This is a genomic window from Mesorhizobium sp. 131-3-5 (genome assembly GCF_016756575.1).
GTDB lineage: Bacteria > Pseudomonadota > Alphaproteobacteria > Rhizobiales > Rhizobiaceae > Mesorhizobium > Mesorhizobium jarvisii.
In genome coordinates, this window is record NZ_AP023254.1 from 1,350,276 (window position 1) to 1,402,989 (window position 52,714).

Consider the following 52,714-nt stretch of genomic DNA (forward strand, 5'->3'; position numbering starts at 1 on the left):
GCTCGCCGTCATGGTCGCCGAAGAACTCGATGTCGGTCTCGACCAGATCAAGGTCGAGCACGGCCCGGCCTCCTACGCCTATTACAACGCGGCGATCCTCGAGGAGGGCGGTCCGTTCGCCTTCTTCGACGAGGGCATGACGGCGCAAGCGGTGCGCTCAGGTCTCGGTGTGGTCGGCAAGTTCCTTGCTGTCCAGGCCACCGGCGGTTCGGCTTCAGCGCGTGATGGTTTCGACAAGATGCGCCAGGCGGGCGCCGCAGCCCGGCATCTGCTGATCGCGGCCGCGGCGCAGAAACTCGGCGTTGCCGCCGCCGATCTGGAAACAGCCAACGGTTCGATCCTGCACAAGGCATCGGGCAAGTCGCTGACCTATGGCGCGGTTGCCGCGGCTGCCGCCACCATGGCGCCGTCGGCCGAAGTCAGGCTCAAGGACAGAGTCGACTGGAAGCTGCTGGGAAAGCCGCAGAAGCGCATCGACATGCTGGCCAAGGTCACCGGAGCGCCGATCTTCGGCATCGATGTCAGGCTGCCGGATATGCTCTACGGCACGGTGAAGATGAGCCCGCGCTTCTGGGCCAAGCCAGTCAAGGCTGATCTCGCCAAAGCCGAGAAAATGCCCGGCGTGATCAAGATCGTGCCGCTCGAGACGAATTACGGCCACGGCTTCGGCATCATCGCGCAAAATACCTGGGCGGCCTTCAGGGCGGCCGACGCCATCGACGCCCAATGGGCGGATCCCGAATATCCGCTCGGCAGCGCTGCCATATCAGACGTGCTGAAACAGGCGCTCGGCACCAAGGGGTCGGCAATGCGCGACAATGGCGATGTCGATACCGCCTTCGCCGACGCGCCGCGCGAACGGATGGTCGAGGCGGACTATGCCGTGCCCTATCTGGCGCATGCGACCATGGAGCCGATGAACGCCACGGCGCGGTTCAGCGATGGCGCCCTCGACATCTGGTGCGGCAACCAGGCGCCGACCCTGGTGCGCCAGCTCTGCGCCAACGCGGTCGGCATCGGGCAGGACAAGGTCACTGTCCACACTACCTTCATGGGCGGCGGTTTTGGCCGCCGTACCGAGATGGACTTCTCGCTTTGCGCCGCGTTGATGGCGAAGGAGACAGGCGGGCGCCCAATCAAGGTGACCTGGACGCGCGAAGAGGACATGCGCCACGACGCCTACCGGCCGGCCGCGGTCGGCAAGTTCCAGGCGCGGCTTGGCGACGACGGCATGCCGGTCGCCGTCGACATGAAGATCGCCTCGCCGTCGGTGATCGCCAGCACCTTGCGCCGGCTGTTTCCCTCGATACCGCCGGTCGGTCCCGACAAGTCCATTGTCGATGGGGCCTATGACCAGCCCTACACCATTGCGAACTATCGGGTGAGCGGCGTCGCGGCGCCCGTCTCGATTCCCGTCGGCTTCTGGCGCTCGGTCGGCAGTTCTATCAACGGCTTCTTCCATGAAGGGTTCATGGACGAGATCGCCACCGCCGGCAAAATCGATCCGGTCGAGATGCGCAAGAGATTGATGGCCGCCTATCCCTCGGCGGTGAAGGTCGTCGAGAAGGTCGCCGCGATGGCGAAATGGGGCGAGGCACTGCCCGCCGGCAAGGCCAAGGGCATGGCTTTCACGCTATCTTTCGGCAGCTGGGTCGGCGAGATCGTCCAGGTGGCGGACACCCCGGCGGGCATCCGCATCGAGAAGGTATGGATCGCCGCCGATGTCGGCACAGCGCTCGATCCGGGCATCATCGAGGCACAGCTGATTTCCGGCGCCATCTATGGCCTGTCAGCGGCAATGGGACAGCAGATCACCTTCGCCGACGGCATGGTCGAACAGTCGAACTTCCACGATTTCGACGCCATGCGGATCTTCCAGTGCCCGACCTTCGAAGTCGCCATACTGGAGAATTTCCACAAGATGGGCGGCGTCGGCGAGGTTGGCACACCGCCGGCGGCACCGGCGCTGGCCAATGCCATCTTCGCGCTCACCGGCAAGCGCATCCGCACGTTGCCGCTGTCGACAATGGTGGCCTTCGCATGAAGAAGCTTCTCATCATGCTGACGCCTGCTGCCATCTTGTTTTCGGCGGCGCCTTTCGCAACCGCACAGGAGAGCCAGACATCACCGAGCCCGACGGTCGACATGGCCAAGGGCCTGTCCGAATGGGACAAGATCTATGCGGTGTTCTCACATCCGCGCTGCGCCGATTGTCATGTCGCGGACGACCGGCCGCGCTGGTCGGGTGCGCATTACGGCGCCACATCTGTGCACGCCTTCAACGTCCAGCGCGGCACCGACGGATCGGGCTTCGGCAATCCGGGCCTGCGCTGCACAACCTGCCATTTCTCCAGTAATTCCAATGCGTTGAACGGACCACCCGGCGCCGAGGGTTGGCATTTGGCGCCGGCCGAGATGGCCTGGTTCGGTAAATCCTCGGCCGAAATCTGCGCCCAGATCAAGGATCCGGCGCGCAATGGCGACCGCAAATTGACCGATGTCGCGCTGCATGTCCGCGACGATAAACTTGTCGCCTGGGGCTGGGCGCCGGGCTCGGATCGTGAGCCGGCTCCGGGCTCTGCCGAAGCGACCTATCAAGCGATCGAAAACTGGATGGCGGCGGGTTCACCTTGCCCGATGCCGTAATGGCCTTGCAACTTTAAGGCTATATTGCAGTGCAACTTTGATGTAGAAGCGGCGCTCGCCGATCACGGCAATTTGAACACGGTCAGGCGCGCACCCATATCGGCGACGCGCCCGCGTCATGAAGGCGCGGTGCTGGCTGAACCCGCAGTGGAAAAATGACGATGCCTAAAATCAGGTTTCACAAGCTTGCAGCCATTGTTGTGCTCATTGGTTTCGCGGCGTGGATGGCGACAGGCGAATTCTCATCGGTCGGCAGCGTAGCGGCCAACAAGGCCAAGGCGGCCGAAGTCGAGCAGGGCAAGGCGCCGGACGCGAGCAAGCCAAAGACGGCGGAAGCCGAACCGAAGGCGCCGTTGCGCACCGTTGCCGTGGTGACGCCGCCGCGCAAGACCTATGCGCGCGCCATCCGCATTTCCGGCCTAACCGAGGCTGACAAGCGCGCGGTTCTGGCAACCCGCGTCGCCGGCGTCATCGACAAGCTGCCGGTCAAGCAAGGCGATCATGTCAAGACCGGCGACCTGGTGCTGATGCTGGCGGCGGAAGAAAAGATCTCGAACGTCGACAACGCCAGGCAGTTGCTGGTGCAGCGCAAGGCCGAGCTCGATGCCGCCGAGCGGCTCGCCCGGACCGGCAATCTGCCCAAGCTGCAGCTCGACACCGCCCGCTCCAACTTGACCCAGGCGCAATCCCTGCTGGATACCGCGCAGGCCGAACTCGACCGCAACGAGGTCAAGGCGCCGTTCGACGGCGTCATCGACCGGGTGCCAGTGGAGCTTGGCAGTTCGGTCATGCAGGGCGGCGAGGTGGCGACCATCATCAAGCTCGATCCGGTGATCGCCCGCGGCGAGATCAGCGAGCGCGACCTCGGCTATCTCAAGATCGGCGACAAGGCCGGCGTCCGGCTGGTCAGCGGCCAGACCGTCGAAGGCACCGTGCGCTACATCAGCCGCGATGCGTCGTCGGCGACCCGTACCTTCCGCGTCGAGGTCGCCATCCCCAATGCCGACGGCTCGGTGCCGGCCGGCATGACGGCGGAAATCCAGCTCAGCGCGCTGCCGACCGACGCGGTCCTGCTGCCACGCTCGGTGGTGACACTGGGCGACAAGGGCGATCTGGGCATCCGCGCCGTCGGCAAGGACAACAAGGTTGCGTTCTTCCCGATCGACCTGGTCGACGACACCCCGACCGGCCTCGTGCTTGGCGGCATCCCGGCCGATGCGCGCATCATCGTCGCCGGCCAGGAACTGGTGAAGGAAGGCGATGAGGTCAAGCCGGTCGAGGCCGACCAGGCGACCATCAACAAGCTGATCGGCGAAGCCACCGCCGGGACGCAGTAGCGCAGCGACGCCGGCGCCGGGCTCTGCCCGGCGATGTCAGTCCGTTCGCCACTCCCGAAAGCAACAGGCATAAGTCATGGATATCGTCAGACTCGCAATCAACAATGCCCGGCTGACCATCTCGGTCCTGGTCTTCCTGCTGATTGCAGGCTGGGTCGCCTATCAGTCGACGCCGAAGGAAGCGGAACCCGACGTTCCGATTCCGATGATGTATGTCAGCCTGATCTATCAAGGCATCTCGCCGGAGGATTCCGAGCGCCTGCTGCTGCGGCCGATGGAAAGCAAGCTGAAAAGCCTGAAGGGCCTCAAGGAAATGCGCTCGGCCGCCTTCCAGGGCGGCGGCTATGTGCTGGTCGAGTTCCAGCCGCAGACCAATCTGGCGACGGCACTGCAGGATACACGCTCCAAGGTGCAGGACGGCAAGGCCGATCTGCCGCAAGCGGCCGAGGAGCCTGTCGTCACCGAGGTCAACATTTCCGAATTCCCGGTGCTTGTCGTCACACTGTCGGGCGAATTGCCCGAACGCGTGCTGGCCGCCGCGGCGCGCGAACTGCGTGATCGCATCGAGGAGGTGCCCGGCGTTCTCGAAGGCTCGCTGCAGGGCTCGCGCGACGATCTCGTCGAGGTCGTCATCGATCCGATGAAGCTGTCTTCATACGGGCTGCAACTTGACCAGCTGATCGGCGCCGTCGGCGCCTCCAACAGCCTGGTCGCCGCCGGCAATATCGAGGGCTCGCAAGGCAAATACGCCGTCAAGGTGCCGTCGCTGATCGAGACGCCGGAGGATGTCGCGGCGCTGCCGGTGGTTGCCGGCCCCAATGCCGTGGTGCAGGCCAAGGACATCGCGACGATCCGCTCGACCTTCGCCGACGCCACGACGATCACGCGCCTCAACGGCAAGCCGGCCATCGCCATCGAGGTCAAGAAGCGCATCGGCGCCAATCTGATCGATACGTTGACCAAGGTGAGGGCGGTGTCCGACGCCTTCGTCAAAACCATGCCCGAGGGGATGCACGTCACCTACACGCAGGACAAGTCGGTCTTCGTCAACCAGCTGCTGGGTGATCTGCAGAACCACGTGATGATCGCCGTCATCCTGGTGTTCATCGTCATCCTCTACGCGCTGTCCGGCCGTGCCTCGCTGCTCATCGGCCTCGCCATCCCGTCGTCCTTCCTGATCGGCATCCTGCTATTGGCGATGATGGGCTACACGATCAACATGATCGTGCTGTTCAGCCTTATCCTGGCGGTCGGCATGCTGGTGGACGACGCCATCATCGTCACCGAATTCGCCGAACGGCGGATGAGCGAAGGCATGCCGAAGCAGGAAGCCTTCGCGCTTGCCGCCAAGCGCATGGCCGGACCGGTCATCGCGGCGACGATGACGCGTATCGCCGCCTTCTCGCCGCTGCTGTTCTGGCCAGGCATCATCGGCGACTTCATGAAGTACATGCCGATCACGCTGATCGTCACGCTGTCGGCGTCGATGCTCTATGCGCTGGTCTTCGCGCCGACGCTTGGCGCGATCTTCGCCAAGGCGCCGGAGCATCACGCCGACGACAATCGCGACGGCTGGTACATGGCGGTCGTCAAGCAGGCGGTGCGCTTCCCCATCACCGTGCTGGTGCTCACCGTCGTCTTGCTGGCCGGCATCTTCGTTGGCTATTCGAAGTACGGCGCCGGCGTCGAGTTCTTCCCGAGCGTGGAGCCCGACTACGGCCTGCTCTATGTGCATGCCCGCGGCAACCTTTCGCTGGCCGAAATGGACACGGCGACCAAGATCGCCGAAAACCGGCTGCTCGGCTGGCCGGGCCTCAAGTCGGTCTATACCCGCGTCGGCAAGTCCGAAGGCGGCGGCCAGGATGTGCCCGAGGATGTCGTCGGCGTCATCCAGTACGAATTCATCGACTGGCGCGAGCGCAAATCGGCGAACCAGATCCTGAACGATCTGCGTGGCGTCATGGCCGGCATTCCCGGCGTCGACGTCGAGGTCCGCGTCCCGGAAGCCGGTCCGCCGACCGGCAAGCCGATCCAGATCAGGCTCTCGGCCATCGACCCAAAGGGATTGGACGAGAAGGCGCGTGCGGTTGCGGCGCGCATCGCCAAGGTTCCCGGCGTCATCGACGTTTCCGACGGCCTGCCGCCGCCCGGCGTCGACTGGGCACTCGAGGTCGACCGCGCCAAGGCTGCGCAGTACGGCATCAGCCCGACCTCGGTCGGGACGGTGGTGCAGCTCGTCACCAACGGCCTGAAGCTGTCGGAATACCGGCCTGCCGGCGCCGACAAGGCGGTCGACATCCGGCTGCGCTTGCCGGAGGACCGGCGCACGCTGTCGACGCTCGACGAGCTCAGGGTGCAGACCTCGCAAGGGTCGGTGCCGATTTCGAACTTTGTCGTCCGCAAGGCCAAGCCAAGCGTCGGCATCCTCAACCGCATCGACGGCGCCCGCACCGTTGTGGTGCAGGCCAACGTCGCCGCCGGCAAGCAGGTCGCCGCCGTGCAGCAGGAGGTCACCCAGGCCGTCACCGACATGAATCTCGGCAGCGGCATCCGCTGGAAACTGGCCGGCTCGAACGAGGACAGCGCCGAAGCCAGCGCCTTCCTCAGCAAGGCCTTCGGTGCGGCGATCTTCCTGATCTTCCTGGTGCTTTTGGCGCAGTTCAACAAGTTCACCAGCGTCTGGCTGGTGCTGTCCTGCGTGGTCATGGCGACGATCGGCGTTTTCCTGGGACTGCTGATAACAGGCGAGACGTTCGGCATCGTCATGTCGGGCATCGGCGTCATCGCGCTGGCCGGCGTGGTGGTGAACAACAACATCGTGCTGATCGACACCTATGACCGGCTGCGCGAAGAGGGCTGGGACAAGATGGATGCCGTGCTGCAGACCTGCCGCGAGCGTGCGCGACCGGTGGTGCTGACGGCGGTGTCGGCCATCCTCGGCGTGCTGCCGATCGCCTTCGGCCTCGGGCTGGAGATCTTCCATCACGAGACGACGATCAACGCGCCGTCGACGCAATGGTGGATTTCGCTGTCCTCGGCGATCGTCTTCGGCCTCTCCTTCGCCACGGTGCTGACGCTGGTGGTGACGCCGTCGATGCTGATGGTGTTCACCCGCGCCAAAGTCAAGCCAGGCGCACGGCGCGGCCTGATCAGCCGGCTGTTCCGGCGCGGCAAGGGCGAAATCTCGTCGGAGACGCCGACGGCGGACGCCGGCGCGGAACCCGCGATCGCCTTTCCAAAAGCCGCCGAGTAGGCAGGCTTGCCAATCTGAAAGGCAAAGGCCGCCCGGAACAACCGGGCGGCCTTTTGCATTGTTCCCCCGGCGTCATGCGAAAGCATCGTCCTTGGGCAAACTCAATGCAGGGAATTTCTCATGCCGATCAGCACCCTTGTCATCATAGTCCTGATCCTTGTCCTGATCGGCGCGGTGCCAGCCTGGCCGCATTCGCGCTCCTGGGGTTATGGACCCTCTGGCATTGTCGGTGTGGTGCTGGTGGTGATCCTGGTGTTGCTGCTGATGGGGCGGCTCTGAGCCGCCTTTTCGGTTCGTGACAGGCATGGCCAGACGGCTTAACTCAGGCAGCCTTCATGCTCTTCACAGTGGCGATGCCGATGTCCTCGAGGGCTTGAGCGACCGCCTGATCGAGCGGCGTGTGCGGGGTTTCGCCGATGATGCCTTCCAGCCGCGTCGAGGCCAGGCGGTGCGGCTCGAAGCGCAGGTAGGACATCGAGACGATCTCGCGCCACATCGCCACGAACGGGCTGCCGGCGCGCAGCACCCACCAGGGCATCGAGGTCATCTTGAGCGGCCGGTCAAGCGCCTTTTCTGCAGCGGCCTTGATCTCAACATCGGTGACGGCATGGCCTGGAAAGTTCAGCGCCTCATAGGAGCCGAGCTTGTCGAGATTCTTGGCCAGTGCGACGAAGGCCACGGCGAAGTCCGGCAGATAAGCCCATTCATGCACGAGGTCGGCGGGACCGGGCGCGGTGTAGACGCCCTTGCTGATCTTGGCGGCGACGACCAGGTCGAACCAGGAGCCGCTGCCGGTGCCGCCGAAGAAGTCGCCGGCGCGCAGCAGAATCGTGCGCACCCGGCTGGCCTCTGCCTCGTGGCGGAACAGATCCTCCATGGCGCAGCGGATACGGCCCTTATCGGTGGTCGGATGGAACGGCGTGTCTTCCGTGATCACCGCCGGCATAGGCGAGCCGTAATTGTAGACGGTGCCGGGGAACAGATGCAGCGCGTTGTTGGCATGGCAGGCGGCCATGACGTTCTCGGCCATCGGCAAGCATTTGCCCCAGTCGGTGTAGATCGGGTTGAGGCCGTTGAAGATGATATCGACGCCCTCGGTGGCACGGATCAGCGATTGACGGTCCAGCGCATCGCCGGCAACCGCCGTGGCGCCTTCGAGCTCGGCCGGCACCTTGCCGGTGCGGGTGACGGTGCGGACGTCGAAGCCGGCGTCGATGAAGGCCTTGGCAACCACGCGGCCGAGCCGGCCATTGGCGCCGAGAATTGCGATCTTGGTCATTGTTCGTCTCCTTGTTTAATTTGAAGCGAGGGGGGTTGAGGCGGCGGGACGCGCCCGCCGCTTTCTGGATCTTCCGCGGACCGCCGTTCAGCGGCTGCCGAAGAGGTCGCGGTTGCTGCCCTGGGGCTTCTGATCGGTGATCTCGGATTTCTCGATCGAGGTGGTGGTCGTGGCGTCGGTGCTGGCGACGACAGGCTGGCTGGCGTCGTTCGAGCCGAACTTGTCGCTGCCGGCAAAAGCCGTGCTGGCGGCGATGAGGAGGGCGGCGGCGGTGAGAGCGATCTTGGTCATTTTGAATTCTCCTGGTTGGTGGTTGCAGTCCGTATCGGTGTTTGCAGGGCGAATATGATTGCCTCACTGATGAATTGAAATTGACCATGGATGCAGTTCTGATATTCATTATTGAATGGCTGATATCGACTGGAACTTGATCAAGAGCTTCGTCACGGTCGCGGAAACCGGCAGCTTGTCGGCTGCCGCGCGCAAGCTGTCGGCCAGCCAGCCGACGCTTGGCCGTCACATCGGCGAATTGGAGCAGGCGCTCGGTGTCACGCTGTTCAGGCGCGGGCGTAGCGGCTATGCGCTGACGGAAGCCGGCGCCACGCTGTTCGAACGCGGCAAGACGGTCAGCGAGCAGGCGAGCGCGTTTTCACGCCTGGCGCTGGGTTCGGTCGAGGCAATCGAAGGCACGGTGCGCATCGCCGCCAGCGAAGTGGTGGCGGCCTATGTGCTGCCCGACATGACCGCACGGCTCGGCATCGAGGAACCCGGCATCGAGGTCGAGATCGTTGCCTCGAACCAGGTCGAGAACCTGCTGCGCCGGGACGCCGACATCGCCATCCGCATGGTCAAGCCGGCGCAGAACGAACTGGTGGCACGCAAGGTCTGCGACATCCCGCTCTGCGCCTGCGCGGCCATTTCCTATCTCGACCGGCGCGGCCGCCCGCTTGGGCCGGCCGACCTTACCGATCACCCCTTGATCGGCTTCGACCGCAGCGACGAGATGATCCGGGGCTTTACGCAATTCGGCCTCCCGGTCACCCGGAGCAGTTTCCGTTTCAGGGCGGACAACCAGGTCGTCCTGTGGGAGGCGGTGCGGGCGGGAAACGGCATTGGCCTCGGTCAGGAGCCGCTGGCCGATCGCGACCCGCTGGTGGAGAAGGTGCTGCCCGGCCTGCCGCTGCCAAGCCTGCCGGTATGGCTGGCGATGCATCGCGATGTGCGCAGCAGCGTGCGCATCCGCCGTGTGGCGGATTTTCTCCACGAGGAGTTGAAGCGCTATTCGGCGGGCACGGCGGCGAATTCGGCGCGGTGAGCGAGGCCCGCCATCAGCAAGACGACGATCAGCAGCACCGACATGGCGATGAAGATCGGTCCGAAGCTGGAATGCTCGGCGACGAAGCCGATCGCCGACGGCGCCACCAAGATGCCGGAATAGCCCATGGTGGTGACAACGCTCATGCCGGTGCCCGACGACATGCCTTCCTGGTTGCCGCCCGCCGAAAAGATGATCGGCACCATATTGGCGATGCCTGAGCCGCAAAGGGCAAAGGCCGCGATGGCGAGCCAGGGCGAGGGCGACAGGCCGGCGATCAGCATGCCGGTGGCGGCGACGACAGCCGAGCCGCGCAGCGTGGTCACTGCGCCGAAGCGGTTGCGCACGCCATCGCCGAAGAAGCGCATGATCGCCATGACGCCGGAAAAGGCGGCATAGGCAAGGCCGGCGACGGCAAGGTCGGCGCCGAGTTCTTGTCGCAGATACAGCGCCGCCCAATCGAGCACCGCGCCCTCGGAGATCATCGTCAGCAGAGCCATCAGGCCGATCAGGTAGACCAGCGGGTTTGCCGGCAGCGTGAATTTGTGATGCTCGGCCGCCTGTGGCCTGTCCTCGGCGACGAGATAGCCGACCGCCATCGCGATCGCCGCGAAGGCAAGCACGGTCACGACCGCGGCATGGGCGAGGTGGCCATAGTGCTGGATGGCAAAGCCGCCGAGGCCGCCGCCGGCGAAACCGCCGAGGCTCCAGAAGCCGTGTGAGGAGGACATGATGGCGCGCGACATCTTTCGCTCCACCACCACCGCATTGGCGTTCATGGCGACATCCATGCCGCCGATCGAGCCGCCGAAAATGAACATGGCGATGGCCGCCAGCGGCACGTTGGGCGCCAGCGCCACGACCAGCAGGCCGAGGCCGCCGCACAGGCCGAACCAGCGCAGCACGGTGCGCGAGCCATGTTTCGAGATCAGGTGGCCGCACCAGGTCATGGCGGTGACTGCACCGGCGCCGAACAAAAGGATCAGCAGGCCAAGCGTGAATTTCGAAATGTCGAGCCGGGTCAGGAACACAGGGATCTGCGGCGCCCAGCTACCGGTCAGGAAGCCATTGGCGAGGAAAATGGCCGCCACGGCCCATCGCCCGCGAATGGCAGTCTGCATGGCGTTTTGCGCATACATGGCTCGAATCCGGTCAAGAAATGGCTTTGCGCGGCAAATTAGATCGATTCAATTTTCAGTCAAGCACTCATTGCTCAAAGTTCTGGGCCAAGCGGAGGGCCAGCTGGCCACGTCTTCGTGCGGTGCCGCTGCGCATGTCCTGCCATCAAGGAAGGCCGGCATCCATGCTTTCTTGAGACCAGCGGCCAGATGAGAGATGATCCGTTCTGCGCCGCCGCCGGTGGCACGCTGCCCGGCCATGCCGAAGCACGGCGATCAAGCGTGGTTGCACCACCATTTGAAGACTTAAAGGAGTATCGATTGCCGTCAACACGGACACCAAAAGACACATTCCTCGCATTGGTGCGCGGGATTTGCGAAGCAAGCCCAGATCTGCCGGAATTGTATGCGGAGAATACGTCGGTCGTGCACCCATTCGACCCATTGAAACGACCTGAGCTTGTCGGCCGCGAAGCACTTCGGCGACATTTTGGGGCAATGAAGGGCACCCCGACGATTAGATTGGAGCCGACGAATATTCATGTCCATGAGACTGCCGATCCGGAGGTCATCGTGGCTGAATTCAGCTATGCTGGGCACGTGATCGAAAGCGGCCAGGCTGTTTCCTATCCCTGTATCTTCGTCATGCGCGTGCGAAATGGGGAGATTGTAGAATCGCGAGACTACGTTGATCACGTTGGATCGGCCGAAGCCCGTGGCATGCTAAGCGATCTTATGGAGAAGATCAGGCAAACACGCCTGACCAGTTCTGCCGAGGCCGGCTAGACCAGCCAGTTCTTGACGCCAGCCGTGTCTTAGTGATCTTTCGGCCGTCTGGCCTCGAATTCGGCTTTCTTGGCGTCCGACGCTTCGGTCTGGTTGAGAGCCTGCCACTCGGCATAGGGCATGCCGTAGACGATCTCGCGCGACTGATCCTTGGAGAGATCGACACCTTCGGCATTGGCCGCCTCGCGATACCAGTTCGACAGGCAATTGCGACAGAAACCGGCGAGGGTCATCAGGTCGATGTTCTGCACGTCGCTGCGTTCCCTGAGGTGCTCGACCAGCCGGCGAAAAGCGGCGGCTTCGAAATCGCGCTTCTGCTCGTCGCTGAGTTTGGTCATCGGAACCTCCGTCATAGCGGCCCGGTGCGCGAGCCGAATATTTTTACCGCATGTATATCGGGACGGCGGTCTATCGCGTCAACGATTGGCGCCAAGCGCTCGGCCCAGGCAAGCGCGCCTTGCTGGTCCGCTATCAGGTCCTGGCGGATCTCGATCAGCGCGTGGGCATAGCCGTTGACGATGGCGTGCCTGAACATGGTGTCGCCACGCAGCGCGCCGTCATAGGGCTCGTTGTCGCCGACGATCAGGTTCTTGTCCTGCGCCAGCATATCGATCAGCGGGCGCGCAACCCGGTCGTCCAGATCCCACAGGATGCCGACATGCCACGGACGTTGCCTGCCCTGCATCACCGGCGTGAAGGAATGCACGGAGAAGATGAAGGGCGCCCGGCCGGAAGCCTGCGCGACCGAGGCGATCATGGCGCCGACGGCGTCGTGGTAGGGCCGGTAGAAGCGGTCGAGCCGCCTTTCGCGCTCTTCCGGCGCGATGGGATAGTTTCCCGGCACCACCGTGCCGTCATAGAGCTGGCGGATGAGCGTCGGATCGTCCTCGCCGCGATTGGGGTCGATCAACAGCCGCGAAAAATTGGCGATGACCGCCGGCACGTCGAGCAAGCCGGCGAGTTCGCGCGTCACCGCTTCGACGCCAATGTCATAGGCGATGTGCCGGTCGAACTCCGGCGCGGGCAGGCCGAGGCTGCCATAGTCGTCGGGCAGGTCGCGGCGGGCATGATCGGCCAGAAGCACGATGCCCCGCTTGCGGTCGCCCTCGACAATGTCGAAAGGCGCGAAAACTGTGGATCGGGTCATTGGCGGGAAATGGTCTGTTCGCTGGCTTCCGGGGAGGGTGCTATCGTCATTCCACGAAGACGACGCGTGCGCAATGCCGTTGTTTGGCCAAGGTTTATCGGGAAATCTGGCAAAGGGCGACGGATAGTGCGCCGGGAGCCTTCCTAAATCGATTGGAATTGATCAAAACGGCGCGTTGACATGCGCCCGGACTTTTCCGAAAAGGGGCGCAGAGAGATGCAGATGTGGTTCTTGAGGGGTTTTCGGATGGGTTCCGCTGGCAGGCAGCGCATACGCTCTGCCTTTGCCATGCCGTTCCTGACCGTGGCCGTCGGCCTGTCGGCGATGGTCATGGCCTCGCCGGCGCGCGCCGATTTCCGTGTCTGCAACGCCACGCAGAACCTGGTCGGCGTCGGCATCGGCTATCGTGCCAAGGCCGGCTGGATCACCGAAGGCTGGTGGCACATTGAAGGATCGAGCTGCAAGACGTTGATCGAAGGGCCGCTGTCATCAAGGTTTTACTATCTTTATGCAGAAGACGCCGAGCGCGGTGGACGCTGGGACGGCCCGATCAACATGTGCGTGGCTGAAAAAGAGTTCAAGATCGCCGGCGTAAACGACTGCGTCGCCCGGGGCTTTCAGCGCGCCGGATTCCAGGAATATGACACGGGCGAACAGGCAAGCTGGATGGTCCAGCTGACCGATGAACCCGCAACGGGAGGCGCACCAGCCGCCCCGGGAACCAACAGTCAATGAGACGCAGCCGCAAGGTCAAGATCCTAGCCACAATCGGTCCGGCATCCTCCTCCGAGGAGATGCTGCAGAAATTGTTCGAAGCGGGCGCCGATGTGTTCCGCATCAATATGAGCCATACCGACCACGAACTGATGCGCACGCTGGTCGGCCGCATCCGCGCCGTCGAGGAAAAGGTCGGTCGGCCGATCGGCATCCTCGCCGACCTGCAAGGGCCCAAGCTGCGCGTCGGCAAGTTCGCCAATGGCAAGGAAGTGCTGACGCCAGGCCAGACCTTCACGCTCGACGACAATCCCGAGCCCGGCACGTCGACCAGGGTCTATCTGCCGCATCCGGAGATCCTGAGTTCGGTCGAGCCCGGTCACCGTCTTTTGATCGACGACGGCAAGCTCGAGCTGAAGGCGGTGAAGAGTGACGGCAAGTCGATCGTCTGCACGGTCGTCGCCGGCACGACGATTTCCGATAAGAAGGGCGTCAGCCTGCCCGATACCGACCTGCCGGTCGGCGCGCTGACCGAGAAGGACCGCAAGGATCTCGACGCGGTGCTCGCCACGGGCGTCGACTGGATTGCGCTGTCCTTCGTGCAGCGGCCCGAGGATCTGGCCGAAGCGCGCAAGATCGCGCGCGGCCGCGCCCTGATCATGGCCAAGATCGAAAAGCCGCAAGCCGTCGCCCGGCTGGCTGAGATCATCGAACTGTCCGACGCGCTGATGGTCGCCCGCGGCGATCTCGGCGTCGAGATGCCGCTGGAAGCCGTGCCCGGCATCCAGAAGCAGATCACGCGCGCCGCGCGCCGCGCCGGCAAGCCGGTGGTGGTCGCCACGCAGATGCTGGAATCGATGATCACCGCACCGGTGCCGACCCGCGCCGAAGTCTCCGACGTCTCGATCGCTGTCTTCGAGGGCGCCGACGCCATCATGCTGTCGGCGGAATCGGCGGCGGGTGCCTATCCCGTCGAAGCGGTAGCGATGATGAACCGCATCGCGACCAAGGTCGAAACCGACCCGACCTATGCCGGCATCATCAACGCCCAGCGCTCCGAGCCGGAAGCGACCGGCGCCGACGCCATCTCACTGGCCGCCCGCGAGATCGCCGAGACGCTGAAACTGTCGGCGATCATCACCTACACGGCATCCGGCACCACCGGGCTGCGCGCCGCGCGCGAACGGCCCCAGGTGCCGATCATCGCGCTGTCGCCGATCCTCAGCACCGCGCGGCGGCTGTCGCTTCTGTGGGGCACGCACTGCGTCGTCTCGCCCGATGCCACCGATCTCGACGACATGGTCAACCGCGCCTGCCGCATTGCGCTGGAAGAAGAGTTCGGCAAGCCGGGCGACCGCGTCATCATCACCGCTGGTGTGCCGCTGAGGACGCCCGGCTCGACCAACATGCTGCGCATCGCCTATGTCGGCTCGGAAAAGCAGGGCAGCCGCTAAGCAGCTGATTTTGAGACTGAAGCGTGTCGCGCGGTTTCGTGCGGCTCGCCGTGGCTGGAATACAAAGCGCGGGACAATGATCCCAGCCTTCATCTAGCCTCTGGCCGTCGCGATCCTGAGCGCTCTTGCCGCGGCCTCCGGGTGGTCGCTGCGCTGAAGAAACCGACGCGCACGGAGAACTGCGTCATATAGATACTGATCCGGACCCAACATCTTTCGCCGGTTCAATTCGGTCGTGTCGAGCAGGTCGAAATCGACCTTCTGGATCGTGCAGTGCCAACCGGCACTGTGGGAGGTCCAGCCCTTTCGATGGTGCTCCAAAAGGCGCTCGCGGTCGGAGTAGCCGTGGTAGTCGAAAGCGATGACGCCGTTCGTCACATAGACATGGTTTCCTGAAAAGCCCTCGGCCGGAATGATCCGCTCCGCATAAAATCCTTCAAGCGGGGGATGCTTGAGGAAAGTGCCTGTAAGAATGTGGCATGCGCCGTAGCCGAAGAAGATGCGATCCGGCAGCGCCCATCGCTTTTCCGGGTTTTTCTTGATGCCGTGCTTGAGGACATACATCTCAGGTCGGCGCGAGTTCGGCCTGGGGCTCCTTGATGTCGGCGCACTTGCCCACACCATAGGCATCGCCGGCGATCCGCGCCTCGACCGTTCTGGCCATCGCCTCCAGGTCGACATCCCCGCCGGCTACCTTCTCGATGGCGCCGACGACGAGGTCCGAGGCGATCCAGTCCGGCTTGTGGCCGAGATTGTGCACCCAGACGAGCTCCGCGCTCGGTATATCGCGCGCCAGGCCGACGGAATGGATATGGGCATAGACGACCTTGTCTCGGTCGCCCGAAATGACCACGGTCGGCGCGCGGATCTCTTTGTAGTGCGGCGCGGCGCCAAGCGTATAGCGATAGAGGCCGGCGACGTCGGTGGCGTTGGCGCGAAAGGCCGCAGGCCGCAGCACCAGCGGGATCGCAGCCGTGCCGAGATAGTCGTCCGGCACCTTGTTGGGCGAGAATACGCAGGTCGTCGCATCGGCCATCTGAAATGTGCCGGCGGGATAGGCGAGCGTTTCGGAGAAGAGCCGGCCGATCACCGGGACGGTGGTCAGGTCGTAGTACCAGGATGTCGCGCCGCCCGGCCAGGGATGGGTCGCCGGCGCCAGAAAGACGAGACCGAGCGTCCTGTCGGCATGCTCGCGGCCGAAAGCCGCCGTCACCACGCCACCGAAGGAATGGCCGACGATGATCGCCTTCCTGATGCCGAGGCGGTCCATCAGGGCAGCGAGGGTATTGGCCTGCGCCGACGGATCCTCATTGTTGCCGGGTCCGCGCCCCGACCAGCCGTGACCCGGCCGGTCGAAGAACAGCATTTCGGCGCGGCCCTCGAGCAGCGGCCGAAGCGGCAGCATCTGATCCCCGAGATTGGCGCTGGCGCCATGGATGAAGACGATCGGCGGCAGCTCCGGATTGGCGGTGGCTGGAATGTGGACATAATGGATGCGGGCGCCGCCGATGTCGGCGAATTCGCCAATGGGTGGATCGCGGCGCTCGATCAGCCACGAGCCGACGCGGGTCACGCCGACCAGGGCAAAGACGAGCGCGAGAAGGAAGGCGAACGCGGCGGAGATCAGGTTCATGTGGGGAGATACGGGGGTGGCGTGGGATAAGTTTGAGTAGGCAGTAGGCAGTAGGCAGTAGGCAGTAGGTTGGTGTTTGCCGCCCAATCCTTCCCCTACTGCCTACGCCCTATTCCCTGCACTAAATTCCTTCGCCGGCAAGCTCTTCCGAAAGCGTGGCGACCTGGTCCTGGGCGCTGCGCATCATCGGATAAATGGCCAGCACCTTCTGCCAGGCCTCGAGCGCCGACTGCTTGTGGCCAGTCAGCGCCATGATCTGCGCCAGGCCCGACAGCGCGCCGAAATGGCGCGGCTCGAGTTGCAGCGTGTGGTCGATGTCGGACATCGACTTGCCGTAGTTTTTCATCATGAAATGCACCGTGGCGCGCCGGTTCCAGCCTTCGGCATAGGTCGGCTGCAAGGTCACCACCTGGTCGAGCAAATCGAGCGCGACGTCGAATTTCTGATTGTCCATCGCTTTTTGCGACCACAACATCATCAGGTCGATCGAGGCGCTGCCGGACTGGAACCATTCGCCCCAGATGTTGCCGGCGATGCGTTCGGCCGCCTTTTCGTTGCGTTCGCGCTTGAGGTCGGAAAACAGCTTGTCGAGCCGGGCCTGTTTGGTCATCGGCGCGGCGGGAGCCTCCGGGGCAGCCGGCGCCGCCGGCTGGTCGTCCGCGGCCCTGGCCGGCACGCTTGTGGCGCCGGAAACAAGCAGGGCTGTCAAAAATGCAAAAAGAATCCGCATCGCCCGATCCTAGTCCCGGGCGGCGGAACAGCAAAGTGATTTTAGCGTGAGAAGGTCGGCAGGCCGACAAGCATCAAGGGGCGGAGGCGAAAAGCCTCCGGCCTAAAGCTCAGCCCTGGCGCGCCTTATAGCGCGGGGCGGTCTTGTTGATGATGTAAACGCGGCCCTTGCGGCGAACCAGCTGGTTGTCGCGGTGACGCGCCTTCAACGCCTTGAGCGAATTCTTGATCTTCATGGTCTTGCCTGTCGGTGTGGACCCGGTTCCGGGTCGAAATTTTAAGGCGCGCCAGAAGACGCGCCTTTTCAACGGTGGGTGGCTCATAAACGAGGAGCCTTGCCCATGTCAACCGCAAGCATGCTCCACACCTCCATATCATCAAATATCCGCCATATCAGCCGCTCGGCATTGCACGGTTCCGGGCGGGCTGGGATGATGCGGTGTATTTCAAGTGATTTGGGGTCGATCATGCGCCGAATATTGCTGTCCGCCTGCCTTGTCGTCCTGGCGGGAACGTCGATCGTGCGCGCACAGGAATGCGACCGGTCCGACGACAGCCAGCAGATGATGAACATTTGCGCCGGCGAGGACTACCAGGCCGCCGACGCCAAGCTCAATGCGGCCTATCAGGACCTGATCAGCTCCGATGATGCCAACGGCAAGAGATTGCTGCAGGTGGCGCAACGCGCTTGGATCACCTTCCGCGACGCCGAGTGCGCGCATAGCACAGCCGCCAGCGTGGGCGGCTCCATCCACGCGATGGAGGTCTCGCAGTGCCTGACCAGGCTCACCAATGACCGCATCAACCAGCTTGCGGCCTCGGCCAATTGCAGCGAAGGCGATGCCAGCTGCGCCAGCCCCAACGAGGGCAGCGACGAGGTGCAATAGCTCGTTTTGAGCTAAGTACGGCGGCTGATGCGGGTGAAATGGCCCATCTTGCGGCCGGGCCGTGCTTCGGCCTTGCCATAGAGATGCAGCATCAGATCGGGCTCGGCGAGCAGGGTGGGCACGCGCAGCACGTCGTCGCCGATCAAATTTTCCATCACGCAGTCGGAGTGGCGCCCCGGGCTGCCCAGCGGCAGGCCGGCGACGGCGCGGATATGCTGCTCGAACTGCGAAACGATGCAGGCCGCCTCGGTCCAATGGCCTGAATTGTGGACGCGCGGCGCGATCTCGTTGGCCAGCAGCGAACCGTCGGAAAGCACGAAGAACTCGAGGCCGATGACTCCGACATAATCGAGCGCCGACAGGATTTTTGCCGCGGCCGTTCGCGCCGCTTCAGCCGTTTCAAGTTTGACGCCGGCCGGCAGGGTCGAGGTGTGGAGAATGCCGTGGCTGTGGACATTCTCGGCCGGGTCGTAGGCAGCCACGGCGCCATCCAGGCCACGCGCTGCGATCACCGAGATCTCGCGCTCGAAGGGCACGAAGCTTTCCAGGATCAACGGCACATTGCCCATCGCCTCGCAGGTGCCGGCGAAGCCTCCCGTTTCCATGTTGCGGAAGACACGCTGGCCCTTGCCGTCATAGCCCATGCGCCGCGTCTTCAAGATGCCGCTGCCGCCGAATGTCCTCAGCGCCGCCGTCAGTTCCTCGTCGGTGTCGACCGGACGAAAATCGGCGGTGGCAATGCCGATGCCGTTGAGGAATGTCTTTTCACTCACCCGGTCCTGCGCCACGTCGAGCGCGCGCGCCGGCGGATAGACCGCTACCTTGGCGGCAAGCGCTTCGGCCGCGGCGACGGGAACATTCTCGAACTCGTAGGTGACGACGGCACTTGCCGCCGCCAGCTCGGCAAGGGCGGTCGGGTCGTCATAGGCTGCCGTGACCTGCCGGTTGGCGACCTGGGCGGCCGGACAATCCGGCTGCGGCTCCAGCACGATGGTGCGGTAACCGAGGCGGGCGGCGGCCATTGCCAGCATGCGGCCGAGCTGGCCGCCGCCGATGATGCCGATGGTCGATCCGGCGGGCAGGCTCACGGCGTGTCCGTCGGTTCGTCGGCGACCTTGGCGGTCTGCGAGGCGCGCCAGGCATCGAGGCGCTGGGCAAGCTTGTCGTCGTTGAGCGCCAGGACGGCGGCTGCCAACAGGGCCGCATTGGCCGCGCCGGCCTTGCCGATGGCCAGTGTCCCGACAGGAATGCCGGCCGGCATCTGGACGATGGAGAGCAGGGAATCCTGCCCCGACAGCGCCTTCGATTCCACCGGAACGCCGAACACCGGCAGCGGCGTCATCGCCGCCGTCATGCCGGGCAGATGCGCCGCACCGCCGGCGCCGGCGATGATCACCTTGTAGCCGGCGGCTTTGGCGCCCTTGGCGAATTCATAGAGCCGGTCGGGCGTGCGATGCGCGGAGATGATCAGGCGCTTGTGCGGGACGCCGAGCGCCTCCAGCGTTTCGGCCGCTTGGCGCATCGTCGCCCAGTCGGACTGGCTGCCCATGATGATGGCGACGTCGGCGCGTTGATCGTTCAAGCTTGTTGCTCCCCGGCGACAAAGGCGCGCCTTAGCGGAATTCGCGCGGGGCCGCAAGGATATCAGGCCACCGGCAAGGCCGGTGGCTATAATCCAGCCTAAACCGCCGCTTTGCGGAAGCGGGCGACGAAGTCGTCGAGTTCGGGGCGTTCCATGTCGGAGATCGCCCAGTAAGAGAAGGCGCCGTCGCTCCAGTGCACCATCGAGAAGCCGCCGGACGAAAGGTCGTCCGGCTGGGTGGTCTTGCCGCCCTGCTGCGGTTCGGCGACCAGCGTGATCAGGTGCTCGCGGTGGCGGTAGACCAGGGCCGGCACCGGCCGGCCGGATATCACCTCGACCCGGCCGCCGATCAGCGCGTAGCCGTCCTGGGCAAGGTCGGGCGCCGGCGGCGAGACGCCAATGCGGGCGTCGAGCCAGGGCTTGACCGTATGGCGGTCGGACGAGACGATGTCGATCGGGCTCGCGGCAAGCAGGCTGCGGCGATGGCCGCTGGCGACCGCGGCGGCAAAGCCGTCATCGACGCCGCTCTGCATCACCCATTGTGTCGCCCCGCTGGCCAGCACCGCGCTGATCATGATCGACGCGGCCATGGCGCGCCAGTCGAACGAGCCGAAGCGGCGCGCTCTCGGCGATGGCCGCGCCTGGGATGGACGTGTCCCGGCTTCCCGTCTCTGGCCGCCGCCAGGGCCTGCAATCAATCCCGGCAGCGTCGACGGCGTACCCCGCTGCGGCTCCGCATCGACCGGCGCCTGCCGTTCGGTGCCCGCCATGCCGATCGACGCGATGCGGGCGCGAAACGCGTCGCTGACACCGGGGCGCGGCAGGCGGCTGACAGCGCCTTGCAAGGCGACAATGCGGGCATGCTCGGCGGCAAGCCTGGGGTCGGCGGCGATGCGACGCTCAACGGCAAGAGCGGCTGCCGCATCAAGCTCGCCATCGACAAGGGCATGGATCATCAGTCTGATACCTTCGGGATCGTTGGGCAGCCCGTCGTCGTGCGTCATGACGCTCTCCCCAATTCAGACGCCAGCAGGCCACGGGCGCGGGCCAGCCTGGACATCACCGTGCCGATCGGCACGGCAAGCATGGCCGATATCTCGCGATAGCTCATGCCGTTGATATCACGCAGCACCAGCGTCTCGCGAAATGGCTGCGGCAGAGCCGCGATCGCCGCCTCCAGTGCCGCCGTATCGGCTTTGGCGATCAGGCTCGCCTCCGGGCCGTCCTCGTCGGGCATGCTGGTGCCGTGCGCCGCCGCCATGTCATCGAGGTCGCCCAGATCGCCGACGGCCATCATGGCACGCGGCCGGTTGCGCGCCATCCAGGTGTAGGAGGTGTTGCGCACGATGGTCAGCAGCCAGGCGCGGGCGTTGCCGCCAGCGTAGCCTGATATGCCGGCATGTGCCTTGATGCAGGCATCCTGCACCACATCCTCGGCATCGGCCGCATTGCCGGTCAGCCAGCGGGCCAGCGCCAGCGCATCGCCGAGATGCGGCAGCACCACTTCGTTGAAGCGTTCTGCCAGGGCCCTCTCGCTCAAAGCGGCACCATGATCCGATACTCCAGGTCGTGCCGCCTCAAGATGCGACGGCGACCTTGCCCTGCTCGCAGGGGCAAAGCCCCCGGAAGCAGGCAGAGCCGCCTGCCTTGCCGAAACTGAATTCATCTGCGTCACCGCTGTCAAGCGCCACAAAGGAGAGCCTGACGATCATCCTGCTTGCCAGCGCATCGCGACGGCTGCCGCCGTGTTCGCTGTCCTTGCAATGATGGGGCATGCCGGTCTCCTCAACGCCAGTGGTGGCGTATGCCGAGGAGACTTGTCGCGGCGCCGATTTATTCCCACAGCCCGCGATCCGGCTGTTCACAGTCGCGTGATCACTGATGATTTAGGATGATTGGCCTAGCGCTCAATCCGGCCACTTCAAGACGCCGGAAGAATCCTTGCGGGCGGCCTTCATCGCATCGGCGGGACGGTCCTTCGCGGTCAGCACGGCACGCAACCGCTCGGCGACGATCTCGGCCTCGCCGGGATGCAGATTGCAGGGGTCGAGGAAGAAATGGCCGCGCTCGACTTCGTGGTTGCGCACGATGATCGGCGGTGAGCCAGCCGCCAGCGCCGAGGCGAGGCCAGCGGCGCTGAAGCGGCTCTCCGGCGAGATGAATATCTGCAGCCGGTCAAGCGGGTTGGCAGTCGGGTCCGGGATGATCTTGGCAAAGATGCCCGGCAGTCCCTGCAAAGCGTCCTTCCAGAGGTTGAGCGCCGCCTCCTCGCGCCGGCGGATGCCGGCGTGATCGCGCTTCTCCCAGGCTTCCAGTGCCGCCATGGTGCCGGCGATGCTTTCCTTGCCGACCTTCATGGCCCGCGCCACGCCGCGGTTCTGCAGATAGGCGGCCCGCACCAGATCCTTGCGGCCGGTGACGATGCCGCTGGTCGGGCCTGAGAGGAATTTGTGGCCGCTGTAGATGACGACGTCGGCGCCGCGCGCGAGAAAACCGCGCAGATCATATTCGGACGCTGCATCGACGATCACCGGCACGCCCTTGGCGTGGCAGATCTCGCAGAATTCCTCCAGCGGCAGCATGCCGTACTGCACCGTGTGGTGGGCGACGACGTAGAGGCCGGCCGCCGTGCGCTCGTTTATCGCTTCGCGCACATGATAGTCCTGGGTGACGCTGACCGTGCCCGCGGGCACCACCCTGGCGCCGGCGACGCGGATCGACTGGTCGATCGGGGCGCCGTAATTGACGATGTGGCCGAGCTGGATGACGACCTCCGATTTGAGGTCGCCGGTGTCGTCAGGCAGGCGCTCGATGGCGAGCAGGCTGGTTCCCGTCATCGCGCCGGCGATCGCCATGCTGATGCCGCTGGCGCAGCAGGCGGTGATGAAGCCGGCCTCGCCGCCGGTGAGGCGCGCCACCACCGTGCTCGCGGCGCGCTGCAGATCGTCCATCTCCACCCATTGCGAGGCCATTTCCGCCATGGCGCTGATCGCCTCCGGAACGATGATCGATGCGCCGAGCGCGGTCATGGTGCCGGAGACATTGATGATCGGCCGCAAGCCCAGCCGTTCGCGGATGGTGGTGTTGGAGCCGGTGTCGGAATAGGTTTTCATGTGAGCGGATCCCGTGAGTGGCAGGTCAGGCGGCGATCTCGACGACCGCCTCGATTTCGACAGTGATGTTTCCAGGCAGCGAGCCGACGCCGATCGCCGAGCGGGCGTGACCGCCGATCTTGTCGAAGACATCGGCGAACAGGTCCGAACAGCCATTGACCACTTTCGGGTGGTCGCTGAAAGTTGGCGTCGCGTTGACGAAGCCGAGCAGCTTGACGACGCGCACGATGCGGCCGAGATCGCCGGCGGCGGCATGCATGACGGCCAGCAGATTGAGCCCGGTCAGGCGCGCGTGCTCATAGGCCTGCTCGACGGTGACGTCCTCGCCGACCTTGCCGGTGCAGAGCGTGCCGTCGGCGCGCAGCGGCCCCTGGCCCGACAGGAAGATCAATCGCCCGCTCTCGGCATGGGTGACGAAGTTGGCGATGGGCGTCGGCGGCTCGGGCAGCGTCAGGCCGAGTTCGGCGAGCCGGATGTAAGGCGTCATGGAAGCAGGCTCCTTGGGACGGCAACGGCCGTCCAATGTCAGAAATGCGAGGCGCGGAAGCGCGCCAGGAAGGTGCGGAGGCGCTCATTGCTGGTTTCCGCCGCCAGGATCTCCTTGGGCGGCCCGACGGCGCTGACGCCGCCATCGGCCATGAAGACGATGCGGCTCGAGGCGTCGCGGGCGAAGGCCATTTCATGCGTCACCATCAGCATGGTCATGCCGTCCTCGGCGAGGCTGCGCACCACGGCCAGCACCTCGCCGACCAGCTCAGGGTCGAGCGCCGAGGTGATCTCGTCGAGCAAAAGGATTTTCGGCTCCATCGCCACCGCGCGCGCGATGCCGACGCGCTGCTGCTGGCCGCCGGAGAGCTCGGCCGGCAGGCTGTCGGCCTTGTGGGCGAGGCCGACGCGGCCGAGCCAGTGTTCGGCGATCTGGCGCGCCTCGGCCTGGCTCTTTCCCCGCACCTTGGTCAGTCCAAGCATGATGTTGCCGGCGGCGGTGAGGTGCGGAAACAGGTTGAAGCTCTGGAACACCATGCCGGTCTCGGCGCGCATCGCGGCCAAGTCGCGTTCGCTGCGGCGCTGGCGCGTTCCGGCCTCGCGATAGCCGACCTCCTTGCCGTCGATGCGGATCGAGCCTGAGTCATAGCTTTCGAGGAAGTTTACACAGCGCAGCAGCGTGGTCTTGCCGCTGCCGGAAGGGCCGATGACGGTGACCACTTCGCCGCGCTTCACCTGAAGGCTGACGGAACGCAGCACCTCGACGGCGCCGAAGGCCTTGGAGACATCGCGCACGTCGAGCAGCGCGGGACTGGCGTTTGTGGCGTCGGACATCGTGCTATTCCCGAATGAAGGCAAAGCGCCGCTCGAGGCGCCGGCTGGCGAGCGAGAGCGCGTAGTTGACCGCGAAATAGATGAGCGCGCCGAGGATATAGAGCGGCATCGCCTCGTAGGTACGGCCGATGACCTGGTTGATGGCCTGCATTAGATCGGTGATGCCGAGCAGCGAGACCAGTGCGCTGCCCTTGACCGCGTCGGTGACGCCGTTGATCCAGGGCGGCAGGAAGCGCCTGAACGCCTGCGGGAAGATGACGGAGGTGAGCCGCTGGCGGAAGGTCAGCCCGATCGCCATCGCGGCCTCGGACTGGCCTTTCGGGATCGAGGCGACCGCGCCCCTGAGATATTCGATGACCTGCGCCGTCTTGAACAGGGTGAGTGCCAGCACGGCGGCCCAGAAGGACGGCAGATGCAGCCCGATCGCGGGCAGGCCGTAATAGACGAAGAACATCAGCACCAGGATCGGAATGCCGCGGATGGTGTCGGAGAAGATGCGCACCGCCCAGCGCAGCGGGGCGGGGCCATAGACCAGGCCGACGCCAAGCAGGACGCCGGCGACGAGCGACAGGGTGACAACCAGAAGCGACACCCAAAGGGTCACGGCGAAGCCCTTGGCGAGGAAGGGCAGGGCGTAGAGGATCTGGCTCGCCATGTCAGCGCGCCGCCCGGAACCGGCGCTCGACGAGCCTGAGCCCGAAAAGCAGGATGTAGCCGGTCAACAGATACATCGCCGTCGTCACCAGATAGACCTCGACGATGCGGAAGGTGTTGAAGTTGATCCACTGGGCGCCGAAGGTAAGTTCCGGTACCGAGATGACCGAGGCGATCGAGGTGTCCTTGAACAGCGAGATGAAGGTGTTGGACAGCGCCGGCAGCGTGATGCGCAGCATGGTCGGGAGGCGCACATGGATGAGCCTTTGCCAGGGCGTCAGGCCGATCGCCTTGCCGGCATCGAGCTGGCCGCGCGGGACGGCCTCGAGGCCCGAGCGAAACACCTCGACCAGATAGGCGCCGCTATAGACAGACAGCGTCAGGACGAACGAGGTCGGCGCGCTGTAGGCCAGGTCGACCACGGTCGGCACACCGTAGAAGACGAGATAGACGAGCAGGATCAGCGGCACGTTGCGGATGAATTCGACATAGGCGGCGATGATCGCGCGCACGACGCGTCCGGCCGAGACGTACCAGACCGCGAGCACCAGGCCGATGACGGTGCCGATCGCAATCGAGATCACCGCAAGCTCGAGGCTGAGCAGCAGACCGCCCCACAGCTTGTCGAAATGCCGCCAGATCAGGTTGAAATTGAGGGCATAGCCCATGCGTACGCCTCGGTGTGAGGGCCGTCGAGTGGATTGCGGAAGGGCTGGAATGCCGCCCTTCCGCGATCCGGGATCAGATGACCGGGAAGCCGGGGTGGCGTGCCGGCGGCTCCTGGCCGAAATAGTCCTTGAAGGCGGCATCGTAGAGCGACGATTCATGGCCGAACATGGCTATGGTGAAGGTCTGGTTGACGTAGGTCAGCCAGTCGAGATCGCCCTGCCGCAAGGCCGCGCCGTAGAGCATCGAATACCAGCTCTTGCCGGCGTCGAAATATTTGTCCGGATTGCGCGAGGCGAGCCAACGCACGGTGGACAGATCGACAGCTGCCGCGTCGGCGCGCTTGGATTCCAGCGCCTGCAGCACGTTGGCCTGCGTGTCGATCTGGAGCACCTGTGCCTGCGGCAAGGCATAGTGGACGGAGCTTTCGGCATCGACATTCTGCAGGATGGAGATGCGCGTCGCCGAACCGCCGGCAAGCAGCTTGTCGAACGTCTTGTTCTCGGCGGTGGGCAGCGTCAGCAAGGCGACGCCTTCGACGTAGTACGGCCGGCTGAAGTTGATCAGCTGCGAGCGCTGCGCCGTCATCGTCATGAACTGGATGGTGATGTCGACCTTGTTGGTGGTGACGTTGGGGATGCGCTGCGCCGGGTCCTGCATGACGAACTCGACCTTGGTCGGATCGTCGAACAGTCCTTTGGCCAGGATGCGCCCCATGGTGATGTCCATGCCGACCAGTTCGCCGGCATCGTTCTCGAAATGCCAGGGCGCGTTGGTGCTGCCGGTGCCGACGATAAGCTTGCCGCGGTCGAGCACGGTGCGCAGCAGGCTGTCGGATGCGGCCTGGGCGGCCGCCTTCTGCGCATCGACGGTTGCCAGCACGCCGGCTGTCGCCAGTCCCGCCATTCCCAATTTCAGAAAATCACGTCTTCCGGATGTGTCGTTCACGGCGACCTCCTTTCGTGTTGTGTTCCCCATGCACAGGCAAGACACACGTCGATGATTTCAAAGCGATTGTCTCTTACAAGAGACGCATGTATCCTGTACAAGACAGATACTAACACCAGGAATCGACAATGCAAGATGGCAATGCCTTGGCCGTTTCGGCCGACGAAAAGACGACCGCCTCCCGCGAGAAGGGCCTCAACCGGGTGCTCGAGATCCTGGACTTCCTGCACGCGACGCAGCGGGCGATCGGCATCGGCGACCTTGCCAAGGGGGTGAACGCACCGCGCTCGACGACCTACACGCTGGTGCGGTCGCTGGTCGACGCCGGTCTGCTGGAAATGGCGGGCGACGGCAACCGCGTCTATTTCGGCAAGAAGCTCTATCTCTATGGAATGGATTATGTGCGCGGCAACGACCTGCTGCGTCGCGGGCGCCAGGAGGTCGACCATCTGTCGCGCGAGACCGGGGAGACATCGGAACTGTGCATGCTGCAGAGCGGCCGCTATACGATCGTCCACTCCAGCCCAGGCACCAGGCCGTTCCGCATCAGCTCCGCCACCGGCCTGCAGATACCGCTGCCGTGGACCGCCTCTGGCCGGCTGCTTCTGGCGGGGCTGGAGCGGGCCGAGGTCGAAGCCATGGTGTCGGAAGACGATCTCGTGCTGCCCGACGGCCGCAAGCTGCGGCTCGACGATTTCATCGACGACATCGCCAAAGCTGGGGTGACCGGCTACTGCGTCACCTCGGGCCTGGTCGATGCCTATACGAAATGTCTTGCTGTGCCGGTCTTTTCAGCGCCGGGCAAGGTCGAGGCAACGATGTGCCTGGTGGTTCCCATCGACACCTCCGACGAGCGGACCGGCAGTCTCATCGGCCTGCTGCGCGATCGCGCGGCCAGGTTGTCGATCGGCGGATAGGGAAAGCGTTCAGGCGATGATGTCTGGAATGATCTTGTCTTCCAGCTTCATCAGCCGGTCCTTGAGCGCCAGCTTCTTCTTCTTCATGCGCTGGATTTGCAGCGGGTCGCAATTGGTGGCGATCATCGCGTTGATCGCCGCGTCGAAATCGGCGTGTTCCTGCTTCAGCCGGGAAAATTCGAGGCGAATATCGGCCTGTTCCTGATCGGACATTCTCTACCGTCTGCACGTCTGCGGCGCCCAAAAACTGGGCCTGATTGGGCGGGGGTGGCAATTTCTGCCACCGGCGCGCAGGCCATATCACATTTCACCTTGTCGTGGAATGCTACCACGCAGCATTCGACATCGCAGTCGGAAGGTGGCAAAGTGTCATTGTGCCGTCACAGAACGACCTGCGGTGGACGCCCCGTGACGGCTGCAATCGAGGAAAACCATGAAAGGGAGAACCAATCATGTCTCTTGCATCCCATCTTGATGAGTTGCAGCGGAAACACGGCGACATCGAACGCGAAATCGATGACGCGATGAACCACCCGTCGGTGGACGACCTCGAAATCGTGAATCTCAAGCGACGCAAGCTGGCACTCAAGGATGCGATTGAGAAACTGAAAGCGCAACCGACCACGCATTGATGCTCGACTGACATAGCCGCCACTATGCGGTCTCCTTGCCGGCGGCAACCGCCGCCGGTGCTGTTGCTTTGATTTTCAACGCCAAGTCATAAGCCGCAGCTAACATCCCTCCGATCCCCCTTTTTGCCCCTGGCCATAGCCGGGTCTTGTCCTGTTTCAGCTCGCCGGCTGGGATCAATTGCTGCCAGTGGCGACCTGTCGCCATTGACAAGCCATCTTTGCTCCTCCACCTCATGCCCGAACCTCAGCGCATCGGCCCCGGGGAGTGCTTGTGCGTCCGAGTGGACGCACGGGGCTTCAGAGACAAAAGGCTGCCGGCATGACCGGATATTTTTCCTTTCCCTTCCCCCGCCGCACCTCGGTCGGCGTCGATGTCGGCGGCGTGGTCGTCGGCGGCGGCGCGCCTGTCGTGGTGCAATCGATGACCAACACCGACACGGCCGACATCGATCAAACCGTCGCGCAGGTCGCGGCACTGCACCGCGCCGGCTCCGAGATCGTGCGCATCACCGTCGACCGTGACCAGAGCGCCGCCGCCGTGCCGCGCATTCACGAACGATTGCTGCGCCTCGGGATCAATGTGCCGCTGGTCGGCGACTTCCACTATATCGGCCACAAATTGCTCGCCGACCATCCGGCCTGCGCCGAGGCACTGGCCAAATACCGCATTAATCCGGGCAATGTCGGCTTCAAGGACAAGAAGGACCGGCAGTTCACGGATATCGTCGAAATGGCGATCAAGCATGACAAGCCGGTGCGCATCGGCGTCAATTGGGGCTCGCTCGACCAGGAGCTTCTGACCCGGCTGATGGACGACAACCAGGACAAGGGTTTCCCGCTGACGGCGCAGGAAGTGATGCGCGAGGCGATCGTGCAGTCGGCTATCCTGTCGGCCGAGATGGCCGAAGAGATCGGCCTTGGCCGCGACAAGATCATCCTGTCGGCCAAGGTCAGCGGCGTGCAGGACCTGATTGCCGTCTACACCGAGCTTGCGACCCGCTCCGACCATGCGCTGCATCTCGGCCTCACCGAGGCCGGCATGGGTTCGAAAGGCATCGTCGCCTCGTCCGCCGCCATGGGCATCCTCTTGCAGCAAGGCATCGGCGACACCATCCGCATCTCGCTGACGCCGGAGCCGAACGGCGACCGCACACGCGAAGTGCAGGTGTCGCAGGAACTTTTGCAGACCATGGGGTTCCGCCAGTTCGTGCCGATCGTCGCGGCTTGCCCCGGCTGCGGCCGCACCACCTCCACCGTGTTCCAGGAGCTTGCGCAGAACATCCAGGCCGACCTGCGCAAGAACATGCCGGTGTGGCGCGAAAAATATCCCGGCGTCGAGAACCTCAAGGTCGCGGTGATGGGCTGCATCGTCAACGGCCCGGGCGAATCCAAGCATGCCGATATCGGCATTTCGCTGCCCGGCACCGGCGAGACGCCGACGGCGCCCGTCTTCGTCGACGGCAAGAAGGCGGCGACGCTGCGCGGACCGTCGATCGCGGCGGATTTCGAGAAAATGGTCGCCGACTACATCGAGCAGAGGTTTGGGCGCGGCGGCAAAGCCGCGGCGGAGTAGACGAAATGCAGCGTTTCCTCAGGGTGACGCTGGTTCTGCTTTGCGCCCTGGGTTGCTCGACATCCGTTCAGGCCGATCCGCCGCAATCGGCCAAGCAGCGGCTGATCGACAAGGTCTGCAACCTGATCCAGGCCCATGCCGACCAGAACGGCCTGCCCCGGGATTTCTTTGCCCGGCTGATCTGGAAGGAAAGCCGTTTCGATCCCAATGCCGTCAGTCCCGTCGGCGCCGAAGGCATCGCCCAATTCATGCCGGGCACCGCCAAGATGCGGGGCCTCGAGAACTCCTTCGACATCAACCAGGCGATCCCGGCGTCGGCGAAATATCTCGCCGAAATGAAAACCAGCTACGGCAATCTTGGCCTGGCGGCGGCCGCCTACAATGCCGGCGAAAGCCGGGTGTCGCGCTGGCTGGGCTCGGGCGGCTTCCTGCCGATGGAGACCGAGAGCTATGTCTTCGACGTCATGGGCGAGCCGGTCGACAAGTTCACCGACCCCGCCTATGCCGGAAAAATCGAGCCGCTCGATGCCAAGACGGATTTTGCCGTCGCTTGCCGCAAACTGCCTGTCATCATGTCGCAGACCGTGGCGATGGCCTCGATCAACGTCAAACCATGGGGCGTCCAGGTGGCCGGCAATTTCCGCCGCAGTGCCGCTATCAGCCAGTGGCTCAGGGTCAGGAGCCGGTTTCCGGCGCTGCTTGCCGGCCATGATCCGGTGGTGAGCCGGGTGCGCACGCCGATCGGCCGGCGCGGCATCTATGCGGTCAGGATCGGGATCGACGATCGTGCCGCCGCCAATGTCATCTGCCAGAAATTGCAGAGCGTCGGCGGGGCGTGCGTGGTGGTGCGCAACCGGTAGGCTGGTCCGAGAGAGGCGTTTAACGATGACAGCCAGGATCGTTCTGCTCAATGGCGTCGGCAGTGCCGGCAAAAGCTCGATTGCCAGGGCGTTGCAGACAATAACCGCCGCGCCGTTCCTGCATGTCCAGATGGACAGTTTCCTCGAGATGCTGCCCGAGGCCTTGCAGAACCATGCCGATGGCTTCTCCTACGAAACCGTCCGACAGGACGGCAAACCCGCGGTCGTGATCAGGGCCGGGCCGGTGGGCGAAAAAACCCTGCGCGGCATGCGCCACGCCATTGCCGCCATGGCCGGGCAAGGCAACGACCTGATCGTCGACGATGTGCTGTGCAACGGCGAACTATCGGACTATGTCAAACTGCTGTCGGCCTTCGATCTCCATCTGGTCGGTGTGATGGCGCCGCTGCAGGTTCTGGAAGCCCGCGAGGCCCGGCGACCCGACAGACTGCCGAGGCTGGCGCGCTGGCAATATCCCCACGTGCACGCGGGGATAAGTTACGACCTCGAAGTCGACACCAGCCTGCTTACACCGTTGGAGTGCGCCCGTCGCATCCAGCAGCGATTTCAATTATAGGCGGCGGTGAACTGGCCGGGGTTGCCTGCCTGCGATGAACGACGAGGGCAGCGGGATGTTCGACGCCTACATTATCTGCGGCACGCCGAGAACCGGCAGCACCTTGCTGTGCAAGCTCCTGGCATCCACCGGGACATCGGGCGATCCGCACTCCTTCTATCGGCGGCAGGACCTGCCGGAATGGGCCGAGGAGTGGAAACTGCCAGCCCGCGACACGATGGGCGAGCTTGAATTCGACGTTGCCTATCTCGATGCGGCAATCACCGCCGGCAAGGGCGGGACAGGCATCTTCGGCCTGCGCCTGATGCGCGAAAACCTGGATGAGCTTTCGGCGATCCTCGACCGGATTTTCCCAGGGCTGGCGTCGGACGCGGCGCGTTTCGGAAGAGCTTTTGGCCGCATTCTCTACATACATCTGTCGCGTGAGAACAAGCTTGCGCAGGCGATCTCGCTGATCAAGGCACAGCAGACCGGTCTTTGGCACATTGCGCCCGACGGCACCGAGATCGAAAGGGTCGCACCGGCGCAAGAACTCCACTATGATTTCGAGCGGATCAAAGGGGAACTCGCCAAACTCGAAGCCTATGACACGGCGTGGAACATCTGGTTCGCGGCGCAAGGCATAACGCCGCTGCGCATCGGCTACGATCGTCTCTCCGCCGATCCGGCGGCGACCTTGCTGGCCATCTGCGAGGCCCTCGGCGTTCAACCGCCGAATGCCAGGAACATCCGGCCGGGCGTCGCAAAGCTCGCCGACGAGACAAGCCTCGACTGGATGCGCCGCTATCGTCAGGACGCGGCCGGCTGAGTATGGGGCCCGAGCAAGGCCGCAGCCTCGACGGCGGCGTGGATTGCGCCTGTCGCGCATGACAAGCATTTGGGCTATAGGCCGCGGCATGACCGATCCGATCTACAATGATCCCGACTTCGTTCAGTTCTACGACATCGAGAATCAGGATGGCCGCGCCGATTTCGACTATTGCGTCGGTCTTGCCCGGGATGGCGGCTCGGTTCTCGATCTTGGTTGCGGCACGGGTCAACTGGCCGCCGAGATGGCCCAAGGGCGCAACGTCACCGGTGTCGATCCCGCATCGGCCATGCTCGATATCGCGCGACGCAGGACAGGCGGTGACAAGGTCGACTGGGTTGTCGCCGACGCGCGAACGGTGCGGCTCGGGAGACGGTTCGATCTGGTGCTGCTCACCGGTCACGTTTTCCAGGTTTTCCTGACCGACGAGGATCAGCGGGCGGTGCTGCGTACCATCGCCGAACATCTCGGTCCCGGTGGGCGCTTCGTCTTCGACACGCGAAATCCCGCCGTGGAGGCGTGGCTGGAATGGACGCCGCGGCGCTCCGAAAGGATGGTGGAGCATCCTAGCCTTGGCACGGTCAGGGCTTGGTATGATGCCGACTGGGATGCCGCCAGTGCGGTGGTCACCTATTCGACCTTCTATGAAATTCCGGGCGGCAGGCCGATTCTGGGCGCGGAATCGAAAATAGCGTTTCCGAAGAGGGAAGATCTTGCCGGGATGCTGGATGACGCCGGCCTGCTGGTGGAGCAATGGCTCGGCGACTGGCAAGGCGAACCCTATGCGGACACCTCGCCGGAAATCATCCCGATCGGTCGGCTGCGCTGATCAGGCAGCCCGGCCGGATGTATCTCACGCCGTCTTGGCCACCACCGTCTCGCTGAGCCAGGTGCCGATTTTCGTCCCCAGGCGATCGGGCGAAACCGGCTTCGGCAGATAGTCGTCCATGCCGGCATCGATGCACTTGTCGCGATCGCCCTTCAGCGCGTGCGCGGTGACGCCGATGATCGGGATGTGGCCGCCCGACGAGGTCTCGATCGCCCGGATGGCGCGGGTTGCCTCGTAGCCGTTCATCTCGGGCATCGAGACATCCATCAGGATCAGTTTCGGATGCAGCGACCGGTACATCTCGACCGCTGTGCGGCCGTTGCCGGCGATGCGGTAACTCAGACCGAGCCCGTTGAGGATCTGGCCGAACACCAGCTGGTTCACCTCATTGTCCTCGGCGATGAGGATGTCGATCGGGCCGTTCGGCGTGGCGGTCGATTCCGGCGCTGCCATGACCGGCATGGCCGGGCCACGGATGACGGTGAAGGCAGGAGGAGCCGCCTGCGGGACCGGCTTCGGCTGGACCGGTTCGCGGATGAACTGCGCCTTGCCGACCTGCGAGCGGGCCTTCTGGATGACCGAGATGACCGTGCCGAGCAGGACCGCCGAGCGCGCCGGCTTGGTCAGATGCGCCGATATGCCGAAGTCGATGATCATTTTGCCGAAATCGACCTGATCGACCGAGGTCAGGATGACGATCGGAATGGCTGACAGCCGGCTGTCGGCGGCGATGGCCCGGGCGACATCGGCGCCATTCATGCCGGGCATTTGGTAATCGAGGATGATGCAGTCGACGCTGGCGCCGAGCTGGCAGGCCCGATCGAGGAAGGCCAGCCCCACCGCGCCGCTTTCGGCGGCAGCGCAGTCGAAGCTCCAGCTTTTGAGCTGCTCGAGCAGGATTTCGCGGTTGACCGGATTGTCGTCGATGACCAGCACGCGCGCGCCGGTGACGTCGACCGGCACGATCGCATCACGCGCCTCGGCATGATGCACGGGAAGCGGCACCGCGAACCAGAAGACGGAGCCGCGCCCGATCTCGCTCTCGACGCCGATCTTGCCGGCCATCAGGTCGACGAGGCGGGCGGCGATGGCAAGGCCAAGGCCGGTGCCTTCGTGACGCCGGGTCGACGAGCCGTCGACCTGCGCGAATTTCTCGAACACGTTCTGCAGTTTCTCGGCCGGGATGCCGATGCCGGTGTCCTCGACGCGCAGCCTGAGCTGGACGACATCGTTGATGGTTTCGCCGCCGACATCGATCAGCACGTGGCCCTTCTCGGTGAACTTCACCGCATTGCCGACCAGATTGGTGACGATCTGCCGGAAGCGGCCGGCGTCGCCGACGACATGGGCCGGCAGGCGCGGATCGACGCGCACGATCAGTTCGAGGTTCTTCTCGGCGACGCGTGCCGAGACCAGTGTCGCTACGTCCTCGACCGCTTCGGTGAGACGGAAAGGGGCAGGGTCCAGGGTGAGCTGTCCGGCGTTGATCTTGGAGAAATCGAGGATGTCGTTGATGATGGTGAGCAGCGCATTGCCGGATTTGACGATGACGTCGGTGAAGGTCTTCTGGCGCGGGGTCAGTTCGGTCTTGGCCAGCAGTTCGGCCATGCCGAGCACGCCGTTCATCGGCGTGCGGATCTCGTGGCTCATATTGGCAAGGAATTCCGACTTGGCGCGATCGGCGGCCTCGGCCTTGAACAGGGATTCAGCCGACTGGGCAAAGGCGCGGCGGATCGCCTGCTCCATCGGCCGGAAGATCCAGAAGGCGACGATGGCCAGGACGCCGAACAACAGGCCGCTCGCCCACAACAGCAACCGGTCGCTGGACGCGTCGGCCAGATGGCGCTCTTCATCCATCGCGGTGCGGACGCGGACCAGCATCGGCTGAACGAACAGGTCGTTCTGATTGCGGATTTCCCGATAGCTCCATTCATCGGCCTTCTGCGCCACCGACATGAGATTGAAGTTGCGCACCATGTCATGCGCCGACCAGAACAAATCGCCGTTGACCGACGCGGTTTCGAGTTCGTTGAGGGTCTTGGCCGACAGGCGCGAGCGCAGCGCGGCGAACTGGGCGGTCAGCGTGTCGATCTCACCGGTCAGGCGTTCGGAATGGTCGCGGGCCGAAGCGGTCAGCGCATCGCGCGTTTCGTTGCGCCAGGCGGAACCGGTGGTCTCGGCGAAGCTGGTGGCGTTGCGCAGGTCGCGGGTGAAGACGACGAGGTTGCTGCTCAGTGCGTCAACCTCATGACGGAAGGAATTGACACGGTTGAGCGCAACCATGATGGCCGCGGAAGCCAGTGCGAAAATCAGCAATCCTGAAAGATAGCGAATCCGGACAAACCGGATGAAGGAAGAATATTCCGGCATGCGCAACCCCAACACATACGCATTATTTTAACGACCGGGATTACGCTTCATTTACATTAAGATTTCGTTCGCGCGACCGCCGCGATTGCTCGTTCGTACGGCGATGGGGCGATCAGATCGACGCGGTGATGCCGCCGTCGACATAGAGGATATGGCCGTTGACGAAGGACGAGGCGTCGGAGGCCAGGAACACGCAGGCTCCGACCAGTTCCTCCACCTTGCCCCAGCGGCCGGCCGGGGTGCGCTTTTCGAGCCAGCCGCTGAAAGCCGGATCGGCGACAAGGGCGGCATTCAGCGGCGTGTCGAAATAGCCGGGGGCGATGGCGTTGCATTGCAGGCCGTGTTTGGCCCAGTCCGTCGCCATGCCCTTGGTCAGGTTGCCGACCGCGCCCTTCGTCGCCGTGTAAGGGGCGATGCCGGGGCGGGCGAGTGCGGTCTGCACGGAGGCGATGTTGATGATCTTGCCGCGGCCGCGGCTGATCATGTGGCGCGCGACCGCCTGGCCGACATGGAAGACGCTGGCGACATTGGTCTGCAGCAGCCGCTCGAAAGCATCGGCGGGAAAATCCTCGAGCGGCGTGCGGAACTGCATGCCGGCATTGTTGACCAATATGTCGATGGGGCCGCCGGACAGCTCGAAATTGTCGATCGCGGAACGGACACCGTCATGATCGGTCGCGTCGAAAACAAGTGTTTGCGCCCCGGGGATCTGCGCCGCCGCGGCGCCGAGCTTGGCTGCGTCGCGGCCGTTGAGGATCACGTTCGCGCCGGCTTGCGCCAGGCCCTTGGCAAGAGCGAACCCAATGCCTTGCGACGAGCCGGTTACGAGCGCCCGGCGCCCGCTGAGATCGAACAGATTGGCCGGCATCGAAGCTAATCTCCCGTTTGTCTCTCAACCCGCACCGACATCGGCGGGCACTCAGCTGTTGCGCGTCGCGATGAAGGTCGCAGCCTGCTTCAGCAGTGCCGCTTGGTCGCCAAAGGGGTCGAGCAGCGCGTGCGCCTGCCCGACAAGGCCGTGCAACTGGCTGCGCGCCCAGTTCGCGCCATGCAGCGCCACCAGTGTTCCCTTGCCGGCTGCGGCATCCTTGCCGGTCGCCTTGCCCATCTGGCTGGCGTCGGCGGTCAGGTCGAGCAGGTCGTCGGCAAGCTGGAAGGCAAGGCCGATGGCCGAGCCGAATTCGGCCAGTCTTTCGCGGTCCTCGGCCGCAGCGCCAGCGATGATGGCGCCGGCCTCGCAGGCGAAGCGGATCAGCGCGCCAGTCTTCATCGCCTGCAGCGTTATGATGCCTGCCTCGTCGGGCGGCGTCTGCTCGGCTTCGAGGTCGAGCTTCTGGCCACCGACCATGCCGCCGGCTCCGGCCGCACGGGCAAGCGCCAGCACCAAGGCCGCCCGCCGCTCCGCCGGCAGCACGGTTGCCTCGCCGGCGACGATGTCGAAGGCCAGCGTCAGCAAGGCGTCGCCGGCCAGGATCGCGGTTGCCTCGTCGAAGGCCTTGTGCACTGTCGGCTGGCCACGGCGCAGATCATCGTCATCCATCGCCGGCAAATCGTCATGGATCAGCGAATAGCAATGCACGCATTCGAGTGCCGCCGCGACGCGCAGTGCTGCTTCGCCGTCGGCGGAGAAAAGGGCAGCACTTTCCATGACCAGGAAGGGGCGCAGGCGCTTGCCGCCGTTCAGCACGCCATGGCGCATCGCCGCCATCAGGCGATCGGGCCGCGCGATCTCGCCCGAAAGCGGGCGATCGTCGAGCAAGCGCCGCAGCAGCACCTCGACGGCCGCTGCCCGCCTGATGAGCGCCATTTCGAACGCCATTTCGTCGTCATTCGTCATGGTCGGGACCGGTAGCCGACACTCAGACGTTGCGCAAGAAGGCAAGCGCCATTATGCCGGAGCGAGGAGAAGCACGGGTTGGGCGGCTTGGCGGAACCGATCGTCGATCATGAAACCGAAAAGCTGGACATGGCGACGAGATCGCGCGGCTTGAACCGCCGCGGTCTCAGGCGCTGGGTCCGGCGCGGCCTTGTCGTGGCCGCGGTGCTGGCGCTCATCCCGACAGTGCTGACCTTCCTTTACCTACCGTCCTTCGTGCACCCGGTATCGACGCTGATGCTGAAGGACCTGGCGACTTTCTCCGGCTATGACCGGCGCTGGGTGTCGATCGACGATGTCGCGCCGGTTCTGGCCCATTCCGTCATCATGTCGGAGGACGGGCAGTTCTGCTTCCACCGCGGCGTCGATCTCGGCGAATTGCGCGGCGTCGTCGACGATGCGCTGGCCGGCGAGGCGACGCGCGGCGCCTCGACCATCACCATGCAGACGGTGAAGAACCTTTTTCTCTGGTCGCGCCCACTGGGCTCGGTGCGCAAGGTCGTCGAACTGCCGCTGGCGGTCTATTTCGACGCGGTGATGTCGAAGCGCCGCATCATGGAGATCTATCTCAACATCGCCGAATGGGGGCCGGGCATCTACGGCATCGAGGCGGCGGCGCAGCACCATTTCGGCATTCCGGCAAAACAGCTGTCGCGCCGGCAGGCCGCACTTCTCGCCGTCACCTTGCCCAATCCGATCGCCCGCAATCCGGCCAAACCCGGGCCGGGCCTCAGACGGCTCGCCAATCTGATCGAGCGGCGCGCCGGCCGCTCCGGCGCCTATGTCGGCTGTCTGGAGTAGGGCGTGTCGATGTTCAGGTGATGCCGGCCTGCAAACGGCTGACACCTGCGCTTCCGGTGCTCACGTACTTCAAGTACGCTCCGCTCCGGTTCTCGGTATCCTCGTTTTCGACTCGGCCTGACCTGAACCTCAACACGCCCTAGCCTAGCCGACTCAAAAAAATTCATGGCAGCGCTGGCCAAAACGGTGTCAGGCGTGTATAGGCACCCGACTTTCTCAGATTTAGGCCCCGACATGGCCCTTTCACGAGGGCGGGCGGGGCTTTTGACCATGTAGTGGAGCATATCCATGGCCGTTCCGAAACGCAAAACCTCTCCGTCCAAGCGCGGCATGCGCCGCTCGGCCGACGCCCTCAAGGCCCCGACCTATGTCGAGGACAAGAATTCCGGCGAAATGCGCCGTCCGCATCACATCGACCTGAAGACCGGCATGTATCGCGGTCGCCAGGTGCTGACCCCCAAGGAAAGCTGAAACCAGCTTTTTTGAAGGATTGAGTTACAAAGGACCGGCCTCTGGCCGGTCTTTTTGCGTTTGGCGAACCTTAACGGGCTCGGGCTACGACCTCCATCCCGAGGATCCTGATCGGCAGCTTGAAGCTGCCTCCAACGGCGTGGCCAAGCGTGTCGGATTGGCGCGCCGCTTGATCCTCTCTGCCTTACGACCATCGACGCGACTTCCCCAAATCAAACCAGCATCATTGCGACCATTGAATCCTGTGCTCGTTGTTTTTCGACGCGGGTGGGATTGTCATGGATGGTTTCTTATGCAATTTTCTTAATAATAGTCGGAAATCGACACCAATGGGGAATTGCATGTGGGATTTCGTCAGCACGAGTGATCTCGACGACACCGAGCAGGCGGTGCTTTCCCAGCTCAAGGTCGATGGACGGATGTCGAGCGTCGATATTGCTAAGCGCATCGGCGTCACCGAAGCGACAGTGCGGCGCAAGATGGCGCGCGTCCTCGAGGATCCGGACATCTGCATCCAGGCGGTCGTGCGCCCCTTGCGCAGCGATGTCGGCATCGCTGCCATTGTTGGGTTCGACGTCGACCGCGAGCACATCATCAGCGTCGCCCGGAAACTGTCGGAATACTCGTTCGTCGACAGCGTCTACGCCATGACCGGGCCGTTCGACATCATCATCCAACTCACTTTGCCATCGACGACCAGCCTGCACGACTTCCTCGTCAGCGAACTGGCGAACGTTCCCGGAATCAAGGATTCCGAGAGCTACATGATCGGCCGCGTGTTCAAGCACTCAGGCCGGGCCTACCAGCGCAGCAAAACCGAAGAAAAAAAAGAGGGTAACAATGGGTGAGTTCCTGTCCGCATCGCGCCGCCGCGTCCTGTCTCTGCTTGCCGCCGCGCCGCTCTTCCTGTCCTTCGCATCCGCCGCTCATGCCGATGGGCTGGTCGACCAGATCAAGCAGCGCGGCACAATCGTCGTCGGCACCGAGGCTGCCTTCGAACCGTTCGAGTTCGTCCGTGACGGCCAGATCGTCGGCTACAACAAGGACATTCTTGACTACGTCGTCAGCCAGCTCGGCGTGAAGCTCGACCAGCTCAATCTGCCCTTCCAGGGCCTGCTGCCGGGCCTGCTGGCCAAGAAGTTCGACCTGATGGCGACGTCGACCGGCATCAACGCCGAGCGGGCGGCGAAATACGCCTACACAAGGCCGACGGGCTCGTTCGAGAACGTCATCGTCGTTCGTGCCGACGAGGAGCGCATAAAGAAACCCGAAGACATCAACGGCATGGTGGTGGCGACGCAGCTTGCTTCTTCAGTGCAGCCGGTCATCGAGGCCTATGACAAGGAGCTCAAGGACAAGGGCGGCAAGGGGGTCGGCGAGCTGAAGCTGTTCACCTCCTTCCCCGAGACGCATGTCGCTCTCGCCTCCGGCCAGGTCGATGCAATCGTCATCGCCTCGCCTTCGGCGGCGGTGCTGATGAAGAACGTCCCGGACACCTACAAGGTGGTCGGCTCGATCGGCGAGTTCTCCTACCTGTCCTGGGTGGTACGGCCAGAGGACAAGGACCTGCGTGAATTCATCAACGCCAAGATCGGCGAGCTGAAGGACAGCGGCAAGTTGAAGGAGCTGCAGCTGAAATGGTTCGGCTTCGAAATGAAGACGCCAGACCAGGGCTATCTTCCGCCCGGCGCGCTCTGAGCTCTCGCGACCCCTGAACTTGTCTGGCGCGGCGCAAGCGATGGGCTGTCGTGGCCATCGACGGCGCCAGGCGGTGCTCCTCCGTTCGAGCTGAAAAATGCTTCATTTTTCAAAGACGCTGACCTTCCTGCCGCAATTCTTCACCGGCGCCGGCATCACGCTCGGCGTCTCGGCGCTGGGGTTCATCGTCGGCACAGTGATCGGCTTCGGCCTGCTCGCCTGCGGCCGGTCGCGCTGGCGGGTGGTCCGCTGGATCGGCGCGCTCTACACCAGCTTCATCCGTGGCACGCCACTGATCGTGCAGATTTTCGTCGTCTACTACGTGCTGCCGGGCCTGGTCGGCATCGACTTGCCGCCGCTTCTGGCGGGCGTTCTGGCGCTCAGCTTCAACAGCGCGGCCTTCGTCGCCGAAATCCTGCGTGCCGGGCTGACCCGCATTCCCGCCGGCCAGTATGAGGCGGCCGAGGCGCTCGGCCTGAAGCCTGTCGTGACCTGGTTCAAGATCATCATGCCGCAGCTGTTCCGCGCCATCATTCCGCCGATGGTCAACGAGTTCACCATGCTGGTGAAGGCCTCGTCCATCCTGTCGGTGATCGCGGTAGTCGAGCTGACCCGCACCGCGCAAAACATCATGAATGTCACCTATCGGCCGGTCGAAGCGTTCTGCGTGGCGGCGGTGTTGTATTTCATCGTGCTGTTCTCCTGCAGCCTTTTGACCCGGCATCTGGAGCGCAACGCGGAGGGAGCGCGCGCATGACGTTCGACTTCTCCGTCATCGCGGACAATTGGCAGATCCTAGCCAAGGGCTTTGGCACCACGGTGCTGATGTGCACCGTGTCGCTGCCGCTCGGCTTCGCGCTCGGGGTCGTGCTGGCGCTGGTCAAGTTGAGGGGCGGGCGGCTGCCGGCTGCCGTCGTCTCGGCCTACGTCGAAATCTTCCGCAACATCCCGTTCCTGATCCAGATCTTCCTCCTGTTCTATGCCCTGCCGATGTTCGGCATCCGGCTTTCGCCGGTAGTGGTTTCGATCGGCGCGCTGTCGGCCTATGCCAGCGCCTATTCCGCCGAGATCATCAGAGGCGCGATCCAGTCCATCTCTTATGGCCAGGTCGAAGCCGGCTATGCGTTGGGGCTGCGCTACCTCACCATCTTCCGCAAGATACTGATACCGCAGGTGCTCGGCTACATCCTGCCGGCCGCCACCAATCTCACCATCACGCTGATCAAGGAATCGGCAATCCTGTCGGCGATCACGGTTACCGAACTCACCTACATGGCCCAGAACATCATCGGCCGCACCTTCTCGCCGGTGGAGATCTTCACCGCCATCGCATTGCTGTACTGGGGTTTGACCGCCCTCGTCGCGGCAGTCTCTCGCAGCCTGGAGCACAGGCTGCAGCCGCATCTCGCAGCCCGCCGTGGCGCCTGATCCAAAAGCCTTCAATGCAGAGGAGACCTCATGTCCAAACTCACCACCTCGCCTCGCGATGTCTTCCAGACATTCCTGAACTTCCCGCTGGTCGAGGATCTCGACACGCTGAAGGCCGATGTAGCCATCATTGGCATGCCCTATGGCGATCCCTATACGATCGACGAGCTGATCAACGACCAGACCAACGCGCCGACGGCGGTGCGGCGCGCCTCGCAGCGCATCAGCCAGGGGCTCGACCGCTATGATTTCGACATTGGCGGGCCGGTCTTCGCCGGCCAGGACATCAAGCTGGTCGATGTCGGCGACGTGCCCGGCAATGCCGCGGATCATGTCGGGCACTACAAGAGAGCTGAGGCGGCGATCCGAAAGATCCGCGCCGCCGGCGCCCTGCCGATAACCATTGGCGGCGACCATGGCATTCCGATCCCGATCTTCCGTGCGTTCGACGGCGAAGGCCCGATCACGCTGGTGCAGCTCGACGCCCATCTCGACTGGCGCGACAATGTCAACGGCGTTAAGGAGGGTTATTCCAGCACCATCCGCCGGGCCTCGGAGATGGCGCATATCAAGCACATCTTTCAGGTCGGCATTCGTGGCCAGGGCAGCGCACGCACCGAAGAGGTTGAGGCGGCCCGCGCCTACGGCGCCAACATCATCACCACCAATGAATGGCAGGATATCGGTACAGCGGCGCTGCTCAAACGCATTCCAGACGGCGGCCGCTACTACCTCACCATCGATGCCGACGGACTTGACCCGGCGGTTATGCCGGCGGTTGAGGGGCCGCAGCCGGGCGGCATCAGCTACCGCCAGACGATCGAGCTGATCCAGGGGCTGGTCGGCAAGGGCCGTCTCGTCGGCATGGATATCGTCGAAATCGCGCCGGCGCGCGATGTCAACGAGATCACCTCGATGACGGCGGGCCATATCATCCTCAATGTCATCGGGGCCGCCGTGCGCGCCGGTTACTTCAAGCGCTGAGCCTCTGGCTCAAGCTTGCACCATGTCGACCGGGCAACCGGCTGACATGGTTGTTGCATCCGGTCTTCGACCGTGTTTGCGGCTTCGCACGAAAAATCTTGACGGCGTGGCTGTGGCGCATTCTACAGAAGGTGCCCCCATATGGAGACGCCAGATGTTCGGTGCCGTCCCGCTCTTGATCGTGCCTTTCATTCTCTACAATCTTGGCCTGCTCGGAATTTTCGGCGGCGGCGACGACCCGTGGGGGAGCGAGATCTTCTCGTTCCGCATGATGTCGGGCGGGGTGTTCTCGATGACGCTCGGCGACCTGATGATACTGATCGCGCTGATCTTCCTGTTCCTCGAAATGGTGAAGTCGGCGCGCACGACCAGCGCCTCGATCATGGACCATCTCCTGTCGACGCTGGTCTTCGTCGCCTTCCTGGTCGAATTCCTGCTGGTCAAGGGCGCGGCGCACTCGATCTTCTTCACGCTGATGATCATCGCGCTGTTCGACGTGATGGCCGGGTTCGCGGTGTCGATGCGGTCGGCGAGCCGCGACATCAATTTGAATTAGGTCCTCAGCGCAGACGTTTGGCTGGCGCTTGCGCTGACAGTCGGCGGAAACGTCCATTGGGTCGTCATCCTGGGGCGTAGCAAGGAGCGTAGCGACGCAGCGCAGACCCCAGGATCCATGCCGGGACTCCGAAGCGTCGCCACGGTCCAGAATTCTCCTCCGTTGTACCCGTCAGCAAGGTCGCGGAATGGATCCTCGGGTCTCCGCGACGGAGCTTCGCTCCAGCTCCGCCCGTGGATGACGAAGTTTCAGCCCGGATCCGCGGTGAAACCGGCGGCCTCGATGCCGGCGATGGCCGCGGCCTCGTCATTGTCCGACGTGTCGCCCGAAATGCCAACGGCGCCGATGATAGTGCCGGCCTTGTCACGGATCAGCACGCCGCCGACGACCGGCAGCACACGTCCACCCGACACATCCGAGATGCCGGCGACCAGATGCGGGCGCTCCTTGGCGAAGGCCTCGACCTTGCGCGAGCCCATGCCGATGGCCAGCGCGCCATAGGCCTTGCCCGCCGACATTTGCGGGCGCAGGAAAGAGGCGCCGTCCTGGCGCTCGAAGGCGACCAGATGGCCGCCGGCGTCAAGGACTGAGACGCCGAGCGGCTTGAGCTTGAGTTCAGCGCCCTTGGCGAAGGCGGCATCGATGATTTGCCGGGCTTTTTCGAGCGGCAGTGCGGTCATGGCAATCTCCTGTTGGGAAGGGGACAATCATCGACGGTCAGCCGGCCGAAGCAATCCCGGTTTCGGTTGAAATTGCTTCTTGTGAAGCGGTGGGATGAGGGGCCGCTGCCGCCAGGGCGGTGCCGGCGAGCGACTGGATCGACAGGCGAACGGTGTCGGCGGGTCAGGCCGGGTTGCCGAAGGGCCGTGCGGCTATTTCTTCTTGGCGCGGGCAGGCTTCTTGGCGGGCGCCGCCGGCGCGTTGGCTAGGTCTTCGGCTTCCTTGGCCAGCCGCAGAGCCCGCAGCTTGTCGGTCTTGGCCTTGCGGGCGTCGCTCTCGGCGGCATATTCCGCCATCGCCTTCTGGCGGACGGTGGCCGCCTCTTCCTGCTTCTTGAAGCGCAGATCGGCGCGCGCGCGGGCGGCATCCCGAGAGTTCTCAACCAAGACCTTATCCAATCCCGTGAATTGTGGTTTCTGCTTCTTCTAGCAGAGCCGGCCTCGAAACGGGGGAAAATAGTTGGTTAGGCGGCCGGGCTGGCGCCGAGAGCCTTGCCGGCGACCACGGCTTGATAGGCGGCCTGCAGGGTCGCACGGACAGAAGGACCGGATGCCGTGTCGAGTGCCATACCCAGATGCTCATGGCGCAACTCGTCCATGAATTTCTCCCACATTGGCGGTCCGCCCTTTTCCAGCAGTTCGGCGCGGATCGAGAGTTCCTCGCTGGTTGGCAGCCAGACGCGGCCCCAAGCGCCGAGATGGGCCAGGATCGGCACCAGCGTGATGGCCATCTCGGTCAGGCTGTAGATCGCCTTCTGCTTGTGACTGGGATCGTCGGCCTTGGTCAGCATGCCCAACTCCATCAGCCGCTTCAGCCGGTCGGCAAGGATGTTGGAGGCAATGCCTTCGATCGATCCGTTGAGCAGTTCGCGGAAATGCCGCCTGCCGCCAAAAATCATATCGCGAAGGATGATCAGGCTCCAGCGGTCGCCGAACACTTCCAGCGACAGGTTGATCGGGCAGCCGGACCGGCGATCGAGGCTCATTCGATTCTCTCCACGCAAAACCAGTTGCATTATCGTATCAGTTTTATTATGGTGCAACCGATTGCAAAATGCAATCAGATTAGGAGACTGAGTGATGACGACGATCAATCGCGCCGAGATCAAATCCGAAGTCTTCGGCGATCCCGAAAATCCCGCGCTGCTTTTGATCATGGGCGCGATGGCCTCGATGCTGTGGTGGCCGGAGGCGTTTTGCCGGGAGCTGGCGGATGCCGGCTTGTATGTGATCCGCTACGACAATCGCGATACCGGCCGTTCGACCAAATATCCGCCCGGCAAGCCGCCCTACACATTCGACGACATGGCGGACGATGCGATTGGTGTGCTCGACAGCCACGGCATCGGGAAGGCCCATGTCGCCGGCATGTCGATGGGCGGCATGATCGCGCAACTCGTGGCGCTCAAGCACCCCTCCCGTGTCGCGTCGCTGACGGTGATCAGCAGTTCGCCGGTGGGGATGGACACTTCGCATCTGCCGCAGACAACCGACGCCTATATCGAGCACTCGGCCGCGGGCGCCGATGTCGACTGGTCGGACTGCGGCCAGGTGATCGATTTCGTGGTCAAGGATGCGCGGGCGATCGCCAGCACCATACATCCGTTCGACGAAGCCCGAATGAGAGCCTTCATCGAACAGGACTACGAGCGCTCCGGCGGGTTCCTGAGTGCAACCAATCATTTTTCACTCAAGGGTGGCGATGCGTGGAAGGGGCGGTTGCCGGAGATGGCCGCGCCACTGCTGATCATCCATGGCACTTCAGATCCGATCTTTCCGGTCGAACATGGCGAGGCGCTGGCCAAAACGGTCGCCGGCGCGAAACTCCTTCGTATCGCGGGCGGCGGCCATGAGCTTCATCCGCAAGACTGGCCCGACATAGAAGCCGCCATCGTCGCCCATATCAGGTCCAACTAAACCATCGCAGGCGGTCTTGACGGGCAAGGCATGTCGCAATAGTTAAGTAAATGCTTCAGTGTTGATCTCCCGATCGACGAACCACGAAACAGAAGAGCAAAGAATGTCCCTGACGCTGCATTTCCATCCGCTGGCCTCTTTCTGCTGGAAGCCGCTGATCGCGCTCTACGAGAACGCCACCGCCTTCAACCCGGTCATCGTCGATCTCGGCGACGAGCACTCGCGAGCGGCTTTCCTGAAGATATCGCCGAGCGGCAAGATGCCGGCGCTGCGCGACGATGCGCGCGGCCGCACGGTGCTGGAATCGACCATCGTCGTGGAATATCTGGCCGCGCACTATCCGGGGCCGGTCGAACTCGTTCCCGCCGACATTGACCTGGCGCTGGCGGTCCGCCAGGCCGACCGCTTCTATGATTTCTATGTGCAGGAGCCGATGCAGAAGATCGTTGGCGACCGGTTGCGACCGCAAGACAAAACCGATCCGTTCGGCGTCGAGCAGGCGCGCGGCCAGCTGCGCAATTCCTACGCCATCGTCGAGCAGGAGATGCAGTCGAAGACCTGGGCGGTGGGCGACGCCTTCAGCCTGGCCGATTGCGCGGCGTCTCCGGCACTCTTCTATGCCAACAAGGTCGAGCCGTTCGGTGACAAATATCCCGCCGTGAAGCGCTATCACGACCGCCTGCTGCAGCGCCCTGCCTTTGCCAGGGTGATCGAGGAGGCGCAGCCCTACTTCAAGTTCTTCCCCTACAATGACGGCTGACCGCGATGCTGCACGATCCCGCCCAGCTCGACCTGATGTTCCAGGCGCTTGCCGATCCGGCGCGGCGGCAAATGGTCGACCGGCTGTCGCGCGGTCCGGCCTCGGTCACCCAGCTGGCCGAGCCGCTGGCAATGTCGCTGTCGGCTGTCGTCCAGCATCTCAATCTTCTGGAAGCAAGCGGCCTGGTGCGCACGCAGAAGGTTGGACGGGTGCGGACTTGCCAGATCGAGCCCAAGGCGCTGAGGGCGGCCGAGCACTGGATCAACGAGCGGCGCCTCTCCTGGGAACGCCGGCTGGATCGGCTCGGCGATTTGCTGGCGGAAACCAAAGACGAGAACTGAAGGAGGCCATCATGACCGAACCATCGGTGACCCACGCAACAATCGTGCTGGAGCGCGTCTACGAAGCCTCGCCGGCGCGGGTGTTCCAGGCCCTTGCCGACCCACAGGCGCGCGCCCGCTGGGGAACGCCGTCGAAAAATGTCGACCTGGTCTACGACAAGGCCGATTTCCGTGTCGGCGGGCTGGATATCAGCCGCTGCGGGCCGCGCGGCAGCCTGATTTACCGCGTCGAGACCCGCTACATCGATATCGAGCCGGAGCAACGCATCGTTTCGACCGAGCTCGTTTGCGAGGGTTGGAACCGGCTTTCCGTCTCGCTGGTCACGGTCGAGCTTCAGCCAGTGGGGACGTCAACGCGGCTGGTGCTGACCGACCAGATCGCGGCCTTTGGCGGCAAGGACATGATCGCCGGCAGCCAGGCAGGGTTTAGCGCTGCGCTGGACAATCTGGCGGAGGAACTCCGGCATCAGCCGGTTGATGCCTGAAGCCTAAGGGCCGGCAGGACCTATTTCGGCAAACCAGTTTACCAACAAGGACCCAGACATGATCGAACGATCCGTCGTCCATTCCACCTTCATCATAGAGCGTCTCTATCCGGCGGCGCCGTCGAAAGTCTTCTTCGCGCTCAGCAACGCGGACGCCAAGCGGCGCTGGTTCACCGATCCCGACAATCCGATGCCGGGCCGTTTTCAAATGGACTTTCGCATCGGCGGCAAGGAGGTCAATGCCGGCGGGCCGAAAGATGGCCCGATCCACGTCTACACAGCCACCTATCAGGACATCGTGCCGGACCAGCGCATCGTCTACAGCTATGACATGCTGTTCGGCGAAACCCGCATCTCCGTGTCGCTGGCCACGATCGAACTTTTTGCCGACGGCAAGGGCACGCGGCTGGTGCTGACCGAGCAGGGCGCTTTCCTCGATGGTCACGACACATCGTCGTCGCGCGAGCACGGGACCGGAGTGTTGCTCGATTTGCTCGGCGCTTTTCTGAACGAGAAGACCTGAAAGTGGCTGATCGCTCGCCCGCCAGAAACGGTCAGGCTTCCCAGAATTGATCGAGCCAGATGTTGAGTCTCAGGAAGCCGGCATTGCTTACCGTGTAAACGCGCCGCGTGCCTTCAGCCTTGGCGTTGACCAGTCCGGCGTCGAGCAACACTTTCAGATGCTGTGACACGGCCGGGCGTGAGACTGGAAGTCCGGACGCCAACTCGTTGACGGTCTTCGGACCGCGTCGAAGTTCTTCCAGAAGGTGGCGCCGATTGGGGTCGGCGATCGCCATGAAGGCGTCGGAAAACATCATGCCTCATTTGTGAGGCAAAGTTTTTCGAATCTCAACTGTCCACTTCTGCTTTTCTTCTTGGATCAAGCCGCAATGCTTCCGGAGTCACCGAGCGGTCGGCCGGCTGCGTCTTGAAGGCGTCGCGATCGCCGATCGGCACCGGGGCGCGGCGGCTGATGCGCAGCAGCGTGTAGCCTGCCAACGACAGATGTGCGAAGGCGGTCGCCAGGAACAGGCCCTCCGGGCGCATCCAGCCCATCAGCGCCGCCGCCAGCAAGGGCCCGATCATGGTGCCGAAGCCGTAAAGCAGCAGCAGTCCGCCGGACACCTTGACGAAGTCCTCGGCACGGGCGTGGTCGTTGGCATGCGCTACGGCGATCGAATAGAGCGTATAGGCGAAAGCGCCGTAAGCGGCGGTGGAGACGATGACGAAAATGCCGGAGCGCGGTTGAAACAGGAAGATCAGGAGCGCGAACAGCGCCGCGCCGAAAGCAGCACCGGCCAATACGAAACGCCGGTCGGTCTTGTCGGAGAGACGTCCGGCCGGCAGCTGCATGGCGGCACCGGCGACGACGACAAGGCTCATCATCAAGGCGATCTCGGCGGTGGAAATGCCGATGCGGGCGCCATAGACCGCACCCAGCGTGCCCCAGGCACCGTTGGCGATGCCAATCAAAACGCAGGCGATGGCCGATACCGGCGAGTTGGCGTAGAGCCCCTTGACGTCGAGCTTGACGTCCTGCAGCGGCTTGGGGTGCGACGCCGTCGAAACCGCGGTCGGGATCAGCGACAGGCAGAACAGTATGCCGGTGATCATGAACAGTGACGCCGATTTCACGTCGCCGCCGGCGACGATCATCTGGCCGCCCATGATCGAGGCATAGGTGACCATCATATAGAGGCCGAAGACGGTGCCGCGGTTCTCGTTGGTGGCCTTCTCGTTCAGCCAGCTTTCGATGACCATGAAGGCGCCGGCCATGGTGAAGCCGGTAAAGGCACGCAGCAGGATCCAGACATATTCATCGATGATCAGGCCTGTGAGCAGGGCCACGATGGCGCCGGACGCGGCGAAGGCGCCGAAGGCGCGTACATGCCCGGCGCGGCGCACGATGCGCGGGGCAAAGAAGCAGCCGGTGACGAAGCCGCCGGCCCAGGCCGTGCCCATCAGGCCGAGCGATGCGGTGGAGAACCCTTCCACCTGGCCGCGCAGGGGAAGCAGCAGCCCATGCAGACCCGATGCCGCCAGCAGGAAGGCAGTGCCGCGAAGCAGGGAGAGGATCGGTCTGTAGGATGCGAGCATTTATTGATCCGGCTGGACTCTGGAGGGACTCTAGGTCTGAAGACAGTCGCATTCGGGCTTTTCGGCGGCGGGGCTCTTCCGCCGGTCTGCCTATCCGCGGCGGAACAGTGCCTCGGCGGCCGATTTGGTGTTGTCCTTGGCCTTGAGTTCCGCCTCCAGCCTGGCGATTTCGTCGCGAAGGATGCCGATGCGCTCCGACAGTTCACCGACGGAAAGCAGCGACAGGTCCTGCCCGATCTCGTGCGGGCGCGCCTTCTTCTTGGGTTCGTCGTCGAAGATCGCCATCGTTGCTCCTCCTCCGCCACACCAGATTGGCCATTTGCCTGATTTGGCAATCAGCATACATAGGGCAAGGGCGTCGATGCAAACAGCCGGCAAGAATGCGGCGAGGAAAGACGGGAAACTCATGGCGAGCGGACAGAATATTCCGGCGAGGATGACGGCAATCGCGATCTCGGAACCGGGTGGCCCTCGGGTGCTTAAACCGGAAACGCGCGATGTGCCGCAGCCCGGCCCGGGCGAGATCCTGATCAAGGTGCATGCCGCCGGCGTCAACCGGCCCGATGTGCAGCAGCGCAAGGGCGCCTATCCACCGCCGCCCGGCGCATCGGACCTTCCGGGCCTCGAAGTGTCGGGCGAAGTGGCTGCCCTTGGCGACGAGATATCGCGCTGGCGCATCGGCGACCGGGTGTGCGCGCTCACCCCCGGCGGCGGCTATGCCGAATATGTCAAGGTTCATACCGGCAGCGTGCTGCCGCTGCCCGCCGGTTTCACCCACACGGAAGCAGCGGCCGTGCCGGAAAACTATTTCACCGTCTGGCACAATGTGTTCGAACGCGGCGGCCTGACGAAGGGCGAGACGCTGCTGGTGCATGGCGGCTCGTCGGGCATCGGCACGACGGCGATCCAACTGGCCTCGGCCTTCGGCGCCTATGTCATCACCACCGCCGGATCCAGGGAGAAATGCGACGCCTGCCTGAAGCTCGGCGCCGACCGGGCGATCAATTACCGCGAGGAGGATTTCGTCACGGCGGTCAAGGAGGCGACGGAAGGCAAGGGCGCCAATGTCATCCTCGACATGGTCGGTGGCGACTATGTCCAGCGAAACTACGAGGCGGCGGCGGTCGAGGGCCGCATCGTCCAGATCGCCGTGCAGGCGGGTGCTGTCGCCAGCGCCGATTTTTCCAAGATCATGGTCAAGCGGCTGACCCATACGGGGTCGACGCTCAGGCCGCGCACCGTCGAGTTTAAGGCGGCGATCGCGGCGGCACTGGAGGCACAGGTGTGGCCGCTGCTCGGCACGCGCAAGGTCGCACCCGTCATGGACATGATCTACCCGCTGACCGATGCCTGGCGCGCGCATGAGCGGATGGAAGAGGGCGAGCATATCGGCAAGATCGTGCTCGACGTCGGCTAGGACGTATCGATATTCCGGTGAGGCCGGCCTGCAAATGGCTAATACCTGCGCTTCCGGTGCTCGCGTACGAAAAGTACGCTCCGCTCCGGTTCTCGGTACCAACCATTTTCGACTCGGCCTGACCGGAATCTCGACACGTCCTGGGACAGCGCCCTTCGCCCCTGCCTACAAGATGAACAGAGGCTTAATGGTGCAATGCAGCATTTGCATCATTGCTATGCAAAATCGGCCGTTCAAGTCCTCATCGATGATCACTATCTGTGCAGCATCGAAACGAACACCCCATCAGGAGGACTACCATGAACCCGATCCGCGCTTACCGTAACTGGCGCATGTACAACGAGACCGTGCGCGAACTGAACCGTCTCAACGCCCGTCAGCTCAGCGATCTCGGCATCAACCGCGCCGACATCGAACGGATCGCCCGCCAGGCGATCTGATATCAAGCATGATCCGGCCGCAGGGCCGGGCTCATGTTGAGAAGTAGAGCCGTCGCAGACGTTCCCCGTTTCCGGTTCCGAGCCCGCTGGACCTTCCAGCGGGTTTTGTCTTTTTGGGGCCAGTGCAATTGCCTGGCGATTCCAGGAGCGCGCGCGGCACTTGCGCGGCCTGCCCAAAAGTGCGGGTCCCCTTGGCTAATGTCGCTGGCGGCCCAGCCATCCGAACGTGCTTGCCTGCTCCCGAACCCATCGGAGCGGCCGCGCTTCCAAAAACATTGCGAAACGGCAAGGGAACGGTTATACAGGCCGCGAATTTCCCATTTTGGTGGCTCTAAACCACCGCCCGCGCGGGAACGCGGGCGAACGAGAAGGATTTTTCTAATGGCCAATACGCTGTTGATGCCCAAGGCGACCGCCGTCTGGCTGGTCGACAACACCGCGCTCTCCTTCGAGCAGATCGCGCAGTTCTGTGGGCTGCATCCGCTCGAGGTCAAGGCGATCGCCGACGGCGAATCGGCGCAAGGCATCAAGGGCATGGACCCGATAATGACCGGCCAGCTGACTCGCGACGAGATCGCGCGCGCCGAGAAGGACCCGAACCAGCGCCTGAAGCTTTCCGACCCTAAGGTGCGGGTGCCGGAATCCAAGCGCAAAGGCCCGCGCTACACGCCGCTGTCGAAGCGCCAGGACCGGCCGAACGCCATCCTGTGGCTGGTGCGCAATCATCCCGAACTCAAGGACGCGCAGATTTCGCGTCTCGTCGGCACCACCAAGTCGACGATCGAGCAGATCCGCGAACGCAAGCACTGGAATTCGGCCAATCTGCAGCCGATGGATCCTGTGACGCTGGGTCTCGCCTCGCAGATCGACCTCGACATGGAAGTCAACCGCGCCTCGCGCGGCCGCGAACAGGCGCAGCCGGTCGGCGACACGCTGCTGCCGGCGGCCCTGACCGAGCGGCTGGTTCCGGCCCCCGAAAAGCCGAAGGACGAGGATGCCGAACTCGACGCCAGCGCCGTGTTCGCCAAGCTCTCGGCGCTGAAGTCGAAGAACGAAGACGCTGACGACGAGTAAGGTCTGCGACAGTCCATAAAAAAGCCCGCTTCGAGCGGGCTTTTTATTCCATATGCAATCTCAGTTTCGCGCCACGCGGTCCGGCGCCATACCGTAATCCTCGCTGCGCTCCACGGCCCGGTAGAAGTCGGCAAGCTGCTTGCCGCGCTCCGGCTTGAAGATGCGGCCGGCGATCACCACCGAGGCGATGCGGTCGATGCGGAAGGCGCGGAAGTCGTCGCGCATCTCGCACCAGGCGACCAACGTCCACACCTTGCCCCAGAACCACAGGCCGAGCGGCCTGATGTCGCGCGCGGTGCCGCGCCCGGCCTCGTCGCAATAGTCGATGGTCAGCACCTGGCGCTTTTCGACAGCACGCTCGATCAGATCGATCGCCTCGCGGGCGGCGTCGCTGACCACCCACATCGGCGTGTGGATCTCGGTACGGGCGATGCGGTCCTTCTCGGCATCGGGCAGCACCGCGCCGATCTTGACCAGCGCCTCGTCGGCGGCCCGTGCCATGG

General features: G+C 63.9%; 65 protein-coding genes (2 of these 65 only partly in view). 33 read left to right on the plus strand and 32 right to left on the minus strand.

Translation table 11 applies throughout. From position 1 onward, the window contains the following. The 5 genes from JG747_RS06565 to JG747_RS06585 all read left to right on the plus strand — a co-directional run. Positions 1-2,044, plus strand: partial view of a xanthine dehydrogenase family protein molybdopterin-binding subunit gene (locus JG747_RS06565; RefSeq protein ID WP_069090338.1) — the 3' portion only. It extends 230 nt beyond the left edge of the window; the window shows 2,044 of its 2,274 coding nt (coding positions 231-2,274); the start codon falls outside the window, past its left edge; the stop codon is at positions 2,042-2,044. Then, on the plus strand, positions 2,041-2,646 hold the full coding sequence (locus tag JG747_RS06570; protein WP_202361411.1) for a hypothetical protein: 606 nt from the start codon (positions 2,041-2,043) through the stop codon (positions 2,644-2,646). The genes JG747_RS06565 and JG747_RS06570 overlap by 4 nt, the downstream gene beginning before the upstream one ends. Positions 2,647-2,807: 161 nt before the next feature. Further along, entirely contained in the window at positions 2,808-3,983 is a 1,176-nt protein-coding gene (locus JG747_RS06575; RefSeq protein WP_202361412.1) for an efflux RND transporter periplasmic adaptor subunit, read from the plus strand. A 76-nt stretch (positions 3,984-4,059) separates the two neighbouring features. After that, positions 4,060-7,236 (plus strand): efflux RND transporter permease subunit, encoded by a 3,177-nt coding sequence (locus JG747_RS06580; RefSeq protein WP_019861689.1) that lies wholly within the window; start codon positions 4,060-4,062, stop codon positions 7,234-7,236. Positions 7,237-7,356: 120 nt separating this feature from the next. Next, positions 7,357-7,515 (plus strand): DUF3309 family protein, encoded by a 159-nt coding sequence (locus JG747_RS06585; protein WP_019861688.1) that lies wholly within the window; start codon positions 7,357-7,359, stop codon positions 7,513-7,515. A gap of 43 nt (positions 7,516-7,558) precedes the next feature. On the opposite strand, the gene JG747_RS06590 is transcribed toward JG747_RS06585, so the two are convergent. Together JG747_RS06590 and JG747_RS06595 are read right to left on the minus strand one after the other, a co-directional pair. Continuing rightward, positions 7,559-8,515 carry an SDR family oxidoreductase gene (locus JG747_RS06590; RefSeq protein WP_202361413.1) on the minus strand — a complete coding sequence of 319 codons (957 nt, stop codon included), beginning with the start codon at positions 8,513-8,515 and terminating at the stop codon, positions 7,559-7,561. An 87-nt stretch (positions 8,516-8,602) separates the two neighbouring features. Next, the gene (locus JG747_RS06595) at positions 8,603-8,806 is read right to left on the minus strand and encodes a DUF680 domain-containing protein (RefSeq protein WP_019861686.1); all 204 of its coding nucleotides are present in this window, start codon (positions 8,804-8,806) and stop codon (positions 8,603-8,605) included. A gap of 115 nt (positions 8,807-8,921) precedes the next feature. Here JG747_RS06595 and JG747_RS06600 point away from each other — a divergent pair, with 115 nt between their 5' ends. Then, positions 8,922-9,830: a LysR family transcriptional regulator gene (locus tag JG747_RS06600; RefSeq protein ID WP_019861685.1), complete on the plus strand. Its 909-nt coding sequence runs from the start codon at positions 8,922-8,924 to the stop codon at positions 9,828-9,830. Here the strand turns inward: JG747_RS06600 and JG747_RS06605 are convergent. Then, positions 9,794-10,969 (minus strand): MFS transporter, encoded by a 1,176-nt coding sequence (locus JG747_RS06605; RefSeq protein ID WP_202361414.1) that lies wholly within the window; start codon positions 10,967-10,969, stop codon positions 9,794-9,796. The genes JG747_RS06600 and JG747_RS06605 overlap by 37 nt on opposite strands. Positions 10,970-11,158: 189 nt before the next feature. On the opposite strand from JG747_RS06605, the gene JG747_RS06610 reads away from it, so the two are divergent. After that, positions 11,159-11,734, plus strand: coding sequence for a nuclear transport factor 2 family protein (locus JG747_RS06610; RefSeq protein ID WP_080643834.1), 576 nt, complete (start codon positions 11,159-11,161; stop codon positions 11,732-11,734). Between the two features lie 29 nt (positions 11,735-11,763). Here the strand turns inward: JG747_RS06610 and JG747_RS06615 are convergent, their stop codons facing one another. The 3 genes from JG747_RS06615 to JG747_RS06625 all read right to left on the minus strand — a co-directional run bounded on the left by JG747_RS06615 (position 11,764) and on the right by JG747_RS06625 (position 13,213). Then, a complete protein-coding gene (locus JG747_RS06615) occupies positions 11,764-12,072 on the minus strand; it encodes a DUF1244 domain-containing protein (RefSeq protein ID WP_038653467.1) in 309 nt (102 codons plus the stop codon). Between the two features lie 11 nt (positions 12,073-12,083). After that, positions 12,084-12,881 carry an N-formylglutamate amidohydrolase gene (locus JG747_RS06620; RefSeq protein WP_202361415.1) on the minus strand — a complete coding sequence of 266 codons (798 nt, stop codon included), beginning with the start codon at positions 12,879-12,881 and terminating at the stop codon, positions 12,084-12,086. A gap of 143 nt (positions 12,882-13,024) precedes the next feature. After that, complete coding sequence (locus JG747_RS06625) at positions 13,025-13,213, minus strand: hypothetical protein (RefSeq protein WP_167626424.1); 189 nt, start codon at positions 13,211-13,213, stop codon at positions 13,025-13,027. On the opposite strand from JG747_RS06625, the gene JG747_RS06630 reads away from it, so the two are divergent. Both JG747_RS06630 and pyk read left to right on the plus strand, forming a co-directional pair. Further along, positions 13,128-13,616 (plus strand): DUF1036 domain-containing protein, encoded by a 489-nt coding sequence (locus tag JG747_RS06630; RefSeq protein WP_202361416.1) that lies wholly within the window; start codon positions 13,128-13,130, stop codon positions 13,614-13,616. The genes JG747_RS06625 and JG747_RS06630 overlap by 86 nt on opposite strands. Next, positions 13,613-15,049 carry a pyruvate kinase gene (gene pyk, locus JG747_RS06635; protein ID WP_202361417.1) on the plus strand — a complete coding sequence of 479 codons (1,437 nt, stop codon included), beginning with the start codon at positions 13,613-13,615 and terminating at the stop codon, positions 15,047-15,049. The genes JG747_RS06630 and pyk overlap by 4 nt, the downstream gene beginning before the upstream one ends. 93 nt (positions 15,050-15,142) lie before the next feature. On the opposite strand, the gene JG747_RS06640 is transcribed toward pyk, so the two are convergent. The 4 genes from JG747_RS06640 to ykgO form a co-directional block, all read right to left on the minus strand. Then, entirely contained in the window at positions 15,143-15,613 is a 471-nt protein-coding gene (locus JG747_RS06640; protein WP_202361418.1) for a hypothetical protein, read from the minus strand. 1 nt (position 15,614) lies between these two features. Beyond that, on the minus strand, positions 15,615-16,682 hold the full coding sequence (locus JG747_RS06645; protein WP_202361419.1) for an alpha/beta fold hydrolase: 1,068 nt from the start codon (positions 16,680-16,682) through the stop codon (positions 15,615-15,617). A gap of 121 nt (positions 16,683-16,803) precedes the next feature. Continuing rightward, positions 16,804-17,412 (minus strand): tetratricopeptide repeat protein, encoded by a 609-nt coding sequence (locus tag JG747_RS06650; RefSeq protein WP_019861676.1) that lies wholly within the window; start codon positions 17,410-17,412, stop codon positions 16,804-16,806. 109 nt (positions 17,413-17,521) lie between these two features. Next, positions 17,522-17,647, minus strand: coding sequence for a type B 50S ribosomal protein L36 (gene ykgO, locus JG747_RS06655; protein WP_006327841.1), 126 nt, complete (start codon positions 17,645-17,647; stop codon positions 17,522-17,524). A gap of 231 nt (positions 17,648-17,878) precedes the next feature. Here ykgO and JG747_RS06660 point away from each other — a divergent pair, with 231 nt between their 5' ends. Further along, positions 17,879-18,298 (plus strand): lysozyme inhibitor LprI family protein, encoded by a 420-nt coding sequence (locus tag JG747_RS06660; protein ID WP_027047485.1) that lies wholly within the window; start codon positions 17,879-17,881, stop codon positions 18,296-18,298. Between the two features lie 11 nt (positions 18,299-18,309). Here the strand turns inward: JG747_RS06660 and JG747_RS06665 are convergent, their stop codons facing one another. The 11 genes from JG747_RS06665 to JG747_RS06715 all read right to left on the minus strand — a co-directional run bounded on the left by JG747_RS06665 (position 18,310) and on the right by JG747_RS06715 (position 26,539). After that, the gene (locus JG747_RS06665; protein ID WP_202361420.1) at positions 18,310-19,386 is read right to left on the minus strand and encodes a 5-(carboxyamino)imidazole ribonucleotide synthase; all 1,077 of its coding nucleotides are present in this window, start codon (positions 19,384-19,386) and stop codon (positions 18,310-18,312) included. After that, positions 19,383-19,880, minus strand: coding sequence for a 5-(carboxyamino)imidazole ribonucleotide mutase (gene purE / locus JG747_RS06670; RefSeq protein ID WP_010911966.1), 498 nt, complete (start codon positions 19,878-19,880; stop codon positions 19,383-19,385). Before purE ends, JG747_RS06665 begins: the two co-directional genes overlap by 4 nt. 98 nt (positions 19,881-19,978) lie before the next feature. After that, positions 19,979-20,884 carry an anti-sigma factor family protein gene (locus JG747_RS06675; protein WP_202361421.1) on the minus strand — a complete coding sequence of 302 codons (906 nt, stop codon included), beginning with the start codon at positions 20,882-20,884 and terminating at the stop codon, positions 19,979-19,981. Continuing rightward, positions 20,881-21,420, minus strand: a complete 540-nt coding sequence (locus JG747_RS06680) for a sigma-70 family RNA polymerase sigma factor (RefSeq protein ID WP_019861672.1) — start codon at positions 21,418-21,420, stop codon at positions 20,881-20,883. Before JG747_RS06680 ends, JG747_RS06675 begins: the two co-directional genes overlap by 4 nt. A gap of 37 nt (positions 21,421-21,457) precedes the next feature. After that, positions 21,458-21,655, minus strand: a complete 198-nt coding sequence (locus JG747_RS06685) for a hypothetical protein (RefSeq protein ID WP_019861671.1) — start codon at positions 21,653-21,655, stop codon at positions 21,458-21,460. Positions 21,656-21,787: 132 nt separating this feature from the next. After that, entirely contained in the window at positions 21,788-22,993 is a 1,206-nt protein-coding gene (locus JG747_RS06690) for an aminotransferase class V-fold PLP-dependent enzyme (protein WP_202361422.1), read from the minus strand. 25 nt (positions 22,994-23,018) lie between these two features. After that, positions 23,019-23,480 carry a RidA family protein gene (locus JG747_RS06695; protein WP_010911960.1) on the minus strand — a complete coding sequence of 154 codons (462 nt, stop codon included), beginning with the start codon at positions 23,478-23,480 and terminating at the stop codon, positions 23,019-23,021. 38 nt (positions 23,481-23,518) lie between these two features. After that, positions 23,519-24,313, minus strand: a complete 795-nt coding sequence (locus tag JG747_RS06700) for an amino acid ABC transporter ATP-binding protein (RefSeq protein WP_019861669.1) — start codon at positions 24,311-24,313, stop codon at positions 23,519-23,521. A 4-nt stretch (positions 24,314-24,317) separates the two neighbouring features. Beyond that, positions 24,318-24,968 (minus strand): amino acid ABC transporter permease, encoded by a 651-nt coding sequence (locus tag JG747_RS06705; RefSeq protein ID WP_019861668.1) that lies wholly within the window; start codon positions 24,966-24,968, stop codon positions 24,318-24,320. Between the two features lies 1 nt (position 24,969). Further along, positions 24,970-25,635: an amino acid ABC transporter permease gene (locus JG747_RS06710; protein WP_010911957.1), complete on the minus strand. Its 666-nt coding sequence runs from the start codon at positions 25,633-25,635 to the stop codon at positions 24,970-24,972. A gap of 73 nt (positions 25,636-25,708) precedes the next feature. Further along, positions 25,709-26,539 (minus strand): transporter substrate-binding domain-containing protein, encoded by an 831-nt coding sequence (locus tag JG747_RS06715; RefSeq protein ID WP_202362238.1) that lies wholly within the window; start codon positions 26,537-26,539, stop codon positions 25,709-25,711. Between the two features lie 170 nt (positions 26,540-26,709). On the opposite strand from JG747_RS06715, the gene JG747_RS06720 reads away from it, so the two are divergent. Then, positions 26,710-27,498, plus strand: a complete 789-nt coding sequence (locus JG747_RS06720; RefSeq protein WP_019861666.1) for an IclR family transcriptional regulator — start codon at positions 26,710-26,712, stop codon at positions 27,496-27,498. Between the two features lie 9 nt (positions 27,499-27,507). Here the strand turns inward: JG747_RS06720 and JG747_RS06725 are convergent, their stop codons facing one another. Then, entirely contained in the window at positions 27,508-27,711 is a 204-nt protein-coding gene (locus tag JG747_RS06725; RefSeq protein ID WP_010911954.1) for a YdcH family protein, read from the minus strand. A 239-nt stretch (positions 27,712-27,950) separates the two neighbouring features. Here JG747_RS06725 and JG747_RS06730 point away from each other — a divergent pair, with 239 nt between their 5' ends. From JG747_RS06730 to JG747_RS06755, 6 genes are all read left to right on the plus strand, one after another. Next, a complete protein-coding gene (locus JG747_RS06730; RefSeq protein WP_010911953.1) occupies positions 27,951-28,130 on the plus strand; it encodes a YdcH family protein in 180 nt (59 codons plus the stop codon). A gap of 319 nt (positions 28,131-28,449) precedes the next feature. Beyond that, the gene (gene ispG / locus JG747_RS06735) at positions 28,450-29,703 is read left to right on the plus strand and encodes a flavodoxin-dependent (E)-4-hydroxy-3-methylbut-2-enyl-diphosphate synthase (protein WP_202361423.1); all 1,254 of its coding nucleotides are present in this window, start codon (positions 28,450-28,452) and stop codon (positions 29,701-29,703) included. A gap of 5 nt (positions 29,704-29,708) precedes the next feature. Then, positions 29,709-30,563 (plus strand): lytic transglycosylase domain-containing protein, encoded by an 855-nt coding sequence (locus tag JG747_RS06740; protein ID WP_202361424.1) that lies wholly within the window; start codon positions 29,709-29,711, stop codon positions 30,561-30,563. A 25-nt stretch (positions 30,564-30,588) separates the two neighbouring features. Next, complete coding sequence (locus tag JG747_RS06745; RefSeq protein WP_202361425.1) at positions 30,589-31,140, plus strand: phosphotransferase-like protein; 552 nt, start codon at positions 30,589-30,591, stop codon at positions 31,138-31,140. A 34-nt stretch (positions 31,141-31,174) separates the two neighbouring features. Further along, positions 31,175-31,948 carry a Stf0 family sulfotransferase gene (locus tag JG747_RS06750; RefSeq protein WP_202361426.1) on the plus strand — a complete coding sequence of 258 codons (774 nt, stop codon included), beginning with the start codon at positions 31,175-31,177 and terminating at the stop codon, positions 31,946-31,948. Positions 31,949-32,036: 88 nt separating this feature from the next. Beyond that, positions 32,037-32,777: a class I SAM-dependent methyltransferase gene (locus JG747_RS06755; RefSeq protein WP_019861661.1), complete on the plus strand. Its 741-nt coding sequence runs from the start codon at positions 32,037-32,039 to the stop codon at positions 32,775-32,777. A gap of 24 nt (positions 32,778-32,801) precedes the next feature. On the opposite strand, the gene JG747_RS06760 is transcribed toward JG747_RS06755, so the two are convergent. The 3 genes from JG747_RS06760 to JG747_RS06770 all read right to left on the minus strand — a co-directional run bounded on the left by JG747_RS06760 (position 32,802) and on the right by JG747_RS06770 (position 36,984). Further along, positions 32,802-35,147, minus strand: a complete 2,346-nt coding sequence (locus JG747_RS06760; protein WP_069090324.1) for a response regulator — start codon at positions 35,145-35,147, stop codon at positions 32,802-32,804. A 112-nt stretch (positions 35,148-35,259) separates the two neighbouring features. After that, entirely contained in the window at positions 35,260-36,015 is a 756-nt protein-coding gene (locus JG747_RS06765) for an SDR family oxidoreductase (protein WP_019861659.1), read from the minus strand. Positions 36,016-36,066: 51 nt separating this feature from the next. Beyond that, positions 36,067-36,984: a polyprenyl synthetase family protein gene (locus tag JG747_RS06770; RefSeq protein ID WP_202361427.1), complete on the minus strand. Its 918-nt coding sequence runs from the start codon at positions 36,982-36,984 to the stop codon at positions 36,067-36,069. Between the two features lie 78 nt (positions 36,985-37,062). On the opposite strand from JG747_RS06770, the gene JG747_RS06775 reads away from it, so the two are divergent. The 8 genes from JG747_RS06775 to JG747_RS06810 all read left to right on the plus strand — a co-directional run bounded on the left by JG747_RS06775 (position 37,063) and on the right by JG747_RS06810 (position 42,961). Beyond that, the gene (locus tag JG747_RS06775) at positions 37,063-37,824 is read left to right on the plus strand and encodes a biosynthetic peptidoglycan transglycosylase (protein WP_019861657.1); all 762 of its coding nucleotides are present in this window, start codon (positions 37,063-37,065) and stop codon (positions 37,822-37,824) included. Positions 37,825-38,112: 288 nt separating this feature from the next. Further along, complete coding sequence (gene rpmF, locus JG747_RS06780; protein WP_008834724.1) at positions 38,113-38,295, plus strand: 50S ribosomal protein L32; 183 nt, start codon at positions 38,113-38,115, stop codon at positions 38,293-38,295. A 251-nt stretch (positions 38,296-38,546) separates the two neighbouring features. After that, on the plus strand, positions 38,547-39,143 hold the full coding sequence (locus JG747_RS06785) for an Lrp/AsnC family transcriptional regulator (protein ID WP_202361428.1): 597 nt from the start codon (positions 38,547-38,549) through the stop codon (positions 39,141-39,143). Continuing rightward, on the plus strand, positions 39,136-39,993 hold the full coding sequence (locus JG747_RS06790; protein WP_038650161.1) for a transporter substrate-binding domain-containing protein: 858 nt from the start codon (positions 39,136-39,138) through the stop codon (positions 39,991-39,993). Before JG747_RS06785 ends, JG747_RS06790 begins: the two co-directional genes overlap by 8 nt. Positions 39,994-40,090: 97 nt before the next feature. Beyond that, positions 40,091-40,750: an amino acid ABC transporter permease gene (locus JG747_RS06795; RefSeq protein ID WP_202361429.1), complete on the plus strand. Its 660-nt coding sequence runs from the start codon at positions 40,091-40,093 to the stop codon at positions 40,748-40,750. Further along, positions 40,747-41,421: an amino acid ABC transporter permease gene (locus JG747_RS06800; protein WP_202361430.1), complete on the plus strand. Its 675-nt coding sequence runs from the start codon at positions 40,747-40,749 to the stop codon at positions 41,419-41,421. Before JG747_RS06795 ends, JG747_RS06800 begins: the two co-directional genes overlap by 4 nt. 30 nt (positions 41,422-41,451) lie before the next feature. Then, the gene (locus tag JG747_RS06805; RefSeq protein ID WP_202361431.1) at positions 41,452-42,405 is read left to right on the plus strand and encodes an agmatinase; all 954 of its coding nucleotides are present in this window, start codon (positions 41,452-41,454) and stop codon (positions 42,403-42,405) included. A gap of 154 nt (positions 42,406-42,559) precedes the next feature. Further along, complete coding sequence (locus JG747_RS06810) at positions 42,560-42,961, plus strand: hypothetical protein (RefSeq protein WP_019861651.1); 402 nt, start codon at positions 42,560-42,562, stop codon at positions 42,959-42,961. Between the two features lie 248 nt (positions 42,962-43,209). Here JG747_RS06810 and JG747_RS06815 read toward each other — a convergent pair whose 3' ends face one another. The 3 genes from JG747_RS06815 to JG747_RS06825 form a co-directional block, all read right to left on the minus strand. Continuing rightward, entirely contained in the window at positions 43,210-43,641 is a 432-nt protein-coding gene (locus JG747_RS06815; protein WP_038650156.1) for a GlcG/HbpS family heme-binding protein, read from the minus strand. A 192-nt stretch (positions 43,642-43,833) separates the two neighbouring features. Beyond that, positions 43,834-44,067, minus strand: coding sequence for a hypothetical protein (locus JG747_RS06820; protein ID WP_020629062.1), 234 nt, complete (start codon positions 44,065-44,067; stop codon positions 43,834-43,836). Positions 44,068-44,144: 77 nt separating this feature from the next. Further along, positions 44,145-44,666 (minus strand): winged helix-turn-helix transcriptional regulator, encoded by a 522-nt coding sequence (locus JG747_RS06825; protein ID WP_038650154.1) that lies wholly within the window; start codon positions 44,664-44,666, stop codon positions 44,145-44,147. 94 nt (positions 44,667-44,760) lie between these two features. Here JG747_RS06825 and JG747_RS06830 point away from each other — a divergent pair, with 94 nt between their 5' ends. The 5 genes from JG747_RS06830 (at position 44,761) to JG747_RS06850 (ending at position 47,706) form a co-directional block, all read left to right on the plus strand. After that, positions 44,761-45,597: an alpha/beta fold hydrolase gene (locus JG747_RS06830; RefSeq protein ID WP_202361432.1), complete on the plus strand. Its 837-nt coding sequence runs from the start codon at positions 44,761-44,763 to the stop codon at positions 45,595-45,597. A 103-nt stretch (positions 45,598-45,700) separates the two neighbouring features. Continuing rightward, the gene (locus JG747_RS06835; RefSeq protein WP_064981144.1) at positions 45,701-46,357 is read left to right on the plus strand and encodes a glutathione S-transferase family protein; all 657 of its coding nucleotides are present in this window, start codon (positions 45,701-45,703) and stop codon (positions 46,355-46,357) included. Between the two features lie 5 nt (positions 46,358-46,362). Continuing rightward, positions 46,363-46,698: an ArsR/SmtB family transcription factor gene (locus JG747_RS06840; protein ID WP_202361433.1), complete on the plus strand. Its 336-nt coding sequence runs from the start codon at positions 46,363-46,365 to the stop codon at positions 46,696-46,698. An 11-nt stretch (positions 46,699-46,709) separates the two neighbouring features. Then, entirely contained in the window at positions 46,710-47,183 is a 474-nt protein-coding gene (locus JG747_RS06845; RefSeq protein WP_202361434.1) for an SRPBCC family protein, read from the plus strand. A 58-nt stretch (positions 47,184-47,241) separates the two neighbouring features. After that, positions 47,242-47,706 carry an SRPBCC family protein gene (locus tag JG747_RS06850; protein ID WP_038650143.1) on the plus strand — a complete coding sequence of 155 codons (465 nt, stop codon included), beginning with the start codon at positions 47,242-47,244 and terminating at the stop codon, positions 47,704-47,706. Between the two features lie 31 nt (positions 47,707-47,737). Here the strand turns inward: JG747_RS06850 and JG747_RS06855 are convergent, their stop codons facing one another. From JG747_RS06855 to JG747_RS06865, 3 genes are all read right to left on the minus strand, one after another. Continuing rightward, positions 47,738-48,001 carry an ArsR/SmtB family transcription factor gene (locus JG747_RS06855; RefSeq protein WP_019861642.1) on the minus strand — a complete coding sequence of 88 codons (264 nt, stop codon included), beginning with the start codon at positions 47,999-48,001 and terminating at the stop codon, positions 47,738-47,740. Positions 48,002-48,032: 31 nt separating this feature from the next. Beyond that, the gene (locus JG747_RS06860; RefSeq protein WP_069090320.1) at positions 48,033-49,280 is read right to left on the minus strand and encodes an MFS transporter; all 1,248 of its coding nucleotides are present in this window, start codon (positions 49,278-49,280) and stop codon (positions 48,033-48,035) included. 90 nt (positions 49,281-49,370) lie between these two features. Next, positions 49,371-49,565: a DUF1192 domain-containing protein gene (locus JG747_RS06865; RefSeq protein ID WP_027047479.1), complete on the minus strand. Its 195-nt coding sequence runs from the start codon at positions 49,563-49,565 to the stop codon at positions 49,371-49,373. 121 nt (positions 49,566-49,686) lie between these two features. On the opposite strand from JG747_RS06865, the gene JG747_RS06870 reads away from it, so the two are divergent. From JG747_RS06870 to JG747_RS06880, 3 genes are all read left to right on the plus strand, one after another. Beyond that, the gene (locus JG747_RS06870) at positions 49,687-50,697 is read left to right on the plus strand and encodes an NAD(P)H-quinone oxidoreductase (RefSeq protein ID WP_202361435.1); all 1,011 of its coding nucleotides are present in this window, start codon (positions 49,687-49,689) and stop codon (positions 50,695-50,697) included. A gap of 299 nt (positions 50,698-50,996) precedes the next feature. Further along, complete coding sequence (locus JG747_RS06875; RefSeq protein ID WP_064981134.1) at positions 50,997-51,137, plus strand: DUF1127 domain-containing protein; 141 nt, start codon at positions 50,997-50,999, stop codon at positions 51,135-51,137. A gap of 381 nt (positions 51,138-51,518) precedes the next feature. Next, complete coding sequence (locus tag JG747_RS06880) at positions 51,519-52,211, plus strand: DUF1013 domain-containing protein (protein WP_019861638.1); 693 nt, start codon at positions 51,519-51,521, stop codon at positions 52,209-52,211. 60 nt (positions 52,212-52,271) lie between these two features. Here JG747_RS06880 and JG747_RS06885 read toward each other — a convergent pair whose 3' ends face one another. Then, positions 52,272-52,714, minus strand: the 3' portion of a protein-coding gene (locus JG747_RS06885; protein ID WP_019861637.1) for a helix-turn-helix transcriptional regulator. It continues 277 nt past the right edge of the window; only the last 443 of its 720 coding nucleotides appear in the window; its start codon lies beyond the right edge, outside the window; the stop codon is at positions 52,272-52,274.

Coding starts and splice junctions, on each gene's coding strand:
- JG747_RS06715 (WP_202362238.1), bottom strand. CDS start 26,539: ATGGCGGGACTGGCGACAGCCGGCGTGCTGGCAACCGTCGATGCGCAG.
- JG747_RS06575 (WP_202361412.1), top strand. CDS start 2,808: ATGCCTAAAATCAGGTTTCACAAGCTTGCAGCCATTGTTGTGCTCATT.
- JG747_RS06815 (WP_038650156.1), bottom strand. CDS start 43,641: ATGACCGCACTGCCGCTCGAAAAAGCCCGGCAAATCATCGATGCCGCC.
- JG747_RS06835 (WP_064981144.1), top strand. CDS start 45,701: ATGTCCCTGACGCTGCATTTCCATCCGCTGGCCTCTTTCTGCTGGAAG.
- JG747_RS06760 (WP_069090324.1), bottom strand. CDS start 35,147: ATGCCGGAATATTCTTCCTTCATCCGGTTTGTCCGGATTCGCTATCTT.
- JG747_RS06600 (WP_019861685.1), top strand. CDS start 8,922: ATGGCTGATATCGACTGGAACTTGATCAAGAGCTTCGTCACGGTCGCG.
- JG747_RS06750 (WP_202361426.1), top strand. CDS start 31,175: ATGAACGACGAGGGCAGCGGGATGTTCGACGCCTACATTATCTGCGGC.
- JG747_RS06640 (WP_202361418.1), bottom strand. CDS start 15,613: ATGTATGTCCTCAAGCACGGCATCAAGAAAAACCCGGAAAAGCGATGG.
- JG747_RS06620 (WP_202361415.1), bottom strand. CDS start 12,881: ATGACCCGATCCACAGTTTTCGCGCCTTTCGACATTGTCGAGGGCGAC.
- JG747_RS06580 (WP_019861689.1), top strand. CDS start 4,060: ATGGATATCGTCAGACTCGCAATCAACAATGCCCGGCTGACCATCTCG.
- rpmF (WP_008834724.1), top strand. CDS start 38,113: ATGGCCGTTCCGAAACGCAAAACCTCTCCGTCCAAGCGCGGCATGCGC.
- JG747_RS06570 (WP_202361411.1), top strand. CDS start 2,041: ATGAAGAAGCTTCTCATCATGCTGACGCCTGCTGCCATCTTGTTTTCG.
- JG747_RS06590 (WP_202361413.1), bottom strand. CDS start 8,515: ATGACCAAGATCGCAATTCTCGGCGCCAATGGCCGGCTCGGCCGCGTG.
- JG747_RS06725 (WP_010911954.1), bottom strand. CDS start 27,711: ATGTCCGATCAGGAACAGGCCGATATTCGCCTCGAATTTTCCCGGCTG.
- JG747_RS06705 (WP_019861668.1), bottom strand. CDS start 24,968: ATGGCGAGCCAGATCCTCTACGCCCTGCCCTTCCTCGCCAAGGGCTTC.
- JG747_RS06740 (WP_202361424.1), top strand. CDS start 29,709: ATGCAGCGTTTCCTCAGGGTGACGCTGGTTCTGCTTTGCGCCCTGGGT.
- JG747_RS06845 (WP_202361434.1), top strand. CDS start 46,710: ATGACCGAACCATCGGTGACCCACGCAACAATCGTGCTGGAGCGCGTC.
- JG747_RS06865 (WP_027047479.1), bottom strand. CDS start 49,565: ATGGCGATCTTCGACGACGAACCCAAGAAGAAGGCGCGCCCGCACGAG.
- JG747_RS06830 (WP_202361432.1), top strand. CDS start 44,761: ATGACGACGATCAATCGCGCCGAGATCAAATCCGAAGTCTTCGGCGAT.
- JG747_RS06695 (WP_010911960.1), bottom strand. CDS start 23,480: ATGACGCCTTACATCCGGCTCGCCGAACTCGGCCTGACGCTGCCCGAG.
- JG747_RS06800 (WP_202361430.1), top strand. CDS start 40,747: ATGACGTTCGACTTCTCCGTCATCGCGGACAATTGGCAGATCCTAGCC.
- pyk (WP_202361417.1), top strand. CDS start 13,613: ATGAGACGCAGCCGCAAGGTCAAGATCCTAGCCACAATCGGTCCGGCA.
- JG747_RS06805 (WP_202361431.1), top strand. CDS start 41,452: ATGTCCAAACTCACCACCTCGCCTCGCGATGTCTTCCAGACATTCCTG.
- ispG (WP_202361423.1), top strand. CDS start 28,450: ATGACCGGATATTTTTCCTTTCCCTTCCCCCGCCGCACCTCGGTCGGC.
- JG747_RS06630 (WP_202361416.1), top strand. CDS start 13,128: ATGGGTTCCGCTGGCAGGCAGCGCATACGCTCTGCCTTTGCCATGCCG.
- JG747_RS06765 (WP_019861659.1), bottom strand. CDS start 36,015: ATGCCGGCCAATCTGTTCGATCTCAGCGGGCGCCGGGCGCTCGTAACC.
- JG747_RS06770 (WP_202361427.1), bottom strand. CDS start 36,984: ATGACGAATGACGACGAAATGGCGTTCGAAATGGCGCTCATCAGGCGG.
- JG747_RS06710 (WP_010911957.1), bottom strand. CDS start 25,635: ATGGGCTATGCCCTCAATTTCAACCTGATCTGGCGGCATTTCGACAAG.
- JG747_RS06755 (WP_019861661.1), top strand. CDS start 32,037: ATGACCGATCCGATCTACAATGATCCCGACTTCGTTCAGTTCTACGAC.
- JG747_RS06875 (WP_064981134.1), top strand. CDS start 50,997: ATGAACCCGATCCGCGCTTACCGTAACTGGCGCATGTACAACGAGACC.
- JG747_RS06700 (WP_019861669.1), bottom strand. CDS start 24,313: ATGTCCGACGCCACAAACGCCAGTCCCGCGCTGCTCGACGTGCGCGAT.
- ykgO (WP_006327841.1), bottom strand. CDS start 17,647: ATGAAGATCAAGAATTCGCTCAAGGCGTTGAAGGCGCGTCACCGCGAC.
- JG747_RS06615 (WP_038653467.1), bottom strand. CDS start 12,072: ATGACCAAACTCAGCGACGAGCAGAAGCGCGATTTCGAAGCCGCCGCT.
- JG747_RS06840 (WP_202361433.1), top strand. CDS start 46,363: ATGCTGCACGATCCCGCCCAGCTCGACCTGATGTTCCAGGCGCTTGCC.
- JG747_RS06610 (WP_080643834.1), top strand. CDS start 11,159: ATGAGAGATGATCCGTTCTGCGCCGCCGCCGGTGGCACGCTGCCCGGC.
- JG747_RS06850 (WP_038650143.1), top strand. CDS start 47,242: ATGATCGAACGATCCGTCGTCCATTCCACCTTCATCATAGAGCGTCTC.
- JG747_RS06625 (WP_167626424.1), bottom strand. CDS start 13,213: ATGACCATCGCCGACAGGCCGACGGCCACGGTCAGGAACGGCATGGCA.
- JG747_RS06745 (WP_202361425.1), top strand. CDS start 30,589: ATGACAGCCAGGATCGTTCTGCTCAATGGCGTCGGCAGTGCCGGCAAA.
- JG747_RS06720 (WP_019861666.1), top strand. CDS start 26,710: ATGCAAGATGGCAATGCCTTGGCCGTTTCGGCCGACGAAAAGACGACC.
- JG747_RS06855 (WP_019861642.1), bottom strand. CDS start 48,001: ATGATGTTTTCCGACGCCTTCATGGCGATCGCCGACCCCAATCGGCGC.
- JG747_RS06585 (WP_019861688.1), top strand. CDS start 7,357: ATGCCGATCAGCACCCTTGTCATCATAGTCCTGATCCTTGTCCTGATC.
- JG747_RS06825 (WP_038650154.1), bottom strand. CDS start 44,666: ATGAGCCTCGATCGCCGGTCCGGCTGCCCGATCAACCTGTCGCTGGAA.
- JG747_RS06645 (WP_202361419.1), bottom strand. CDS start 16,682: ATGAACCTGATCTCCGCCGCGTTCGCCTTCCTTCTCGCGCTCGTCTTT.
- JG747_RS06690 (WP_202361422.1), bottom strand. CDS start 22,993: ATGAAAACCTATTCCGACACCGGCTCCAACACCACCATCCGCGAACGG.
- JG747_RS06730 (WP_010911953.1), top strand. CDS start 27,951: ATGTCTCTTGCATCCCATCTTGATGAGTTGCAGCGGAAACACGGCGAC.
- JG747_RS06810 (WP_019861651.1), top strand. CDS start 42,560: ATGTTCGGTGCCGTCCCGCTCTTGATCGTGCCTTTCATTCTCTACAAT.
- JG747_RS06880 (WP_019861638.1), top strand. CDS start 51,519: ATGGCCAATACGCTGTTGATGCCCAAGGCGACCGCCGTCTGGCTGGTC.
- JG747_RS06660 (WP_027047485.1), top strand. CDS start 17,879: ATGCGCCGAATATTGCTGTCCGCCTGCCTTGTCGTCCTGGCGGGAACG.
- JG747_RS06605 (WP_202361414.1), bottom strand. CDS start 10,969: ATGTATGCGCAAAACGCCATGCAGACTGCCATTCGCGGGCGATGGGCC.
- JG747_RS06795 (WP_202361429.1), top strand. CDS start 40,091: ATGCTTCATTTTTCAAAGACGCTGACCTTCCTGCCGCAATTCTTCACC.
- JG747_RS06860 (WP_069090320.1), bottom strand. CDS start 49,280: ATGCTCGCATCCTACAGACCGATCCTCTCCCTGCTTCGCGGCACTGCC.
- JG747_RS06595 (WP_019861686.1), bottom strand. CDS start 8,806: ATGACCAAGATCGCTCTCACCGCCGCCGCCCTCCTCATCGCCGCCAGC.
- JG747_RS06870 (WP_202361435.1), top strand. CDS start 49,687: ATGGCGAGCGGACAGAATATTCCGGCGAGGATGACGGCAATCGCGATC.
- JG747_RS06790 (WP_038650161.1), top strand. CDS start 39,136: ATGGGTGAGTTCCTGTCCGCATCGCGCCGCCGCGTCCTGTCTCTGCTT.
- JG747_RS06650 (WP_019861676.1), bottom strand. CDS start 17,412: ATGCGGATTCTTTTTGCATTTTTGACAGCCCTGCTTGTTTCCGGCGCC.
- JG747_RS06685 (WP_019861671.1), bottom strand. CDS start 21,655: ATGCCCCATCATTGCAAGGACAGCGAACACGGCGGCAGCCGTCGCGAT.
- JG747_RS06675 (WP_202361421.1), bottom strand. CDS start 20,884: ATGACGCACGACGACGGGCTGCCCAACGATCCCGAAGGTATCAGACTG.